A 57,671-nucleotide genomic window follows, 5' to 3' on the forward strand; every position below is an offset into this window, starting at 1 on the left:
CTTGTGTGGCCCGTAGCCTCTGGGAGCATCCTTCCATTGCAGGCCGTTCTTTATCACGTAAATAATCCCGCTGATCACCCGTAAATCGTCCACACATGCTGACAGGCTGATAGCGGAGCACGCAGCCAATATCTTGGCTCTGCTGCGAGACGGAGGCTGGAGCAGCAACAGGGCGCTGCTGACCCGTTTAGAAGCTGCGCTGGGAAAGCTGGGGATGAGCCTGGCGGCTCGGTCCAAGGTTTCGATATTAAAGACCGATGGAGCAGAGAATCCTTATGGGGAGTTTGGGTGGAAATTGAAATGGTTTCAGATCACCCAGGATACCGCTGGTAAGCCCACTCTCGAGGAAGGGTAAGGTAATGTGCAGAGGTAACCATGTATGGGAAAAAATCAGCGTAGGAAGTTGTAAACTCGATGCTCTGTCAAATTGACAAGATGGGAGGAGCGGAAAGTAAATAATAAAGAGAACAGGAAATTGATCGTTAACTACTTTCGAACATTAAAAGCGGAGAAAAACAGATGTCGATCTCAAAAAAAATAACCGATAGGATTGTGTCGGGTATAAAACAGTACCAACCGATTCTGGCGGCGGCGAAAACAAGAGACGCTGGAGAAGCTGACACAGTTACAATTATCAAGGATATGTTGGCCGATATTTTTGGCTTTGATAAGTACGTGGAAATTACATCTGAATATGCTATCCGAGGTACGTATTGTGATCTTGGAATCAAGATAGACGGCACACTCCAAACGCTCATTGAAGTAAAGGCAATTGGAATTGACCTCAAAGACAACCATCTGAAACAGGCGGTAGATTATGCTGCCAATCAAGGGGTGGATTGGGTTTTGCTTACAAACGGAATGTGTTGGCGTGTTTATCGCGTCATTTTTTCAAAACCGATAAATCAGGAACTGGTGGTAAGTATAGATTTCGCCGCACTGAATTCACGGTCTTCAACCGATGTTGAATTGCTTTATTTGTGCTGTAAAGAAGGATGGCAACGATCAGTACTGGGCGAATACCACTTGCAAAAGCAGGCATTATCTCGTTTCTTTATAGGAGCAATCCTTCAGATCGATCCGGTTCTTGATGTCATTCGACGGGAGTTACGCCGCATTTCGCCTGATGTTCGTATTGACACAGATCAAATTCGCGACGTACTAACAGCCGAGGTTATAAAGCGTGAAGTAATGGAGGGAGAAAAAGCTATCGAAGCAAAGAAGAAAATTGCACGTATCACATCAAAAAACAACAGAGCCCGCAAGAATGTGAAGGAAGGGGAAAAGGGGGAAAGAGAAAGCGAGTTAGCGCCGGCTGAACTTGAGGGCGTGCAGTAGGAAAAACTGAGCCGAGATCACCTGGGGCTCAACCGTCTTACGATTTTAGGTTTTAGGTGTGTGGGTCTTCTTAAATTTAAGGAGGCCCCGCAAAAACAAGCAGTCCCAAAATTTTTTGGAACTGACTGGAAAAAGGCTGAGGCGGTTACAAAATGGTTACATTCTGGAAAAACAAAAGGAATTCCAGTTTCTAATAAGTCACAAGTGATTGATTATTTGGTAGGCCGTGGCAGATTCGAACTGCCGACCAACGGATTAAAAGTCCGCTGCTCTACCGGCTGAGCTAACGGCCCATAGGTGCGAGGGGACGTGCATTATACCGGCTCACTCTCCCGATATAAAGTTTTTTGACTGCCCTGTAGAACACATCGGTCTTGTAAACAGCTGCTCGAATTGCGTTTCATCACAGAACCGCTTTTGTTATTCTGTGCGGAGGCTTGTTGAAGGAATAATTTTTGAGCAGCGATGTGATCGTGATCGGTGGCGGAGTTGTCGGGCTTGCCACCGCGTGGGAATTATTGCGTTCGGGCGCGACAGTTACCGTACTTGAGCGCAATCTTTGCGGTCAGGAAGCATCCTGGGCGGGGGCCGGTATACTCTCGCCATTGTTGCCATGGGACTATCCGGAAGCGGTCACACAGCTTACACAGTTTAGTGCTTATCTGTTTCTCCAATTTGTTGAAGCGTTGCAGGCGGAAACGGGCGTCGATCCGGAATATCAGGCCAGCGGCATGCTGGTGCTGCCCGATTCTTCCTCCCAAGCCTATGTCGAACCGGGGACGTTTGATAAATACAGCCGGATGCTTCTGGCCGAACGCTGGTGCACACGTCACGCCATATCCGTGCAGGAGGTTCAATCCAGTCAAATAGCTCCTTCGCTCGTGCGCGACACGGCCGCGCTCTGGCTGCCCGAGGTATGCCAGGTAAGGAATCCGCGTTTGCTGCAGGCGTTGATAAAGACGGTGAAGGGGCTTGGCGGTAAAATCGTCGAGCATGCCGAGATTACAGGCTGGAAGATCGAGCGGGGGTACGTCCAATCCATCAGTACGGTGGCGGGCGAGCGTCATTCTGCAGGGCAGTATGTTGTTGCCGCGGGAGCATGGAGCAGGCGGCTTCTGGCCGAGCATGCGGAAGCACTGGAGGTCTGGCCGGTCCGCGGCCAGATTCTGTTGTTCAAGGTGCGGCCAGGGTTGCTCGAGCCGATAGTGCTCGACGAGCGGAACAATTTTTATCTCATCCCCCGTCGGGACGGGCACATACTTGCGGGCAGCACCCTGGAGGAAGCCGGTTTCGACAAAAGTACGACGCCCGAAGCGCGGGAAACATTGCTTGCAAGGGCGCAAGCCCTGATTCCTGTTCTTGCTGAGGAGAAGATCGTCGCGCATTGGGCAGGCCTGCGGCCGGCTTCACCTCATAACATACCTGTGATTTCCGTGCATCCAGCGATCTCCAACCTGTATCTCAACAGCGGTCATTATCGCTACGGCGTCACCATGGCGCCCGGCAGCGCGCAGCTCGTAGTCAACATGATCCTGGGCAAACTCCAGCCGCTCGATGTGGTGCCCTATCAGTGGCCGGTTTGAACCCGATCGGTGGCGATCTGAACCCGGTAAGTTTGAATCCAGTAAGTCCGATTATCAACCAGGGAGGGCCGCTTGAAGAACTCATTCTTGTCGGCTTTATGCTGGGGGCGGGGGGTGATAACATTGCACCACTTCAATAAAGGACTCAATAAGGACTACAAGGCATAGAATTATGGCGGGTCACAGCAAGTGGGCTAATATCAAGCACAAGAAAGCCGCGCAGGATGCGAAGCGCGGCAAGATTTTCACCCGGCTCATCAAGGAAATTACCGTTGCCGCAAGACTCGGCGGCGGCGATCCGAACAGCAACCCGCGATTGCGTCTGGCTGTCGATAAGGCTTACGAGCAGAACATGCCCAAGGAAAACGTGGAGCGCGCGATCAAGCGCGGCAGCGGCGATCTGGAAGGCGTGAATTACGAAGAAATACGTTACGAAGGTTATGGCATTGCCGGTGCGGCCGTGCTGGTCGATTGCATGACCGACAATCGCGTGCGTACCGTGGCAGACGTGCGCCATGCTTTTACCAAATACGGCGGTAATCTTGGCACGGACGGTTCGGTAGGTTTTCTTTTCAAGCACTGTGGCCAGTTGCTGTTTGCCCCGGGCACGGATGAAGACAAACTGATGGAAGTAGCCCTGGAAGCCGGCGCCGAGGACATTATCAGCAATGATGATGGCAGCATCGAAGTCATCACCGCGCCGTATGAATTTGTCTTGGTGAAGGAAGCGTTGGAGAAGGCAGGGCTCAAGGCAGAGCTAGCCGAAGTGACCATGAAGCCTGTCAATGAAACCGAATTGACCGGGGACGATTCGGTAAAAATGCAAAAACTGCTCGATGCTTTGGAAAGCATCGACGATGTACAGGAAGTCTATACAACTGCGGTGATCGACTGAGCAGGTTTTTTCCGGCAGAAAAAAGGCAATCAAATCCGTATACTCGGCATAGATCCAGGCCTGCGGCTAACCGGTTTTGGAATCATCGACAAGACCGGCGGCAAACTGGTCTATGTCAGCAGTGGCCGCATCAGGACAGTTGAGGGTGAATTGCCGTTGCGCCTCAAATGCATCATGGATCACCTCAACGAAGTCATCGCAGAGCACAAGCCTGATCACGTCGCGATCGAGCAGGTGTTTGTCAATGTCAATCCAAAATCCACCTTGATGCTTGGGCAGGCGCGCGGAGCGGCGATATGCACGGCAGTGCTGAATAATCTGTCCGTTGCAGAGTATACGGCGCTGCAGATCAAGCAAGCGGTGGTCGGTGAAGGCCACGCCCGGAAAGAACAGGTGCAGGAAATGGTAAGACGGCTGTTGCGCCTCACCGGCCAGCCTGGGGCGGACGCCGCTGATGCCCTTGCCTGTGCTATTTGCCATGCCCATGGAGGCCTAGGGCTCGGCGCCCTGTCGACCGCCGGTTACCGGGTAAAACGGGGGCGCCTCATATGATCGGCAGAATAAGCGGGCTCCTGCTGGAAAAATTTCCCCCGCTGGTGCTGGTTGACGTCCAGGGTGTGGGTTATGAGATCGACGTGCCCATGAGCACGTTCTACAACCTGCCGGCCGTCGGCACGCAAATCACGCTCCACACTCATTTCGTCGTGCGCGAAGACGTGCATCTGCTTTTCGGTTTCGCTACCGAAGGCGAGCGGCAGGCTTTTCGCCAGCTCGTCAAAATTTCCGGCGTTGGGGCGAGAACTGCGCTTGCTTTACTATCCGGCCTGAGCGTGGCTGACTTGCAGCAGGCGGTGTCCGATCAGGATCCTGCCCGTCTGATCAGGATTCCCGGCATCGGCAAGAAGACGGCCGAGCGCTTGCTGCTGGAATTGCGCGACAAACTTGACCTGGTCGTGTCCGCGATTCCGGGTGCAACGGGAGCCCGGCGCCCCTCAGCAATGGGAAGCGATGTGCTGAATGCCCTGTTGTCTCTAGGGTATAATGATCGCGAGGCTAATTGGGCGGTCAGGCAGCTATCCGTGGATCTCTCCGTTTCGGACGGCATAAAACAGGCATTGAAGCTCTTGTCAAAAGAGAAATAACGTCTTTATGGGCAGTGGGAAAATCCCATCCTTCGGATTACCGCTCCGGAGCCCCCGATTTCCTGAAATGAATTTATCTCTGCAATCCAATACAACCAGCAGAAAACCGGGCGGGATAGCCGCTTTTTGAATTGGGAATGATAGAAACAGACCGCCTGATCACCCCCGCCCCCATTTCGTTTAAAGAAGAGGATCTGGAGCGGGCGCTGCGGCCGAAGCATCTGGCCGAATACATAGGCCAGGAAAAAATTCGCGGGCAGTTGCAGATATTCATCGAGGCGGCAAGGCGACGCAGGGAAGCGCTCGATCACGTACTGCTGTTTGGTCCGCCCGGTCTTGGTAAAACCACCCTTGCGCACATCATTGCCAAGGAGATGGGCGTGGGACTGCGCCAGACTTCCGGCCCGGTGCTGGAACGTCCAGGCGATCTTGCCGCCCTGCTGACCAATCTCGAACCCAACGATGTTTTGTTCATAGATGAAATCCATCGTCTCTCCCCGGTCGTGGAGGAAATTCTCTATCCGGCACTGGAGGATTACCAGCTCGACATCATGATCGGCGAAGGCCCTGCGGCACGTTCGGTCAAGCTCGATTTGCCGCCTTTTACCCTGGTGGGGGCCACGACCCGGGCCGGCATGCTGACCAATCCGCTGCGTGACCGTTTTGGCATCATCTCGCGCCTGGAATTCTACTCAGTCGAAGAACTCACCCAGATCGTTATGCGCTCTGCTGCCTTGTTGGGAGCAGACATCTCTCCCGATGGCGCCACTGAAATTGCGCGCCGTTCGCGTGGAACGCCTCGCATTGTCAATCGTCTTCTGCGACGCGTGCGTGACTTTGCAGAAGTCAAGGCGGAGGGCCGCATTAACCGCGAGGTCGCCGACGCCGCCCTGCTCATGCTGGACGTGGATGCAATCGGACTCGATGTAATGGATAGAAAGCTGCTCCTCACCGTAATGGAAAAATTCGGCGGCGGTCCGGTCGGTGTCGATAACCTTGCCGCCGCCATCAGCGAAGAGCGCGGAACCATAGAAGACGTGCTCGAGCCTTACCTGATCCAGCAGGGGTATATGAAGCGCACTCCCCGCGGGCGCATGGCGACATCTATCGCGTATCAGCATTTTGGTCTGGCGCTGCCAAGGAATGGACTCAGCGGGGATTTGTGGGATGAGAATCAGTAGTAAATTTCCCGTGATGCAATCGTAGCAGCCGGCGAACCGGTTGCGATGTCGGCATCAATTTCTCAATTGATCAGATAAAGATGTCTTACTCAGGTTCCGAGGTTCCCTTTTCTTTACCCGTCCGCGTCTATTATCAGGATACCGATGCAGGCGGCGTGGTTTATCATTCAACTTATCTCGATTTCATGGAGCGTGCCCGCTACGAATGGTTGCGCGAATTGGGGTTCAATATTCATTCATTAAGTCAGATTCATAAGGTGATTTTCATGGTACGTTCGCTTGGCATTGAATACTTTAAACCGGCCCTGCTGGATGACCTGCTGCACATTACAACGCAGGCAGCGGAATTGGGCAGAAGCCGCATCACGATCGCGCAACGGGTCTTGCGAGGCGATGTTACGCTAGCTACCGCTACCGTGCAGGCGGTATGCGTGGGAGTGGATAGTCTGAAACCGGTGAGCGTCCCTGCTGCCCTGCGTCTCAAGCTTGGAAAATTATCATGAATCTGACTGTTGGCCAGGATATGTCCCTTTTTCAGCTCATCGGCAGCGCGAGTTTGCCAGTGCAGTTGGTGATGCTGCTGCTGGTGATCGCTTCACTGATGTCATGGTGGTACATTTTTCGCAAACTGTTTGTCATCCGCGAGGCGGAGAGGCAGTGCGATGAATTCGAGAATGTTTTCTGGAAGGGAACCGATCTCAATGCGCTTTTCCAGAGCGCTGCTGCTTCCCGTCATACCGCAGGCAGCATGGAACGGATCTTCGAGGCGGGTTTTCGGGAATTCATGAAGCACAGGCGTCAGCCGGGAATGGATACCGGCACGGCCATGGACAGTACCCGTCGTGCCATGCGCGCGACCTACCAGCGTGAAATGGATCGTCTTGAATCGCATCTCTCTTTTCTTGCGACGGTCGGCTCCGTGAGCCCGTATGTGGGATTGTTCGGCACCGTCTGGGGCATCATGAATTCATTTCGCGGTTTGTCCAATGTCGCCCAAGCCACCATTTCCCACGTTGCGCCCGGCATTGCGGAGGCGTTGATTGCCACCGCCATGGGCCTGTTTGCCGCGATCCCCGCGGTTATCGCTTATAACCGCTATGCCAGCAGTATGGACAGGCTGGCCACGCGGTTCGAGAGCTTCATGGAAGAAATGTCGAATGTTCTGCAGCGGCAGGCCGGCGGCTAGGAACGTGAATAAGGATAGTTTCGGAGAGCGGAGATTGTGACTGAGCGACGCGCCAGAAGGCGCCTGATGAATGAGATAAACGTCGTACCCTACATTGACGTGATGCTGGTGCTGCTCGTCATTTTCATGATCACGGCGCCGCTCATCACTCCGGGCGAGATTGACCTGCCGCAGATCGGGAAGTCGCTGTCGCCACCGGTTGCTCCGCTAGAGGTGATTGTCAAGGCCAACGGTATTCTGGCACTGAATGATCGCTCTGTCAGAGAGGGCGAGAAGCAGGTCAGTCGTAAGGAGCTTGTCGAGGTGATCAAACAGAAACAGGCGGCAAATGCCGAGCAGCCGGTGGTGATTGCCGGCGACAAAAATGTGCGCTACGAGGAAGTGATAAACGTGATGGATATTCTGCAACAGCAGCAGGTGAAGAAGGTGGGACTGCTGGCCCGGCCGAAATGAGCACGCCTCTGAAAATTCGGATTTGCAGTCGTCCTTTGCAGTCCTTCCGTGGGGGTCGGCCGCTTGTTCGCGCTACCCCGTTGCAAGCTTTTGCTGCTTGCAAAAGATATGTTTCCATGCATTCAGCGTGTCTTGACGCTGGAATTTGTGTTTGCCTCCAGACTATTAAACGAGTTTGCTTGTAAGTTTGGGTTAGACGCCCACAACGAATACGAATGCCATGGCGTTGAGAAAATTCGTTCGACCTGAACCAGGGCGAGTGCCGGCGGCAGTGCTGGCAGTGCTGGTTCACCTCGTTTTTTTTGCTTTCCTGATTTTCGGCCTCAATTGGAAAACCGAGTCACCGGAAGGGATGATGGTGGATTTATGGAGCAGCCTTCCGCCTGCACCGGCACCCGTGGTAAGGGCAGCGCCTCCCCCGCCGCCCAAGCCGGTTGAGCCGGCTCCGGAGGTAAAGCCGCCCGAAACAAAACCAGTGCCGAAGCCGGAAACGCCGCCTCTCCCTAAACCTGATATCGCCATAAAGGAGAAAACCGAGAAACCCAAGCCGGAAAAAAAACCGGTAGAAAACAAGCGGCAACTGGAGAAAGAGCGTAAGGAAAAAGAGCGTAAGGAAAAAGAACTGCAGGAAAAAAAGGAACAGGAGCAGAGGGAAAAGGAACGGGAGGAAAAAGCTGAGACGGAGCGGAAAGAGAAGGAGCGCAGAGAAGAAGAAAAAATAGAAAAGGAACGGAAAGAGAAGGAACAGAAGGAGAAAGCCGAGAAGGAGCGGAAAGAGAAGGAACGCAGAGAAGAAGAACGAAGAGAAAAGGAACGGAAAGAGAAGGAACAGAAGGAGAAGGAACGGAAGGAGAAAGCCGAGAAGGAACGGAAGGAGAAAGAACAGCAGGCGCGGGTTGCAGCGGAGGTGGAGCAGCTTCGGCGCGAACAGGGAGAACGCGACAGGCTTCAGGCTGAAGCGGCGGCGCAAGCGCGACTGGCGAAGGAGATTGACGAATATAAGGCGAGAATTCTTGCCAAGATAAGAAGGAATATTGTGATGCCGCAGGATCTGCCTGGAAACCCGGTCGTCGAGTTCGATGTTACTGTGCTTCCGGGGGGTGATATCCTCGATGTCAGGCTGCGCAAGAGCAGTGGATTCGCTGCTTTCGACGGTGCGGTAGAGCGGGCTATTGCCTTGTCCAGGCCGCTTCCGCTGCCGCCCGATCCTGCGCTTTTTCCGAAGTTCCGCAACTTGAGTGTCAAGGTGCATTACCTTGAATGACTGGTATAATCTGTTGTTTCAAAATTAACTTATGGCCATTGCTATGCTGCCCATGCCGTCCCGCTCGCATAAACTTTCCGGCTCTGCTGCCGTTTTGTTCTTCTTGTGGCTGGTCTGCTCGCCGGTGCAGGCCGCTCTCAACATCGAAATTTTCGGTGGAGGCGCCAACCAGATTCCTGTGGCGATAGTTCCCTTTGCGGAAGAGGAAAGACTGGGTGCGCAAAGCCTTACCCCCGTCATTTCGGCCGATCTGCGCCGTACAGGATTATTTAAGCTGGTCGATGCCGGAGGGCTGCGGCCGCATGAACCGGTCGAGGTTTCGTATCCGGATTGGATCAGTCGTGGTGCGAGCGCGCTCGCCATTGGTACCGCGATACCCGTCTCCGGAGGGCAGATATCGATCCGCGTGCGGTTGCTGGATGTGGCAAGGCGGGCAGAACTGGGAAATTATGTCGAGACAGTGCCGCCGGAGCAACTGCGCGCCGCCGCCCACCGCATTGCTGACATGATCTACGAAAAGCTGACCGGCGATGCTGGCGTGTTCAGCACTCGCATTGCCTACGTGATCAAGCAGGGGAAGAAATACTCGCTCCAGGTGGCGGATGCAGACGGATTCAATGCCCAGCCGGTCATTGAATATACGGAGCCGATCATATCGCCCGCCTGGTCCCCGGACGGCACGCGACTGGCATATGTCTCCTTCGAGAACAAGAAGCCCGTGGTTTACATTCAGACCCTTGCGACCCGGACACGCAAGGCGGTCGCAAATTTCAGGGGGAGCAATAGTGCGCCGGCATGGTCCCCGGATGGCAGGAAGCTTGCGGTTGTGCTATCTGTAATGGGTGGATCGCAAATCTTTCTGATCAACTCCGATGGCGGAGGACTCCAGCGCCTTACTCAAAGTTCCGGCATCGACACCGAGCCAAGTTTTTCGCCGGATGGCCGTTATATCATTTTCACCTCTGACCGTGGCGGCAGTCCTCAAATTTATCGGATGCCTGTCACAGGAGGTGTATCCAAGGTTGCGGAACGTCTTACTTTCGAGGGAAGCTACAACGTGAGTCCGCGTTACAGTCCTGATGGAAAGGGTTTTACTTTTATCCACCGCAGCGGGGATAGATTCAACGTTGCGATTCAGGATTTTGCGACCGGCCAGGTGCGGTTGCTCACGGATTCGAAATTCGACGAATCGCCAAGTTTTGCCCCTAACGGCAGAATGGTTCTTTATGCAACTGAAATACGGGGCCGTGGTATATTATCCGCGGTTTCGAGTGACGGGAGAACGCGACAACAGCTTTCAACTCAGGCTGGTGATATAAGAGAACCGGCGTGGGGTCCGCTACGGCGTCTACAGTAATTCCAGTGTATTTTTGGCTAACCTAAAAGGGAACAGAAATGAAAAAAGTTTTGGGCGTGTTATTGATCAGCCTGTTGACGGCCTGCGCCAGCCAGACAAAGCAGCCCGGCGACGAGGATATGGAAGATAGAGATCGATCCAGGGATGCGGCCACGCAAAGGGAGAGCATGCAGGCTGAGGATTACACATCCCCAACCCTCAATCCGCTTACCGATCCGAACAGCATCCTTTCCAAGCGCAGCATTTATTTCGATTTAGACAGCTATGTAGTAAAGGATCAATTCAGGTCTCTGGTCGCGGCACATGCGAAGTACCTGCGTGAGCATCCCAATTCCAGGGTGTTGCTGCAGGGGCACACGGACGAGCGCGGCAGCCGCGAGTATAACCTGGCGTTGGGTCAGCGCCGCGCGGATGCGGTCAAGTATGCAATGACGCTATCAGGTGCCCAGGAAGGGCAGATCGAGGCTGTGAGCCTGGGCGAGGAAAAGCCCCATGCAATGGGTCATGACGAGGCTGCATGGGCTGAAAACCGCCGGGTGGATATCCGTTATCAGGGTGAATAACCATGCTCCCGCGCGCTTTCCTGCTGTCGGTTCTGATTGTCTGTGGTTCGGTTCATGCGAGAACCTTCGATGATGACAGAGCGCCGCGCCGTATGGTCGCGCAGCAGGCTTCGATGGGTGAACTGCGGAATCAGGGACAAACGTTGGAATCTCGTGTTGGCAGACTCGAAGAAGATCTCGGTAGCCGGCCATTACTGGAGCTTCACAGCCAGATAGAAAGCCTGCGGCTCGATCTGAACAGGTTACGGGGCCAGATAGAGGTGCTGGTCAATGAAAATGAACTGGCGCAGAAACGGCAGCGGGATTTCTACGTTGATCTCGATAACCGGCTCAGGCGGCTGGAGCAGGCGGAAGGAGCCGATGGGACAGGGGCTTCCAGGTCGGACGTATCCTCCCCCGCTGCATCCAGCTCCGCCATTGATTCCAATGCAGGTCTGAATTCCGGTCAGGGAGCGAAAGGAACTGCGTCCACTGCTGCAGTTTCGTCCGAATACGATACGCCTGCCAACAGGAATCCCGTCGCCGAGGGCTCCGCTGGCCGCGCCTATGAGAGCGGATACGACCTGTTCAAGACAGGCAAGTACAAGGAAGCCATATCCAGCTTCAACAGCTTTCTCAGGTCTTATCCCGAATCAAGTTTTGCTGCCAGTGCCCACTACTGGATCGGAAATTCCTTTTATGCATTGCGCGAATTCAAGAATGCCGTTGCCGCACAGGAAGCGCTGATCAAAACCTATCCGGACAGCCCTAAGGTACCGGATGCGATGCTGAATATAGCCAGCAGCCAGTTGGAGTTGAATAAAAAAGATGCCGCCCGGACAACTCTGGAAAGCGTCATCGTCAGATATCCCGGCAGCGACGCAGCAGACAAAGCCAAACGACGGTTAACCAGTATCAAGTAGCGGTGTGTGCCGGCAGGACATTTCCCTGCCGGCTTCCGTCCTGTATATATGGTTCAGACCCTATCCCCGCATTTCCCACATCTGTCCAGGAAGATTACATCTTCCGCGGAAACCGCGAGCTTGCGGGTCAACGAGATTTTTCTATCCCTGCAGGGAGAAACCAGTCGTGTGGGACTACCCACTGTTTTTGTACGGCTCACCGGTTGTCCCCTGCGTTGCGGCTACTGTGATACTGCGTATGCGTTCCACGAGGGCGAACGCATGTCCCTTGCCGCTATTCTCCCGGAGGTGGCAAGGCATGGGGCGCGTCATGTTACCGTAACAGGGGGCGAGCCTCTGGCTCAAAAAGAGTGCCTGGCTTTGCTTCGATTGCTGTGTGATGCGGGTTATTCGGTATCACTGGAAACCAGCGGTGCGCTGGATATATCCGGCGTGGATGAGCGCGTGTCCAGGATCCTGGACCTCAAGACGCCCGGTTCCGCAGAGGTGGAAAAAAATCTCTGGAGCAACATTCAGCACCTTACGATCCATGATGAGGTAAAGTTTGTGCTCTGTGACGAAGGCGACTACCGGTGGGCGGTCGAGATGATGGGTAAGCATCGGTTGGACCGTATTTGTCCTGTATTGTTTTCTCCGGTCCATGGCAGACTGGACCCGACTGTCCTTGCGGAATGGATCTTGGGGGATCGGCTGCCGGTACGCATGCAGGTTCAGTTGCACAAATTGCTGTGGGGGGAGGGGCCGGGACGATAACGGGTACTAACGGGGTAAAACAGGCTGTGTCGTGACTCGTTTTTTACAACTTTATGGTTAAGGCAGTCGTGCTGCTGTCAGGTGGTCTGGATTCGGCCACCGCCCTTGCTATCGCTCGCCAGCAAGGATATGAGTGTTATGCCTTGAGTGTGAGCTACGGCCAACGCCATGGCTCGGAACTCGCGGCGGCAAAAAATCTTGCCCACTCCCTGGGTGCCGCCGCCTATAAAGTCATTGAAGTGGATCTTTCCACATTTGGCGGCTCCGCGCTTATCGATAAAGAGCGTGAAATTCCGACTGGCGGGGTTACGCCAGGCATCCCCAGCACTTACGTACCCGCACGCAATACCATCATGCTTTCCCTTGCGCTGGCCTGGGCCGAAGTGCTTGGGAGCGGGGATATTTTCATCGGGGTTAACGCCGTTGACTATTCTGGCTACCCAGATTGCCGTCCTGAGTACATCGAAGCCTTCGAGACGATGGCGAATCTCGCGACAAAAACAGGGACTGAAGGAGCGCGCATGACTATCCACGCGCCTCTCATGAACTTGTCGAAGGCGGAGATCATAAAGAGGGGATGCTTGCTGGGTGTTGACTACAGCATGACCGTTTCCTGCTATCAGGCGGACGATGCCGGGCTGGCCTGCGGGGTATGCGATTCCTGCCGGTTGCGACGGGCAGGCTTCGAATCGGCGAATGTCCCTGACGTAACGCGCTATCACGCAGGCTTCCGGCAGGCAACTGCTCTCTGATACTCAAACGGAAGGTATTCAACGCCTTGCTTGTTTCATGATTCCGTGGCTCTCGTCTGATTCACCTTTCCCTCCGCTGCACACCGCGCTCATTCAGCCCAATGGCCTGCTGGCAGTAGGAGGTGATCTTTCGCCGCATCGGCTTATCGAGGCATACAGCCAGGGAATTTTTCCATGGTTCAACGATGGGGACCCCATTCTCTGGTGGAGCCCCGATCCGCGCATGGTGCTGTTTCCGGGCGAGCTTAAAGTATCCCGTTCGTTGCAAAAATCGCTGCGAAAGGACAATTATGAAATCCGCATCGACAGGGATTTCATCCAGGTCATGCAGGCTTGCGCTGCACCGCGGCGAGACGGGTGCAGAACCTGGATACAGGATGAAATGATTTTCGCCTATACCGCGTTGCATGAAATGGGCTTCGCCCATTCCGTGGAAACCTGGATGGACGGCAAATTGGTGGGAGGACTATATGGCGTTGCGCTGGGACGCGTATTCTTCGGTGAATCCATGTTCTCACGCGTTTCCGATGCTTCCAAAATCGCATTTGTGCATCTGGTGCGGCAACTGGAGCGATGGGGATTTGAAATGATTGATTGCCAGATGAAAACTGCTCATCTTGCGTCCCTTGGTGCGCGTGAAATCCCTCGCAAGGAATTTAGTCAAAGATTGAAAGAATTGGTAAACTATGCGGAACGAGGCGAAAAATGGTGTTTCGATCATGAGCAAGTTGAATGATCTTCCCGCATCCACGCTACAGTTCTACACTACCGCGTCTTATCCATGCAGCTATCTCCCTGAGCAGCTGGCCCGCTCGCAGGTAGCGACTCCCAGTCACCTGATCGACACCATTGTTTATGGCGGCCTCGTACAGGCTGGTTTTCGTCGCAGCGGGGCTTTTACTTATCGTCCTTTCTGCGACAATTGCCGCGCCTGCCTTCCGGTGCGTGTGGTAGTTGACAGTCTGACCCTCCGCCGAAGCCAGCGCCGTTCCTGGGAGCGACATCGGCACCTGGTTGCGACTCAGCACGATTTATATTATCACCCCGATCACTACGCATTGTATCTTCGTTATCAGGCGCAACGCCACTCGGGTGGCGGCATGGATCGGGACAGCCGCGAGCAGTACCGGCATTTTCTGCTGCCCAGCAACGTCGATTCGAAACTGGTGGAATTCCGGGAAAACGGTATTTTACGGATGGTCAGCATCATTGATGAGCTGCCTGATGGAATATCGTCGGTCTACACCTTTTTCGACCCGGATGTGCCGGGCGCGAGTTTTGGTACCTATAATATCCTGTGGCAAGTGCACCAGTGCCGCGAATTGAAGCTCCCTTATCTTTACCTCGGCTACTGGATCAAGGATAGCCGAAAAATGGCATACAAAGCGGCATTCAGGCCATTGCAAGCCTTGATCAACGGCCAATGGGAGCCACTGGAAAATATCTGATTACCCTTCCTGCAGCTTCCCTTGAAATTCACCGCTTCGCCGCCCGGATAGCCGCTGCCCGTTTAGCCAGCGGCTCAGCCTTGTGGGTATAACCAATCTCCCGATACAGTTGCGCCAGGTTTTCCAGGCTCGTTGCCACATTCGGGTGATCCGGGCCGAGCGTTTCTTCAGAGATGAGCAGCGCACGGCGAAACAGCGGTTCAGCGTGAGGGTATTTACCCTGGTCTTTATACAGTCCGCCGAGATTATTCAAACTCAAGGCGACGTTGGGATGATTCGGTCCGAAAGCTCTTTTCGTGATTGCAAATACACGCTTGTATAAAGGTTCAGCTTTCGCATACTGCTTCTGAGCATTGTAAAGCAAGGCGAGATTGTTGAGACTCATGGCGAGGTTGGGATGGTGCGGCCCTCCCATTTTTTCCAATATTGCCACTGCCCGTTTGAGGAGGGGTTCGGCCTGAGGATATTGTCCTTGCGCCTGATATAACTGTGCCAGATTGTTCAGGCTTGCAGCGACGTTGGGATGCTCCCCCCCGAATGCTTTCTCATCGATCGCCAGCGCACGCTTGTAAAGCGCCTCGGCCTCCGCATCATCCCCTTTGTTCCGGTACAGCATGGCCAGGTTATTCAGCGTTGCGGCCACTTCCGGACTTTCTGCGCCCAATGATTTTTCAAAAATTGCCTGCGCACGCTTGAGAAGCGGTTCCGCCTCCTTGTAGTGTCCCTGGGCACTATAGATCATGGCAAGGCTGTTGAGGCTGGTAGCAATATCCGGATGATCCGGCTCCAATCCCTGTTCTGCTGCCTGCAGCGCTTTCTTCGCCGCTACCGCCGCTCCTTTATAGTCTCCCTGCTGATAAAATGTTTCCACCTCATCGTTGAGCTTGTCCCATAATGTGGCGGCGCGAGCAGTTCCCGAAAATAAAATGAGAACCAGAATCAAAGAAAGGTGCTGCAACTTCATGAATGCTCCTGTTCAAGACTGATGCAACCGGTATCACCGGGCTGGGTCTTCAATATGAGGGCATGGCGTCTGAACCCCGCCTGCCGGCTGCTATCACAGATCACAGACCCGGTATAGACCGGATCAGGTAACAAGCGTTCACCCTGGCGGCAATGGTAAAATGAATGATGCTCTACTCATTGCTCCGCCCGCTGGTATTTGCCCTCGAACCCGAAACAGCGCATCGTATTGCCTTCAATGCGATGGAGACGGCACATCGGCTGGGGTTCTACCATGCGCATTCCGTGCCCTGCCAGTCCCGCAGCATAATGGGGCTGGCTTTTCCCAATCCTGTCGGACTGGCAGCGGGACTGGACAAGAACGGCGAACATATAGACGCGCTGGCAGCTCTTGGATTCGGATTTATCGAAATTGGCACGGTTACGCCCCGGCCACAGCCAGGAAATCCAAGGCCGCGATTGTTTCGCATTCCCCAGGCCAATGCCATTATCAACCGTATGGGCTTCAATAATAACGGTATCGAGCGTCTTGTCGCAAACGTGAAGACGATGAGCTACAAAGGCATTCTGGGGATCAACATCGGGAAAAACTTCGACACACCGGTAGAAAAGGCAGTGGATGACTATCTGATATGCCTGCGTAAGGCCTATCGCTACGCCAGTTATATCACCGTCAACATTTCTTCTCCAAATACCCCTAATCTTCGGCAACTGCAACAGGCCACCGAACTGGATTCCCTGCTCGCCACGCTGAAACTGAATCAGCAGCGTCTGGCTGACGAACATGGGAAATACACGCCACTTTTGGTGAAAATCGCTCCTGACCTGGAGTTGCCGGAAATCGATTCCATCGCCGCACTGTTGATGAAGCATCGGATTGACGGCGTTATTGCCACCAATACCACCCTCTCCCGGGCAGGTGTGGAAACACTTCCCCATGCACGGGAAGCTGGCGGATTGAGCGGGGCGCCGCTTGCAAAACGCGCGACCTCAGTCATTGCGCGCCTTCACCATGCCCTGCAAGGGACTCTGCCCATTATCGGAGTGGGGGGCATCATGGATACGGCAGGTGCTACCGAAAAAATCGAGGCTGGCGCCAGCCTGATACAGATATATAGCGGTCTCGTTTATCGCGGCCCCCATCTGGTACGTGAGATTGCACAAGTGTTGTGCAAGGCAGATGGGAGGCGCGCGGATGTTGCGGGTGCCGCATGAAAGAAGTTTCTCTGGCAGAGGAAATTGATGCCATTCTTCCGCAAACCCAGTGTCGCCAGTGCGGATTTTCGGGTTGCCGACCTTACGCCGAAGCAATTGCAGAGGGGTGGGCACAGATCAACCAGTGCCCCCCAGGTGGAGAAGACGGCATCCATCAACTGGCTCGGCTGCTGAGGATAGAGTCCCTACCTTTGAATGCAGCTCATGGCGTATTCAAACCGAAAGAAGTGGCATTGATTGATGAGCAAGCGTGCATAGGCTGTACCTTATGCATACAAGCTTGCCCGGTGGATGCGATTGTAGGGGCGGCAAGACAGATGCATACGGTTGTTTCCGGGGAGTGCACCGGCTGCTCGTTATGCCTCGAACCCTGTCCGGTAGACTGTATCCAGATGGTTCTTCCAAAGGAGCGTTCTGCGAGCACCGAGATCGGCGTCCACGTTTCGTGGATTGAACCAGAACATCAAGACTACGAAGTGGAGAAGGTGGAAAGGGTGGAAAAAAAGAAAGCAGCTGATCGCGCACGCGCGCGCTACCAGTTGCGGTTGCAGCGGCTGGAACGCGATAAACAGGGAAGGGAGGAAAGGCTGGCAAAAAGAACCGAAGCAACAGCCACCGTGGTGCGTTTATCATCGGCGCCCAGTCTGAAAAAAGTCACCGTTCAGGCGGCGCTGGAGCGCGCAAGGGCTGCCAGGGCACAGGCATCGCCCGGAATATCGGAAAAGGAGGGCTGGAGTGACAGAACGTCAGACATTTCTTCCCGCTGATTCATGAATTCAAGCATACGTCGTGAGATTTTTACCCGCTTCAGGGCCGCTAATCCTCATCCTACCACTGAGCTGGAGTACAACTCCCCATTTGAACTGCTGATAGCAGTGGCGCTCTCCGCCCAGGCGACCGACAAAAGCGTGAACCTTGCCACCCGGAAGCTCTTTCCCAAGGCCAATACACCCGAGGCAATACTTGCAATGGGGGAAGAAGCGTTGAGGGAATACATCAAAAGCATCGGTTTGTACAAAACAAAGGCAAGGAACATCCTTGCAACATGCCGCATACTCATTGATCAGTATGGCGGAAAAGTGCCCGAAACGCGGGAGCAGCTGGAAAAACTGCCCGGCGTGGGCCGCAAGACCGCAAATGTGTTATTGAATACTGCCTTTGGTCAGCCCACTATTGCGGTGGATACACATATTTTCCGCGTGGCCAATCGTACTGGAATTGCAAGGGGAAAGAACGTGCTGGAGGTGGAGTCAAAGCTCCTCAAGTGCGTCCCCAAAGAATTCCGCCAGGATGCCCACCATTGGTTGATTTTGCATGGGCGCTACATCTGCGTGGCAAGAAAACCAAAATGCGCGACCTGCCTGATAAACGACCTGTGTGAATACGAGTCAAAAAACTTTGAGGATACTCCTCGTTAAAAAATTTGATATTCAATCCTTCCAGAGACCAGGCGCGTCAATTTTTTTTCGAGACCTGGCGAAAATACAAGCAACGGGAAATGCTCAGCGCGATGGAGGATATGGCGCTTGAGGTGATTTTGCAGCACCCGGAATACCATGCACTGCTTGATGATGTGGAACATTATCAGGATAAGGATTATCTGCCTGAAATGGGCGAAACCAACCCATTTCTGCACATGGGAATGCATATTGCGATCAAGGAGCAGCTTTCAATAGATCAACCGGCAGGAATCCGTGTGCGATTCGAGCGTCTGCTGAAGAAAACCGGCAACGAGCATACAGCCATGCACCAAGCCATGGAATGCCTGGGGGAAATGATCTGGCAGGCACAACGAAACCAGACCCCGTATGACGTCATGGTTTATTTCGAATGCCTGGATAGACAGGGAATTTGATATTCGAAGCGATGTTGCCGGATGCTTCGGCGGGTTATTCGAGTGTCAGGCAGGCAGGTGGGAAGAAAGCCTCTTTCCCGAGATTTTCCTGTCTGTATCCTTCTTCACCCGAAGGTTCTGAACGAAGCCCCCTGAACAGTTCTCCGCGGAGCGCATCGAAGCACTCGCGCGGGACTTTATCAGAGGTTCCAATCAGTATTTCGTCTGGAGGCCTTTCTGGGTAGCAAAGTAAGCAGCCACGTTTTCGATGTCTTCCTTGCTCAGGGCTGCTGCCATGCCCGCCATCACCGGGTCTTGCCGAACGCCCGATTTATATTCATTCAGGGTTTTTGCGAGGTAACTCGCATGTTGTCCGGCCAGTATCGGAAACGCCGGGGCAGGACTATTACCATCCGGACCGTGACAGGCGGCGCACACCTCGGCCGCTTTTTTCTTTCCCGCTTCTATATCCGTTGCCATTCCCTGGTTGGAAATCAGCATTAAGGCTGCGCTTGCAGCGCCAATAATAAGATGTTTCATGAGGCTTTCCTTGCTTGGTCAGTGGTTATTATTTGCCAGCGCCGGCATAGTACGCGGCCAGATCTTCCATATCCTGTTGAGACAGCGTGGCTGCTATCCCCTTCATGCTGGGGTGGTTACGTGCGCCCGTCTTGTATGCTTGCAGGGCTTTTACGAGGTATTCGGCATGCTGACCGCCGAGTCTCGGCACGTGATATACGGTGGGATAGGATGTCCGGTACCCTTCTATTCCATGACAGCCGATGCACATGGTGTTTTTCTGCTTCCCTGCCTCGGGATTGCCCGCCGCCTGGGCCGTGCCCGCCAGCGCGAGAAGCAATCCGCATGCAAGTAAACTGACTATTGCAGGTCTTTTCATTATCAGTCCCTCTTTACAAAAAGAGCGACTCTAAACGATGTGCCATTTCTGGTCAATGAATAAAACGCCAGTATAACGGGAACTTACCGTTATTTTTTCTGTCCTGCGGCAGAGCTTTTTGCTTCGAGTTCCTCCCATCGGTTAAGACAGTCCGTCAACTCCTCTTCAATCGCGGTAAAGCGCCGCTGTAACGCGGCAGCTTTTTCCGGGGAATCGCGGTAGATATCCGGCAAACATAGCTGATGGGTAACTTGTGCCTGCTCCTTCTCCAGGAGTTCGATTTTTCCCGGCAATTCCTCAAGTTCGCGGGCTTCCTTATAACCCAGTTTGACGGAAGGTGTGGATCCTTGTGCTTTAAGGGACACCGGTTGAGATGGTTTGGGAGCCGATTGTTTGACCGCCACCTTCTGGAAATTTCTGGCGCGCACCCAATCTTCATAACCGCCAACATATTCCCGCAATATGCCGTCCCCTTCGAAGGCTATTACCTGGGTTACCACGTTGTCGAGAAATTCGCGATCGTGGCTTACCAGGAACAGAGTTCCCGAGTAGCTTTGCAGCAGCGCTTCGAGTAGTTCCAGTGTTTCGATATCAAGATCGTTGGTTGGCTCGTCCAGAACCAGTACGTTCGCGGGGCGGGTGAACAATCTCGCCAGCAACAATCGGTTGCGTTCGCCGCCGGAGAGCGATCTCACTGGCGAGCGCGCCCGCTGTGGAGCGAACAGGAAATCTTCCAGGTAGCTGATGACATGCTTTCTGGCACCCCCAATATCGATAAAGTCCGAACCCTGACTGATCGTATCGATCAGCGTTTCTTCTTCATCGAGTTGCTCGCGCATCTGATCGAAATAGGCAACGGCTACTTTCGTGCCCAGCCGGATACTACCACTGTCGGGCTGCAATTCGCCCAGTATCAGCTTGAGCAGCGTGGATTTTCCTGCGCCGTTAGGCCCGAGCAGTCCCACGCGGTCTCCACGCATGACCCGGCATGAAAAATCCTTGATTATCGCTTTGCTCCCATAGCTTTTGCTGACATGCTCCAGTTCAGCCACCATCCGCCCGGATTTAATGCCTTCTTCCAGGCTTAAGCTAACCTTTCCCGCCTGCTCGCGCCGGACAGCTCGCTGCTGTCGCAGTGCTTCGAGCCGTCGTACCCGGCCTTCGTTGCGCGTGCAGCGTGCCTGCACCCCCTTGCGTATCCATACTTCTTCCTGCGCCAGCACCTTATCGAACTTCTGGTTATGGGTTGCCTCGATTTCGAGCATTTCCATCTTCTTCTGCTGGTATTCGGAGAAATCTCCCGGAAAGCTCGTCAGCTTGCCTCGGTCGAGTTCAATGATGCGCGTCGTCACATTACTGAGGAAGCGACGGTCGTGGGTGACGAATACGACGCTTCCCCCAAAATCCTTGAGTAATCCTTCCAGCCATTCGATTGCAAGAAAATCCAGATGATTGGTGGGTTCATCCAGCAACAGCACCTCAGGCGATATCACCAGCGCACGCGCCAGCGCTACCCTTTTTTTCTGTCCACCAGAAAGCTGTCCGACTGGCGCATCGGCAGGAAGGTCAAGTTTATCAATAGCCGTTTCCACTCTTGCCTGGATACGCCAGCCATCCTGGGCTTCCAGCTCAGCCTGCAGTTTCTCCAGGCGCAACAGAAGAGCATCTGTGTCATCTGCACTATCGCCCAGGAGGTGAGATGCTTCATGGTACTGGATCAGCACCTGGCTGACCGAACCCAGCCCCTTGGATACTTCCTGAAACACGGTGAGATTGGCGTCCAGTTCCGGTTCTTGCGCGACATAAGCCAGTTTCAGTCCCGGCGCATACCACACTCTGCCATCGTCAGGCTGGGCTTCACCTGCCAGCACGCGCAGCAGGCTCGACTTGCCCCCGCCGTTCCGACCGATAAGCCCGATGCGCTCACCGGAATCAAGCTGTAGATCCACCTGATCGAGCAAGGCATGATGGCCGAAGGCCAGACTCGTTTTTTCAAGCGTGAGCAGGGGCATAAGGGGAAATAAGGGGAAAAATGGCAAACAGGGTAATTTATAAGGGGCGCAATTCTGCCACGTTCATACCAGCTTGGCAAAATCAGCAAGAGAGCTGCGATCAGCTGGGTGAGGGTGTTCGCGAGGAGCTTCCAAGCGGCCGTGCCCGTGCTATCGTCTGAGCCGCATCACGCCACCCTTCGCACGCGTTTCGTCCTAAGCGGCCTCGCACCACATTGAGCAATCCTTTGCATTTTGCATAAAACCGAAAAAATCTCAGTACTTTCTGACGCTGCAACAGGTCCGGCGGCAAGTCGCTACAGATAAGCTTGTCGTCCAGCATGCCGTGATCCACCATGCGAATGGCGCCCCAGGCCTTTGCCTGTACGCGGGTGCCAGCGGGCAAACGGGGACCGAGCACCAGTGCATCCAGGAGATCGCCATCGAGACCGAGGTAGTCCGGGAGTGAACCATAGTTGAACGGGCACGGGAGGGGTGAGATAAAATCCACTTTTCCGGTGGAGCCGCGTTTGATAAAGCTGCCGCGAGGAACTTCGATGACGACTTCCACCAGCGGCGGCTCGCGCTGCATCTCGGTGGCCGGGTGTCGCTCCGGGTTGGTACTGCTTGCTTCAAGGTTGTCCTGCATTCCTGGCTTATTCCTGCCCGGTCTGATCTCAACCATTTTTTTTAAACCCTGGCGCATCCTATTGCTCGACCTGGCCGTTGCTTCTTTCCACCAGCAGCGTATGCAATCTGCGGCTGTCCGCGCGAAGCACGGTGAACTTGAAATCTCCGACAATCACTGATTCGCCCCGTTTCGGCAGACGTCCAAATTCGTGCAGTACCAGACCTCCGATCGTATCATAGTCGGATTCGTTTAATTCCGTTCCAAGCCTTTCATTGAAATCCGCGATCTCGGTAATCGCCTTGACCCGGTAATGGCCGCTTGGCGTCTGCACAATATTGTCTTCCACCTCATCGAAATCATGTTCGTCCTCGATATCGCCGACAATCTGCTCCAGCACGTCTTCGATCGTCAGCAATCCTGCAACGCCTCCATACTCGTCCACGACGATTGCGATGTGATTGCGATTGGTACGAAAGTCGCGAAGCAGGACATTGAGGCGCTTGGATTCAGGAATGAATACTACCGGCCGCAACATGTCGCGCACGTCAAACTCTTCCTCTGCCGCGTAATACCGCAGCAGGTCCTTTGCCAGCAATATACCAATAACATTGTTCTTGTCATTTTCGGTAACCGGAAAACGCGAATGCGCTTTCTCGATGACGTCGGGGATGAATTTCTCGGGCGGGTCGCTGATGTCGATGACATCCATCTGCGAGCGGGGAACCATGATGTCGCGTGCCTGGATCTCTGATACCTGTATTACACCTTCTATCATGCTCAACGCATCGGAATCGAATAAATTGCGTTCGTACGCGGCATGCAGCAGGGCCATCAATTGGGCCCGATTTCCTGGCTCACGCAGGAGCATGCCGCTTATACGCTCCAGCCAGCCAGGTTGGGGAGGGTCATCCATATGTAAAAGTTGACATAGCCATAAAAATTGTATTCATTGAAATCTCACTCACAGCTATCAGCTGTGCTCGCACTGCGGCTTCCGGTTCGTGAACTGCGGCTTCCGGCTCGTGAATATCCCGCATACGGATCTTCATATCCCAGCCGTGCAAGAATCCGGGTTTCCATTTCCTCCATTTCTTCGGCTTCCGCATCCTCCTGATGATCGTAGCCCTGCAAGTGCAGGACTCCATGCACTGTCAGATGCGCGTAATGCGCCATCAGATCCTTTTGCTGCTGACCTGCTTCATTTTCCACTACCGGCGCACAGAGTACGATATCGCCAGCCAGAGGGTGAGTATCTCGACTTACTCCAGACGAAACATCCGGATCAGCGTGCGCATCATCGTAAACGAAGGTCAGGACATTGGTTGCATAATCCTTGTTGCGAAAGTCCCGGTTGAGGCGGTGGCCTTCCGCTTCGTCCACGATGCGCAATGCAATTTCCGCATCATGCGCTAGAGCCGCTTTGACCCATTTACGAAGCAAGGCTCTGGGAGGCAGCGGTGCTCGTGTGGAAGTCGCATACTGGACAGTCATTTTCAATTTAGCCGGTTTCGGGCTGGCGTACTCCCCGCTACCAGGAGTGCCGGGGGAACTACTCCTTTCTTTCATATTTCTCATATGCGTTGACAATTCTTTGCACCAGTGGATGCCGCACCACATCCTCCGAATCGAACCGTGTAAACGCGATCCCCCGTACTTTTTCAAGGACCTGCTGGGCTTCCACCAGACCGCTTTTCTGATGTTTTGCAAGGTCGATCTGAGTGACATCCCCTGTCACCACAGCCTTGGAGCCAAAACCGATGCGAGTCAGGAACATTTTCATCTGTTCGGGTGTGGTATTCTGTGCTTCGTCCAGAATGATGAAAGACTGGTTCAGCGTTCGTCCCCGCATGAACGCAAGCGGCGCCACCTCGATTGCGTTCCGTTCAAACTGTTTGCTGGTTTTATCGAACCCCATCAGATCGTAGAGCGCATCGTAAAGGGGACGCAAATAAGGGTCCACTTTCTGCACCAGATCGCCCGGTAAAAAACCCAGGCGTTCGCCTGCTTCCACCGCCGGCCGCACCAGGATGATACGCGCCACGATATCCCGCTCGAGCGCATCCACTGCGCTTGCAACCGCAAGGTACGTTTTCCCGGTGCCTGCGGGGCCGATGGAAAAGGTAATGTCATGAGTCTGGATCTGGTGCAGATACTCCACTTGACGAGGTGTGCGCCCGCGCAAATCACTGCGCCGCGTATACAGGGCGGGCTCCGTTATTTCCTTGTCATCTGGCCCCTGTTTTTTCAGGTGATGGGGATTCATCGCCTCGATCAGGCCTAATTGAATTTGTTCGATGCCGAAATGATGGTGTGCCTGATCGTAGAAGTTCTGCAGAGCTTCCGCGGCAAGTGAAGCCTGGGCGGGTTTCCCGCGGATACTGAAATGTTCTCCCCGCCTTGCAATCGCGACATCAAGCACCGTCTCGATCTGCCTGAGGTTTTCGTCCAGCACGCCACACAGGTTCGCCAGACGCTGGTTGTCAGCGGGGGAAAAGGAAATTTCTACAGGTTTGGGCTTCAATGGCGCGGTAAAGCGACACAATATGGAGGTGAGGTCTTAATTCTGGCAGCGACCGGCCTTCTTTGCAACTCATCCTATTCAGGAAAGGTCGAAATCGCTTTTCCTATTGGCTGGCTCTTCCGCTCCGGCAAGGAAATGGGGAAAGAGAAGGCGGCGAGGTGAGGGGATGGTGCCAAGCGTGCGGAAAGAAGATCCTTGCCTCAGATGCTGACTGCAATGGTCTGTGAATCTTTTTGGGATTCGAATTAGACCCGGCTAAAAAGCCCAGTCCCCTTTGATGCGCAAGCCCACCCCATTCGGGGGCTGTAATTGGCAATTCCAGCCGGAACGAATGATGCGAAAGGAGATCGATGACAATTCGGAAAATGAGTTATATTTTTTACCTCGTAACCGGGGTGCTTATTTCCCTGCTTACCCTGTTTGTTGTACTTCGTTTCTTCGAGCTCCGGAAACTGAATGAGGCCGAAAACGTGCGCTATGCCGGCTTCCTTGCCGTGGATGAGTTGCGACAATCTTCCGACGACCTGACGCGCACGGCTCGTGCCTATGTCGCTACAGGCAACCCAAAGTTTGAGCAAATCTACTTCGATATATTGGCCATCCGCAACGGCGACAAGGAACGCCCGCTGCATTACGAGCGCGGCCCCTGGGATCTGATCCTCGGTCATTTGAACCCGGAGTCCGCGCCGGGGCGCAGGATTTCCTTGAGATCGCAAATAAAGAAACTCGGATTTACGGCGGCTGAGCTTGCAAAACTTACGAAAGCCGAGAGTCGCTCAAACCAGCTGACGGAGCGAGAGTACAAGGCATTCAATGCAATGAAAGGGCTATTTCAGGATTCGGCCGGAGAATTCAACGTGAAGGGCGCCCCCGACGCCGCATTGGCCAGCAGCCTGCTGCATGATGAGAGCTACCATACGGCCAAGGCTGAGATCATACGTTTGTTGAACGAGTTTCATGAATTGCTCGACAAGCGTACCCGCAATACGATGGCCCTTGCTAAAAACCGCGCCAATCTCTACATATCCGGCGTGTTTCTCATGCTTGCCTTTCTCATGGCCTGGTTCGCCTTTTCGTATCGTGTCGTGCGTCGGAAGGTGCAAAATCTTGCATGGCTCGAAGATAAAGCCAGGAATATCGGAGAGGCGAGCAGCTCACCCGGTTTCTACATCGACTCGAACGACGAGATAGGCAGCCTTTCCCGCGCCTTCATCGTATCTCAGGCTGAACGTGATCGCTACTTCAATCAGTCTCTCAACTTTCTTGCGATTTCCGGGTTCGATAATCGTTTCAAGCGGGTGAATACAGCCTGGACCAAAGTTTTTGGCTATTCGGAGGAAGAACTGCTGTCCAAGCCTTTTATGGACCTCGTTTTCTCCGGTTCACGCGCAGATACGAAGGCAGAGCTGGACAAGCTCGTCATGGGTAGCAATGTTTCCTTTGAAAGCCAGATGCGCTGCAAGGATGGCTCCTTCCGCTGGGTCTTATGGAATATAGCCGCCGCAGAGGATGTGCGGGAATTCTACTTTTCGGGCCAGGATATCACCGCCAGGAAGAATATCGAGAAAGAGCTCCATAATGCCCGAAAGGCAGCGGAGGCTGCCAACCGGGCCAAAAGCGAGTTTCTGGCAAATATGAGTCATGAGATCCGCACACCGATGAATGGCGTGCTTGGCGCAGTCGGGCTGCTTTTGAACACTGCGCTAACCGCATCACAGCGCGAGCTGGCGGGACTGGCGCGCGCGAGTGGGGAGACACTGCTTTCCATAATCAATGACATTCTCGATTTCTCCAAAATCGAGGCCGGTAAACTCGTTATTTCACCGGTTCCTTTTGATCTGCTTCAGGCCGTGGAAGAGGTGGCCAGCATGGGTGCCATGCAGCCGGCAAGAAAGGCAAATGTGAGTGTAATAGTACGTTACCTGCCGAATGTGCCGCGTTATGTATTCGGCGACCTGGGACGCATTCGCCAGGTACTGATAAACTTGACCAACAATGCAATCAAGTTTACAGACAAGGGTCAGGTACTCATCGATGTGGAAGCGGAGGCTTTCAGTGAAGATGAAGTATCGCTCCGCATCAGCGTCGAAGATAGCGGACCGGGAATCGCGCCGGATAAGCTGCAAAGCATCTTCGACAAATTCACGCAGGCAGATGCCTCTACCACGCGGCGTTATGGGGGGACAGGCCTAGGATTGGCTATCAGCAAGCAGCTGGTCCAGCTGATGGGGGGTACCATCGCTGCGAAGAGCCGGGTTGGCGCTGGCTCGACGTTCTGGTTTACGCTACCTTTGGGCCTGCAGAAAGATTGGCCGACGGATGTGGGTCTACACGCGGATCTGACACATGTTCGGGTGCTGATCGTGGACGATAACTCAGCTAATCGCCTGGTGCTGCAAGAGCAGCTCCGCAGCTGGAGGATGCGTATCGGCAGCTGCGCGTCCGGGGCAGAAGCCTTGCGGGCCCTGCACACATCTCACGCCTCCGGCGATCCCTACAGGATTGCGATCCTCGATCATCAAATGCCGGATATGGACGGAGAAATGCTGGGCCAGACCATCAAGGCGGATCCATTGCTCCACAGTATTCGTCTGGTGATGTTGAGTTCTCTGGGACAAGAAGGCGATATCCGAGAGCGGCTTCAGAAGATCGGCTTCGCGGCCTATCTGGTCAAGCCGGCGCGGCAATCGGAACTGCTGTCGACTCTGGTAAATATCTGGGACGCGCACCGCCATCAACGAACTATAAATCTCGTCAGTCAGCCTTTCTTCCCGGCAAATCCCGAGATGCAGGCCGCCGATGGCGCCAATTGTCTGTTTGCCGGTACCCGCGTACTGCTTGCTGAGGACAATGCTACCAATCAGATCGTGGGAGCGATGATATTGCGCAATCTGGGCTGTCTGGTGGATGTTGCCGCTAATGGCCGGGAAGCCATGGAGATGGTGGATGCATTTCCCTATGATATGGTGTTTATGGATTGCGAGATGCCAGAGATGGATGGTTTTGAAGCCACTGCCGCACTTCGCCGCCGGCTCGACAGCAAATCACGGCTTCCCGTCATTGCGGTAACGGCACAGGCCATGCAGGGTGATCGAGAACGTTGCCTGCGCGCGGGCATGGACGATTACATCAGCAAACCGGTAAAGCTGGAGGACTTTGCGGCAGCCTTAAAGCGCTGGATGCCGGGCAGGGAACAGGGGCAGAAAAATGAAACACCTCCCACGGCAAGGCATGAAAAGGCGATGCCAGACAGCATCCCGGATCATTCTCCACCGACAGTCTCTTCCTCCCTGCCCGTTTCTTCATCCCTTTCGATGTCTTCCGCATCCTCTGCATTGAGTGCGGAAGTCGTTGCGAGACTTCGATCGCTCGCGGAAGCGACGGATCCATCCTTGCTTACCCAGATATTCACATCGTTCCTGCGCGATGGGGCAGAACGCATCGATGCCCTGAAGGAGGCCCTGGCAGGAAGAAACATGGAACTTCTGTACAAGACTGCTCATGCCATCAAAGGCGCCAGCGCCAATGTTGGTGCGCATTCCATGGCGGATATGGCTCAAAAGCTGGAGCTTGCAGGCAAAGCCGGCGACATGACTGGAGCGGTCACTTTGATGGAACAAATTGAAATGGAATTTGGACGCGTGCAGCGTGAAATTACCCAGTCAGATCCCCATTGCGTATCGCTGCCGAGTGAAACTTGATCATGAAGATACTCATTGCCGAAGACGACACTACCTCGCGCCTGTTGTTTGCCGCTACCCTCAGGAAACTGGGGCATACCGTAATGGCAGTAGAGGACGGGCGTAAAGCTTGGGAGGCCTGGCAAAAGGACGAATATCCGCTGCTCATCTCCGACTGGATGATGCCTGATATCGATGGTCTGCAATTATGCAGAATGATCCGCAGCGAACCTGGCCTGCAATATACCTACATCATCCTTCTTACGGCGCTGGACAGCAAGGGCAGCTATCTCGAAGGCATGGACGCAGGGGCGGATGATTTCATTACCAAACCGTTCGATGAAGAACAACTGGCAACCCGGCTACGGGTCGCTGAACGAATCCTTGGTCTGCATCAAAAGCTACATATCCAAGCCACGCGTGATTATCTGACGGGCGTATGGAACCGAGCCTCTATCATGGATTATCTGCAGAAGGAGTTGAAGCGAGGAGCGCGTCAGGATACCTGCACGAGCGTGATGATTGCGGATCTCGATCACTTCAAGCGAATCAACGATACCTATGGGCATCCAACCGGTGACGAAGTACTGCAGGAGGCAGCACGGCGCATGTCAGGTGTATTGCGGGGTTATGACCGGATCGGACGCTATGGAGGTGAGGAATTTCTCATAACAGCATCGGGTTGTGACTGGAGCGAGGCCATGGCTCTGGGCGAAAGAATCTGTAGCTCCATCAGCAGCGCGCCTGTCAACAGCCGTGCAGGACAAATTGACATGACTGTGAGCATAGGTATCGCGACGAGTTGCGGACAGGTCGATGATACAGGTGAGCTTATCGCAGCCGCCGATCAAGCTCTCTATCAAGCAAAAGAGGCCGGGCGTAATCGGGTTGAATTGTCAAAGCTGACGACCGAATCAAGACCCAGGACATGGCGCTGAAAAGTTGTCGCTTCCGACTCTCCGGAAACCGCTATCGACCGGGCTCTACTGGAGCGCCATATCGGCTCTTACGATCTGGCCGCGTAGAGTGTGGGACAGGGCCGTGGTGATTTTCAGATCTGCAAATTTTCCTATCATTTCGGGATGCCCGGGAAAATTGACTACGCGGTTGTTATCAGTGCGCCCGCTTAATTCGCCGGAATCTTTTCTGGAGGAACCTTGCACCAGAACGCGCTGTATCGTTCCCACCATCCTGACGCTAATTTCTTGCGCCTGAAGCTCCACTTTTTCCTGCAACCGCTGCAACCGCTCCAGCTTGATCTGATGAGGCGTCGTATCTTCCAGTCCGGCTGCCGGGGTCCCCGGACGGGAACTGTAAATAAAGCTGAAGGAACCATCGAAGTTCACCGCTTCGATCAGTTTCATCGTTGCCTCAAAGTCTGCTTCGGTTTCTCCCGGAAATCCGACAATGAAATCAGAGGTAATCGAAATATCCGGTCGGGCAGCACGCAACCGCCGAATGATCGATTTGTATTCCAGCGAAGTGTAGCCTCGTTTCATCGCCGCCAGGATGCGATCCGAACCGGACTGAACCGGCAAATGCACGTGACTTACCAGCTTGGGAGAAGTCTTGTAAGCCTCAATGAGGCGGGGTGTGAATTCCCTGGGGTGAGAGGTGGTATAACGGATGCGTTCGATACCTGGGATTTCATGGAGATATTCCAACAACAGCGCAAAGTCGGCTAATTCGCCCTCTTCCGCATATTGCATTCTGCCGCGATAGGCGTTGACGTTTTGTCCCAGCAGGGTTACTTCCTTGACACCGAGATCTGCCAGACTCGCGATTTCCGTCAGGATATCGTCGAGCGGACGTGAAATTTCCTCACCGCGCGTATAAGGAACCACGCAAAAGCTGCAATACTTGCTGCACCCTTCCATGATGGATACGAAGGCGGTCACGCCCTCCGTGCGCGCCGGCGGCAGATGATCGAATTTCTCGATCTCGGGAAAGGAGATATCCACCTGCGGTCGGCCCGTAATCTGACGCGTCGAAATCATCTGCGGCAGCCGGTGCAGCGTCTGCGGACCAAACACCAGGTCTACATAGGGGGCGCGTTTGACGATCTCCGCCCCCTCCTGGCTGGCCACGCATCCGCCCACGCCTATCAGCAGACCGGGATTGGCCGCCTTGAGATGTCTTACGCGTCCAAGGTCATGAAACACCTTTTCCTGCGCCTTCTCCCGCACCGAGCAGGTATTGAAAAGAATTACGTCCGCTTCAGCGGGATTATCCGTTTTTTCCATGTGCTCCGCATCACGCAGCACGTCCGCCATTTTTTCCGAGTCATACTCGTTCATCTGGCAGCCAAATGTTTTGATGTAAAGTTTTTTTGCCACGACCTTACTTACTGTTTCAGTAAATCATGATGAGCCGAAGCACTTTGGAAGTGCCCCGGGCAGTATCGCTCTGCCTGAAGTTACCCGCTGTTCCTCAGTCCGGCGGCAACTCCATTGATAGTAAGCTGTATGGCACGTGTTACCGCATCTGTGGCATCCCCGGACCGGTAACGGCGCAACAGCTCCACTTGCAAGTGATTGAGCGGATCGATATAAGGGGTACGGTTGCGAATGCTGCGCGCAAGCGTAGGATTATCCTGCAATAGCTCAGTTCGGCCGGTCACGGCAAAAAGCCATTTCACGCTAAGTTCCCACTCTTTTTGTATCCGACCGAAAACTTCGCGCCGCAGTTCCACATCCGTAACCAGTTCAGCGTAGCGCGAAGCAATACCCATGTCAGTTTTGGCCAGTACCATGTCCATGTTCGACAGCAATGTCTGGAGGAACGGCCAGGCCTGATACATTTTCTGCAGGAGTCCCAGTCCGTTGTCGCCCCTGCCCTCGCGCTGCACGAACATTTCCACGGCCGTGCCAAAACCATACCAGCCGGTAATCATCGCGCGGTTGACACCCCAACTGAACGTCCATGGAATGGCGCGCAGATCTTCTATCAGATCGGATTTTTTGCGGGAGGGAGGGCGGCTGCCGATATTGAGTCCCGCAATTTCCTTTATCGGGGTCGATTCCTGAAAATACCGGTTAAATCCAGGCGTTTCATATACCAGGCTGCGATAAGCCCGCAGGGCATCGCCTGCCAGCACTTCCATGACCCCATAATATTCATCCGCGCACTGGCCGAGCGTATCATGGCTCAGCAGCGTCGCCTCGATAGTTGCTGCGACCAGCGTTTCCAGATTACGTCGCCCGATCTCCGGATCGGAATATTTGCTGCCGATGACTTCGCCCTGCTCGGTGATGCGTATCTGCCCGTTGACGCTGCCCGGCGGCTGCGCCAGTATTGCCTGATAGCTGGGACCCCCGCCGCGGCCAACCGTGCCGCCGCGTCCATGAAACAGTCGCAGCTCGACTTTGTGCTTGGCAAAGACCTTCGTGAGTTCGGTTTCGGCCTTGTAGAGCTCCCAGTTGGCCGCGAGGAATCCGCCATCCTTGTTGCTATCGGAGTAGCCGAGCATCACCTCCTGAACGTCATTGCGCGAATCCACCAGCTTGCGGTAATAGGGTATCGAGAACAGCTCGTCCATGATGCGGGGACAGCCACGCAGGTCGGCGATGGTTTCGAACAACGGAACAATATTGACATGCAGATGCGGCTTTTCTCCTGCCCGCAGCAGCCCTACCTCCTTCAACAGCAGCGCAACTTCCAGGATGTCGGATATGCCGTCCGCCTTGGAAATGACGTAATTGGGTAATGCTGCCGGACCGAAGCGCCGATGAATTTCGGCCGCCGTCTCCACGATATGCAATTCACCCTCGGCAAGCTCCGAATAGTCGAGGTAAGGCGAGCGCAGGAGGCGCGGGCTGCTGATCTCAGTCAGGAGGCAGCGCACGCGTTCCGCTTCCGGCAGGTCTGAATAGCCTTTCAGGCTGGCGCCGCGCTCGAACAGTTCGGCCACGACCTGCTCATGAATGTGGCTGTGCTGGCGCATATCCAGCGGCGCGAGATGAAAACCGAATACCTCAGCCGCCCGCCGCAGGTGGCGGAGATCACCCCGCGCCAGTAACTCCGATTTATGCCGTTCGAGCGAATGGATGACGATATCGAGATCGCGAACGAGTTCCATGCTGTCAGTGTAAGGCTCCGCCGGACCGACCGGACGCCGTTGCCTGATTGCATGACCAAGCCCCATGCTGGTCGCAGCAAGGCGCGCGTAAATACCGATCAGGGCGCGTCGATAAGGCTCATCAGCACGACTCGGCGCACGATCGGGCGAAGCCGCAACCAGCGCCGCCAGGGCATCGTCCACGTCGACCAGGCGATCAGTCAGGCTTAACCGGCGGCCGATCTGGTGGACCTCACCCATGTAAAAATCCAGTGCCAGAGCGGATTGCCGCTCGGCGGCGTGCAGCAGTACCTCATGAGTAACGAAGGGATTGCCGTCGCGATCGCCGCCTATCCAGCTGCCAATACGAAGAAACGGAGGAACACGGGGGGCTTTATCGCCCATCCGGCGTTCGAGCAGATCTTCGATTTCCGCATACAGATGCGGCACTTCTGTAAGAAAAGTGTAGTGATAATAGGCCAGGCCATTTTTGATTTCGTCATATACGGACAGGCGTGCCGAGCGCAGCATGCGAGTCTGCCATAATATCTGAATGGCGGTTCGCAACCCCTCTTCGTTCTTGCTCAGCTCATCCGGAGTGAGCTGCACCCGATCGCGCTCGTTCAACAGTCGAGCAATCCCCAATTGGCAATCAAGTATGCTTCTTCGCTGCACTTCCGTCGGATGGGCCGTCAGCACTGGCGAAACGAGGGCTTTGGCAAAGAACCGACCAAGGGTCGCGCTGCTTGTGTCGTTGGATAAAACCAGGTCGAGCGCGCGCGCCACACTGCCCGCCTGCGGTTGAGACCGGGCTAAAAGATAGCTGCGCCGCCGGCGGTTGTGATGCATATCCTCGGCTATGTTCGATAGCTGCGAGAACTGACTGAACGCGCGAACCACCGCTTCGGTAGCCTTGTTGCTCAACTGGTTGAGCAACCGGTCCAGTTCCTGTCGCGCCTTCGGATCCTGGTCGCGGCGAAACCGAATCGCGGTTTGCCGGATATTTTCCACCAAATCAAAAGTAGGTTCGCCCTCCTGTTCACGCAGGGTATCGCCCAGCATGCGCCCGAGCAGACGGATGTCCTCTCGCAGAGGGTCATCCTTCGGCTCCTTGTCATCGATGTGATTAGGATTAGGATTAGTATCAATACTTTCGCTTTGGGAAGCGACCGATCCCATAAACAACCTCTTCTCTGGAAGATGCGAACTCATGCCCTAAGTACTTCAGTTCAGTACTTCAGTCCGGCTTTGACGTCCGCCATGGTAAAATAAGTGCCAGCAGGATTTCCAAACTTTTGTTTATTTTAATAGGAATGCCTAATTCATCCACACCCAATAAAATAGTTATCGCGACACGGGAAAGCGCTCTTGCCCTGTGGCAGGCCAATTTCATCCGGGATCGCCTGGCAGAATTATACCCGCAAACGGAATTTCAAATATCCGGAATGACGACCCGGGGCGATCAGATTCTTGATGTGACGCTATCCAAAATCGGCGGAAAAGGTTTGTTCATCAAAGAACTGGAACAGGCGCTGGAGGAGGGGCGGGCTGACATCGCCGTGCATTCGATGAAGGATGTGCCGATGGATATGCCGACCGGATTCGCGCTGGCAGCGATCACGGAGCGTGAAGATCCGCGGGATGCATTTGTCTCCAACAAATATGCGACGCTGGATGCGCTTCCGCCGGGGAGCGTAGTGGGCACTTCCAGTCTTCGGCGTGAAAGCCAGTTGCGCGCGCGCTTTCCTCATTTGCAGGTGCAGCCGCTGCGAGGCAACGTCCAGACGCGTTTGCGCAAGCTGGATGAGGGCCAATTCGCAGCGATCATTCTGGCGGCAGCGGGATTGAAACGACTGGGGCTTGCGGATCGCATCACGGCGCTGCTGAGCCCCGATCTCAGCCTGCCCGCAGTAGGGCAAGGCGCTTTGGGCATTGAGTGCCGTGCAGATCGCTCGGATTTGATCAGGCTCATGGAACCGCTGCATCATATTCCCACTGCGCGCTGCGTCGAAGCCGAGCGTGCCATGAGTCGCGCCCTGGGTGGCAGTTGCGAAGTGCCATTGGGGGGCTTTGCCGAAATCAACGGAGACGTGCTTAGGCTGCGCGGATTTGTCGCCAGCCAGGATGGAATACGCATGATAAGCGATGAATTGAACGGGAGTCCCGATGATTGCGCTTCGATGGGAGCTGAGCTGGCAAAGAACCTGAAGGCAAAGGGGGCGGAAGAGATTCTGGTAGCGCTGGAATCGAAAGCGGTTGAACCCGTGAGCCATCCGTGAGCAAGCCGCTGACCGGGCTCCATATCCTGGTCACGCGTCCTTCCCATCAGGCTGAGGAGCTTGCTGAGAAAATACGAGCAGCAGGCGGAGAACCCTACCTGTTTCCGGTCCTGGAGATTCAGGATATCTCCGACCCGCGTCCATTGCTCGAATTGATCGAGCGCCTGGACGAATTCTATCTGGCGATTTTTGTCAGTCCCAACGCCGTCAATAAGGCGATGAGCGTCATATGTGCGAAACGCGCATTGCCGTTCGATCTCAAAATTGCGACAGTCGGTCAGGGCACTGCCAGAACGCTGCAACGATTCGGGGTGAGCGGAGTAATCGTGCCTGCGGTGCGATTCGACAGCGAAGCCTTGCTCGATATGGCAGAATTGGATCGTATCCATGTAGCGGGCAAGCGAATCATCATTTTTCGGGGCGACAGCGGACGCGAACTGCTGGGGGAAATGCTGAGGAAACGCGGCGCTTTTGTCGAATACGCGGAGTGTTACCGCCGGGTACGGCCGGAAGCGGAAATCGCACCGCTTCTCGCAGCCTGGAAGCGTGGTGAGATGAACGCGGTTACCGTTACCAGCAGTGAAGGGTTGCGCAATTTATGGGAGATGGTGGGCGACTCAGGCAGAACATGGCTTGAAAACACGCCCTTGTTCGTGTCCCATGAGCGCATCGCGGAGGTGGCGTGGAAATTGGGATTTAACCGCGTGATAGTTACCGCTGCCGGAGACGACGGGCTGGTTGCGGGTTTGCAGGATTATTTTTCCGGGCACGTCGGGTGAAAGGTGACGGTAAAGGTGAAAACCGCGAAGGGCGACAACACAATTTTGCTCCTACGCAATCATGAGCGTGGAAACTCAGCCTGCTGATATCGATCGACCACAGAAAACGGGGGCGAGATGGCTTGCGCGCGCCAATCCCCTGCTGGTTTTTGCTTTGATTCTGATCCTGGTTTTCGCCTGGCAATGGTACGACACGCGCAGTGAAATCGCAGGGCTGCGGCATGAGCTGGCAAGACGGCTGGCCGAAGCAGATACTTCAGGCAAGGAAGCGCGCAATACTGCAACTGATGCAGTCGAAGCGGGACGCCGTGCGGAAACAAAGCTCGACTTCCTTGAAGACAAACTGGCTGAATCGCAGAGCCAGCAGGTTGCCCTGGAAGCGCTTTACCAGGAACTTACGCGAAGCCGCGATGAAGCAATGCTGGAAGAAGTGGAGCAGTTGCTGCTTATCGCCAACCAGCAACTGCAACTGGCAAGCAACGTCAAATCCGCACTGATCGCAATGCAGGAGGCGGATAGCCGGCTCCAGCGCACTGAGCGCCCGCAACTGGCTTCCTTGCGAAAAACCATTGCAAAGGATATGGATCTGCTGAAGTCGGTGCCGTATGTCGACACCGCAGAAATCAGCATGCGCCTGGATAATCTTGTCGCCTCCGTCGATACGCTGCCGCTGGCGATGGAGTTTCGACCCCCTGAGAGTGCCTCGCCCCCATCTCCCGTTCCCGTCTCCGAAAATGTATGGCTGCGCTTTCTGCATCAAGTATGGGAAGATTTCAAACGGCTGGTGCGGATACAGCATATGGACAGTCCGGATGTCGCCCTGCTGTCGCCCTCGCAAGCGTACTTCCTGCGCGAGAATTTGAAGTTGCGGCTGTTATCCGCGCGGTATGCGCTGCTTGCGCACAACGGATCCAGCTTCAAGGCTGACCTCGATGCGTCCAGGGAGCAGATCAGGCGTTATTACGACACTCAAGCACAACCCGTTGTCGATTTCCGGGAAGCATTGCAGCAATTGGGCGAGACTGATATCGGCGCCGAGTTGCCGGGTATCTCGGCAAGTCTCGATGCAGTTCGTAACTACAGGTTGACGCGTGACCGGGGAAACAGGTGAAGGGGGCACTCTGGCTTCTGACCCTGTTCATGATTGCCGTGGCGGTTACCATCGCTGCCACCTATAACAGCGGCTACGTGCTGATTGTTGCCCAACCTTATCGTATAGAGCTGTCGCTCAATCTGCTGGTGCTATTGCTGCTGGTCGTCATTTCGATGGGTTACCTGGGAATGCGGCTTATTGTATTTACCGCTCGGCTGCCTGCCGAGCTGAGTGAATTTCGCACTCGCAGGCGCCGGGAAAAAGCCCTGGAAGGAACGCTGGATGGCCTCAAGGCGTTTTTCGAGCGGCGTTATGCGAAGGCGGAGAAATCCGCGGCCGCCGCCCTGAAAATGGAGGACTCCGCTGCTTTCAGCGCCATCAATGCCATCGTTGCCGCGCGCTCGGCCCATGGATTGCGAAATTATTCCCGCCGGGACGAGTTCATTGCCCAGGCCGAAAACAGTGCGCCGCAAGAAGTGGCATTACGGTTGATGACACAGGCTGAATTGCTTCTGGACGAACATCGGCCCGAAGAAGCGCTCGAGTTGCTGCACCGCCTGCCCTCCGGTGAGTTGCGTCGGCATACGGGTGCGCTGAAGCTGGAGCTGGAAGCCCAGCAGAACGTCGGAAACTGGGATGTCGTGCTGGAACTGCTCAGTCAGCTGGAACAGCGCGATGGTCCTGAGGCCAGCCTCATAAAACAACTGAGGTGCAGAGCACATATAGAGAATCTCAGAAGCAGAATGTTGAATCCGGGGGGGCTGAAGGAGTATTGGGAGGGTCTGTCTCCATCGGAAAAAAAGGATGGCAAAGTCGCTGCTGTTGCCGCACGCGGGTTTTCTGCAACAGGAGACTGCGCCATGGTTCATCATCTGGTCGAGCAGAGCCTGGAGAGCCAATGGGATTCGGAATTGGCAAAGCTCTATGCGGAATGCATCGGCAGCGATCCCTTGCGGCAGATAGAACGTGCCGAGGCATGGCTTGAAGTGCATCCCAGTGATGCATCCCTGCTGCTTGCTCTGGGAAAGCTCTGCGTCCAGGCAGAACTGTGGGGCAAGGCTCAGAGCTATCTTGAAGCGAGCCTGTCGGTCAAAGCGGGATATGCGGCGCACCTCGCGTTGGGGCAGCTGAATGAAAAGCTCGGGCAGCCCGAACTGGCAAGGGAACACTACAGCAAAGGATTGGAACTGGCTGTAAGGCAGCTGGAAACAGCCGCAATGACCAAAAATGGCCGAATAATGCGGATTGAATAGCGCCGGAAGCGTTCAGCTTTGATTCCATTCCCGAGGCCGCTTTGGAGAGCTGGGAAGAGAGAGGCGCAAGGAAGAAAACGTCACGCTTTTGCCGGACTGGCTGAAGTGGTTGAGGTGGTGAATGCGTCCGAAAAGAATTCTTCTTCCGGAAGGCCGCGCAAGCGCGTGAAATCCCTGTGAGCAGCCTCCACCATTGCCGGCGTGCCGCAAGCATACACCTGATAGCCGCTGAGATCGTCGAAGTCCTGCAGCACGGCCTGATGCACCAGGCCTGTCCTTCCGTTCCAGTTGTCAGATGGCAGCGGCTCTGATAGCACAGGGATAAAAGTAAAGTTGTCATGTTGCTCCTGCCAGCTTCCTGGCAATTCCGGCGTATACAAGTCACCCCTGGTGCGGTTTCCCCAATAGAGCACCATCTGCCGCTCGTGGCCGCGGGGATTGCGCCCTTGAAATACGTGCTCGAGGATGCTCTTGACCGGTGCAAATCCTGTGCCGCTGGCGACAAAGATGATGGGTTTATCCGAGTCTTCGCGCAGGAAGAACGTGCCGAGCGGTCCCTCAAAGCGGAGAATATCCCTCTCCTTCATCTGCGTGAACACATGCTCGGCGAACGCCCCGCCCGGATAATTACGCACATGCAACTGAAGCAGCTCATCGTCATGGGGAGCGTTGGCCAGTGAAAAACTGCGGCGCTTGCCGTTTTTCATCAGGATGTCGATATACTGCCCCGCCAGAAATTGCAGCCGTTCGGTGGCGGGAAGCTTGAGGGAGATGATCATCACATCGGGTGCGACCCGTTCGAGCTTTTGCACCCGGCACGGAAGGGTTTTGATCTTGATGTCCTTTATGGCGCTGATTTCGCGACATTCAATGACGAGTTCAGAGAGGGGTACAGCTCGGCAAAACAGTGCCATTCCGGCCTGTTTTTCCGTTTCCGTCAACGCGCTCTCGTTATAGCTGCCGAAATCCACTGTTCCCTGTATGATTTTGCCCTTGCAGGTCCCGCAGGCGCCGTTGCGGCAGCCGTAGGGAAGTGGAAAACCTTCCCGGAGCGCGGCCTGGAGAATAGTCTCGCCGGGCTGGGCGAAGAAGCTGTGCCCGCTCGGCTGGATGGTAATTTGATGGGACATGATTACGATTACGAATGATCCAGCAAAAATAAAAATGGAATGTCGGCAAGTAACATGAAAACGATAAAGCGAACACTCTTGATCGTGGGTTGCGGTGATATCGCCCTGCGTGCGGCTCCCCTGCTGCTAACACATTACCGTTTGCTGGGCCTGTACCGGAAGCCTGAGCAATGTGTTTCGCTGCGTTCGCTTGGGATTACGCCCGTGGCCGGTGATCTTGACATACCCGACAGCCTTGACAAACTGGCAGGCGCGGCAGATGCCGTTTTACATCTTGCTCCGCCGCCTGTCCGAGGTCGTACCGACACCCGTACCGCGCATCTCCTGGCGGCCTTGACAAGGCGGCCAAAAATGAAGCGCACAATGTTACCACAACGCTTTATCTACATCAGTACCAGCGGGGTATATGGGGATTGCAAGGGGGCTCTGGTAAACGAGACGCGCCCGATCAACCCTCTGACGGAACGTGCAGTGCGCAGGGTGGATGCGGAAAGGCGTGTCCGCAACTGGGGCCTGCGCAATGGCGTGAGTGTTTCGATTCTTCGTGTTCCCGGGATTTATGCCGGCGATCGCCTACCGCTCGCACGCTTGCGTGAGGGGGCGCCAGTGCTGGCATCGGAAGACGACGGTTATACCAATCATATTCATGCCGATGATTTAGCGCGCATCGTTGTTGCTGCGCTCCGATATGCGCGACCAGGCAGGGTCTATCATGCGTGCGATGATTCAAACCTGAAAATGGGGGAATATTTTGATCTGGTAGCGGACCGTTTTGCTTTGCCGCGTCCTTCACGCGTTCCCCGTGCCGAAGCAGAAGGCCGTATCGCACCCGGCATGCTCTCATTCATGCAGGAGTCGCGAAGGCTGACCAATATGCGGATCAAGCAGGAGTTGCGCGTACACCTGCGCTATCCCACGGTCGCAGAGTGCCTGCGCGCAGCAGGATAGACTGTAAAACAGGTAAAATAGGCCCATTTTAGATGGGAGCAAGCAAATGCCCCAACCGCTCCAACCCCACACCGATCGGGAAACGGAATACATACTCGTCATTACCGGCCTCCCCGACAAGACGCAGGCAGCCTCGCTGGCGCACAAGCTGATCGAAGAGCGGTTGGCCGCATGCGTCAACATACAGGGCGAGTGTACTTCCATCTACCGCTGGCAAGGCAGAATGGAAAGCGGGGTCGAGGTCCCGGTCTTTATTAAAACGGTTGCGCAGCATTATTCCTCGGTGGAGTGCCTGATAAAGTCCATGCACCCTTACGAACTCCCTGAAATCATTGCTGTCCCAATAAGCAGCGGGTTGCCCGCGTATCTGCATTGGATTTCCGGCGAAACGTCGAGTCCGGATAAAAATTGAAGAGAATCTGGTTGTCATGCCCCTGAACCGATATAGCCGATATTTCCTGCTGCTTCTCTGCTTTTTCAGCACAAGCGTTTTTGCGGAAGAAGGAAAAACTTCCGGATTTCTTTCAGGCTTGCAGCAACTGCGCTCGACCTTCAATCAGGATCAGGAGGAGCAGGAGCAGGAATTGTTGCCGCCAGACGAGGCTTTCAAGCTGAAGGTTAAGGTAAGGGACGCAAATACGCTTGTGGCGCAGTTCGAGCCGGCGAAGAACTATTATCTTTACAAGGATAAAGTTGCGTTCAAGCCACAGACTCCCGGAACCACCGTCGAAAACATTTCCCTGCCGCAGGGAAAGATGAAAAGCGATGTGACCTTTGGTGAGGTCGAGGTTTTTCACGAGCCGTTTGAAGCGCTGATTTCCCTGAAGCGGGACGCCCCATCGGCTGACAAACTGACTCTTGTTGCCACTTATCAGGGTTGCAACGAGCCCATCGGTGTCTGTTATGCACCCATAAGCAAGGTAATCGACCTGACGCTGCCGCTTGCAAAGGCAGCGGCTGGCGCGGTTGCCAATGCAGTGAGCACTGATGCATCCGCCCCACCAGGTACCGCTGGGGTACGGGCTGATGCCGCTGACGAGTTGTTCCGGTCGAATGGCGGTTCGGCCGCCGTCGAGACGGAATCGGTGGAAATCGAGAGGATGTTCCAGACCGGCAACTTCTGGCTGATTCTTACCGGCTTCTTCGGTATCGGCCTGCTTCTCTCCTTTACTCCCTGTGTATTTCCCATGTTCCCTATCCTGTCGGGCATTATCGCCAAGGGGGGGCAGCATGTTACCAAGCAGCGCGGATTCATCCTGGCCCTGGCCTACGTGCTTGGGATGGCCATTACCTACGCTATCGCCGGGGTGGCAGCGGGACTCTCCGGAGCAATGCTGTCGGCAACCCTTCAGAACGCATGGGTACTTGGCGCGTTCGCGCTGATCTTTGTAACGCTCGCATTTTCCATGTTCGGTTTCTATGAGCTGCAGTTCCCCACCTTTTTCCAGAGCAAGATTTCGGAAGAAGCCGGGCACCTCAAAGGCGGCCATCTGACCAGCGTATTCGGCATGGGCGCTTTGTCCGCATTGATCGTCGGGCCGTGCGTAGCGGCGCCTCTTGCAGGCGCGTTGCTGTATATCAGCCAGAGCCGCGATGTGGTGCTCGGGGGTTCGGCGCTCTTTGCCATGGCGCTGGGCATGGGCCTGCCCTTGCTGTTGCTGGGCGCCTCCGCCGGCGCCCTTCTGCCAAAAGCAGGTGCATGGATGGAAGGAGTCAAGCAGTCGTTCGGGGTATTGCTGCTCGGGGTGGCAATATGGCTGATATCGCCGGTGATTCCTGCCGTGGTGCATATGCTGCTATGGGCAGCGCTGTTGATCGTGTCGGCCATTTACCTGCATGCGGTTGACCCGCTGCGGCCGGGTGCTTCCGGTTTTCAGAAATTCCTCAAGGGGGTGGGCATGATTGCCCTGCTGACGGGCATCGCCTTGCTCATCGGCGTGTTTTCCGGCAGCCGCGATATCCTGCAGCCTCTTTCAAGGCTGAATATTTCAGCGGCTGACATGGAAGGGGTAAAAAAGGACGGTATCAACTCAAACGAGCATTTGCCGTTCCAGAGAGTGAAGTCGGTGGCGGAGTTGAAGCAGCAGATCCTTCAGTCGAGAAACAAATACGTAATGCTGGATTTTTATGCAGACTGGTGCATCTCCTGCAAGGAAATGGAACGTTTCACCTTCACGGACGCAGCTGTCCAGGCGCGATTGAAGGACGTTGTGCTGCTGCAGGTTGATGTGACAGCAGGTACGCCTGAGGACATGGAGCTTCTCAAGCGCTTCAAGCTGTTCGGGCCTCCCGCCATTCTCTTCATGGACAAAGAGGGGCGTCAAGTTCCCAACGTCAAGATCATCGGCTATCAGGACACGCAGGCTTTTCTGAAAATACTCAACGCGGTGCTGATCTAGCCTCCCCCCAGCGGCGCAATTTGATTGATCCGGAGTGCGAACAGGCAAGCCGGGCTCGTGAGTCGCGGTCGCCGGATCAGGATTTGAAGCTTATTTTTCTCAGGAAGAACAATGACAAAATTGCGACAGGTATTGTTATACACGGGCATTGCCATACTTGCGGTGGCAGCAGGAGTCTTATTGCGCGGCCAGCTGGCCAGCAAGGATATTGCCGCTCCGGATGCCGCTGTGGCTACTAAAGGCGCCGAAGCGATACTGGCGGCGAGTTTTCCTGATCTCGAGGGAAATATCCAGCCTGTTTCCCAGTGGCGGGGGAAAGTCATGGTGGTGAACTTCTGGGCGAGCTGGTGCACGCCATGCCGCGAGGAAATACCCGAGTTTATCTCCTTTCAGGACAAATTTCGTGATAAAGGACTGGTCTTCGTAGGCATCGCGGTGGATCAGAAAGAAAGGGCGGCAGCATTCAGCAAGGAAATGGGCATCAATTATCCGGTCCTAGTGGGAGATATGAAAGCGATGCAGATCGCGGGTGCCGCGGGCAACATCCAGGGTGCGCTGCCTTTTACCGTCGTGATTGACCGGAACGGTAAAATGATCGGTAGCAAACTCGGTCGCCTGAGTGAGAGCAAGCTCGAATCCATGATCGGACCTTTACTTTAGGGAACCGCTCAACAATCCCTCGCAGGCGCGGAAGATTGCATTTAGATTGTATTCCTCCGGCTTCTGCCCTAGCCTCCGAGCGCCCTGTACAGGTTATAAAGACTGGTTATAATGATCAGCGTGCCCACCAGTATGAGCAGGGTCTTCGCGCGCAGCTTCTTGCACAGAACTGCCGCAAACGGCGCGGCGAACAAACCCCCGAAGACCAGACCTGCGATGATGGGCCATGTATTGGTTTCCATCAGCAAGGTGAAAACGGCGGCGCCGGTCAGCGTCAGGAAGAATTCAGCGAAATTGACGGAGCCGATAGTCGTGCGCGGATCGTTTCCCGTACTGACCAGCGTGGATGTTACCACCGGCCCCCATCCGCCGCCTCCTGCCGCATCGACGAATCCGCCAAACAGGGCGAGCTTTCCCACATGCTTCGGCGGACTCTTGCGCAGACGCAAAGACCGGAATGCTTTGCTCAGAATGTAAATTCCCAGCAGCAACAGATACGCGGAAACATAGGGCTTGAACAGGCCGCCATCGACCTGCGTCACCAGCACCGCCCCCAGGATACCGCCAAGGATGCCGGGTACGAGCAGCCGGACAAACAAATCCTTGTTCACGTTGCCGAACTTGACATGCGAAATGCCGGAAACGCCGGTGGTAAAAATCTCGGCGATATGAACGCTGGCACTCGCAACCCCGGGGGTGGCGCCCGAAGCAAGCAGGAAAGTGGTGGCTGTCACCCCATAAGCCATTCCCAGGGCGCCATCCACGACCTGGGCGAAGAACCCGACTATCGCAGCATTCCAGAAAATGCTGCTGCTCAGGGTTTCGCCAATGATCTGCCAGCCCCCGAACCAGTTATTGGAAATAAAAAAACGACCTGCCAGAAAAAGGGTCAATACGATCAACACTGCGACGGCAAACCAGGCCGCCGCGTGAAGGAGCGGGTGAGTGCCGGGATGGGAGACCGGTTCCTCGACGGGAGGAATTCCCAATTGCTGATGTTCGATATTGATCGGGTTGCCTGACAGATCCAGGTTGCGAATCTTCATACCTTATTCCTGTCTCTTCTATAAGCGCCACACTATACCGACAGGCGTGAATATCCAGAAATAACCTAATAGAATATGTTTATTCTTTTGTTATTTTCGGAAGCGGATCAGTCCACAAACCTGTTCGACAGATGGCCGATATCATCCTAGTCATTCATTTTCTGTTCGTGTTGTTTGTCGTCGTCGGTCTGCCACTGATCTGGGCAGGCAGCTGGATAGGGGCGAGTTTTGTGCGAAATCGAAGATTCCGGCTTACCCACCTTGCCGCTATCCTGTACGTTACCGTCGAGTCCCTTCTTGGCGTGGTATGTCCGCTGACATGGCTGGAAGACGCGTTGCGTGGGAGGGCAACCGAAACCGGTTTCATCGAGCGCTGGCTGCACCTCATCCTCTTCCATGATCTTCCGGAATGGGTGTTTCTGGTAGCGTATGTATTGTTCGCGCTCCTGGTGGTCATTACTTTCCGACTCATTCCGCCGCAGCTGCGCCGTTCATCGCGATGATTTCCGGTCATAATTGACCCGCTTTTCTCCACAGCGTAAAGTCATGCATAGAAAGAAGTTCATGTACACGGGAGGTTGAAGCCTCTATACCCTTTTATCCTTTTGCGCACCGGGCAGCTACTTTCCGAAAACTCTCATTCATGTCTTCCCTCACAACGTTCTTGCATCGCTTCATCAACCACCGCCGTTTCATAACCGGTCTGGGTGTTTTCGCCGGAATAATTATCCTGTTTGGTCTGCTCGGCTATTTCTGGTTGCCCGGATATGCCAAGGCGAAGCTTGAAGCCATTTTATCGGATGTTCTGCATCGCCCCGTTACTGTACAGTCGATCGACATTCAGCCCTATACGCTGGAGTTGACGGTTCGTGGTTTTCGAATAGGCGAAAAAGAGACAAGCGCAGATGCAGACAAGAATCTTTTTTCCTTTGATGAACTTTACCTCGACCTGAGTATTGCCTCCATTGCTCATCGCGCGCCCGTGATCAGTTCGGTTTCGCTCAAAGGGCCCACTGTGCGTCTCGTTCGTGAAGGGCAGCAGCAGTTCAATATCACCGACCTGATAGAAGACTTCATGAAACGGCCGAAAGAAGAGGAGGAAGAGCACGGCAAGAGCCTGTTCTCGGTACAGAATATTGTTATCGAAGACGGCCACTTCGAATTCGTCGACCATGTGAAAAAAAGTCAGCAGGAGATATCCGGCATTCAAATCGGTGTGCCTTTCATCGCCAATTTCGAAAGCGCGGAGGAAACATGGGTGGAACCGCGCTTCAGCGCCAGGGTGAACGGAGCTCCGTTCAATCTCACCGGGAAGGTGCGGCCTTTCACCACAAATCGTGAAGCGACACTTGAGATCAGGTTGAGCGATGTGGATCTGACGCGGATAGACGAGTATTCCCCCATTCCAGTCGGCATTCGCCTTCTCTCCGGTTATTTTGACAGCGAGCTATTGTTGACGTTTACCCAGGTCGATGGCCAATCGCCTGCCCTGGTTCTCACAGGCAATGCCGCATTAAAGAAGCTGAAAGTGGAGAATCATTCGGTAGAGGCGCCCTATGCCGCCACGCTGGGCGAATTCAACGTTCAATTGACTGAAATAAACCTGAATGCAGTGAAGCCCTCGCGAGCTGCCGTAGTCTTGACGGAAATTGCGGTGTCGCCAGAAGGCAGCACTGAACCCACACTCAACCTGCCAAAGCTTACGCTGGATGAGATCGTGGTCGATACCGGACAGAAGAATGTCAGTCTCGGCGCTGCAACCCTGGATCGCTTCAATGCCTCATTGCAACGCCATAAAGACGGGCGGCTCGATCTTGCCAAGCTTTTTACTCCGACAAACAAGGCGGAAAAGGCATCCCAATCCTCTACTCCTCCTTCTCCCAAAGCGGACACAGGTAAGCCATGGACGGTAAAACTCGGAAGCTTCAGGCTGGCGGATGCCGGGCTGCGCTTTGAAGATACCACTTTGCCGGACGTAGCCCCCATGGTGGTCAATGCTCTTGATCTGACAGTTAACCAGATCGACTTCAGCGGCGCAGCGCCCTCCCAGCTCGAGCTGAAGGCGGAAGTCAACAAAACAGGCAGCCTGGAAACAAAAGGATCCCTTGCCTGGGCGCCGGTCGCAGCAGATCTGGCAGTAAATGCCAAGGATGTCGACCTTGTTGCATTGCAAGGCTGGGTCGGAGACCAGTTGAATGTGTTGTTCTCGCGCGGAGCGTTGTCCTTCCGCGGCAAGATCAAAGCCGATGCCGGCAAGGGACAGAAGCGACCTGAGCGGGCACGGGGAGAAAAGGCATCGTCGTTAAAAGTGGCGGTGCACGGGGATGGGAGGCTCACTAATTTCAACATGCTGGACAAGGTGGACGCCACCAACCTCATGCGTTGGCGAAGTGTCGATATCAAGGGTATCGAGTTTGCCAATGAACCTCTCAACATCAACGCCGCTTCGATTACGCTTACTGACTTTTTTGCCCATGTCGTCGTTACTCCCCGAGGCGAGTTGAATCTCAAATATATCGTGCGGCAGGAGGAAACAGCGGTTTCTCCCTCACAGGCTGCTGCTGCGCCGGCAACGATGCCCGAGCCAGAATCGAGGCCAGAGTCGGAACCAGCGGGCACACCCGGTGAGATATCACCTGCGCCTGTTCCTTCGCAGCCATCCCCGCGCAAGAGTCTCCCTGTCCGCATAGGCCGTATCGTGATGCAGGGAGGACACGTCAATTTTCAGGATCAGTTCATCCAGCCCAACTATCGCGCCTACTTGACCGACCTGGCAGGACGCATAGGACCGCTCCATCCCCGGAAAGCCGGGGAAGTGGATATTCGCGGCGCGGTAGATAAAACGGCGCCATTGAAAATCAGCGGGTCGGTCGATGCCTTCGGCAGAGAACTCTACCTTGATATTACGGCCTCGGCCAAAGGTATCGATATGCCTACATTCAGCCCCTATTCCGGGAAATATATCGGATACGCAATCGAGAAAGGCAAACTATCGGTCGACGTCCACTATCATGTCGAACACGGCGAGTTAACAGCGGAAAACAGCATCTTCCTTGATCAATTGACTTTCGGTGAGAAAATCGAAAGTCCGGATGCACTATCGATTCCGGTCAACCTCGCATTGGCGCTGCTAAAAAACCGACGCGGAGAAATAGATGTTCGTCTCCCTGTAAGCGGTTCCATCAACGATCCGAAATTCAGCCTGGGGGGTATAATCGTCAAGGCAATCCTCAACTTGCTGACCAAGGCAGCCACGGCGCCTTTCACGGTGCTCGGGTCGCTTTTCGGGGGAGAAGAATTATCGGAGATCAATTTTCCCGCGGGTGAGGTAAAGATTCCGCCAGAGGCAGAAGAAAGACTCCAGAAGTTAGCCCAGGCACTGACAGATCGGCCAGCGCTCAATCTCGAAATCATCGGTCATGCCGATGCTTCGAGTGATCCGGAGCCTTTGAAGCGGCGTGTACTTGAACGCAAAATCAAGGCGGAGAAATTGTCAGTGGATATCAAAAAGGGAAAATCTTACGATTCTCTCGAAGATGTAACCCTGACACCGGAGGAATATGAAAAATACCTGGAGCAGGTTTACAAGGATGCCAAGTTCGAGAAGCCAAAAAACTTCATCGGGCTGTCGAAAAGCCTGCCTGCGGAAGAGATGGAGAAGCTGATGCTTGCCAATATCGACGCAGGTGATGCAGAACTACAGGCGCTTGCCGAAAGCCGGGCGATGAGCGCACGGGACTGGCTGATCGAGCATGGGAAAATCCCTGACGCTCGAATTTTCGTACTTTCGCCGAAAGTTGAAGCAGGAACGAACCGTGAGAAGCCGGATAACCGCGTGGAGTTCTCGCTCAGGTAAGCCCCGTCCGGCAGAAGCGGGCATTTCCGCTCCGATCAGTTACGGAAATGTCCGCTTGTCTGCCGCCCACGCTATTGCGCCACTGTATTTCCTGGCAGGCTTAAAAATCCACCTGAAAGCGTGTGAGCCACATATCAAGGTTGGCATTGTTAAATCCGGCGCTGCGGCGGTCCACCACACCCGCAGTATTTATATCGAGAACATGGACATAATTGGTCATGACACGAATATTGGAATGAGGGTACCAGTTCAGACCGAACTTGATGAGATTCGCCTTTCCACCCCTGATGGCTCCGTCATTCATATTCATGTAATCGTATCCCGCGGCAATTTCCCAGGCTCCCCAGCCCGGGCCGGCGAGCTGAAAATTCTGGAAAGGCTTTATTCTGTTCCATGCGCCATTCTTGACGTGGTAGACACGGGATTCTCCGGTCAGGAAATAGCTTAAGTAACCGTAGAAGCCGAACAACGATTCCCCGCTGTAGCCATGGCCATTTATATGGGTTTGCAGATACTCTCCCTGCGCAGAGAACGGACCATAGACCAGGGCAGTTTCTGTGCCCCAACGAGTATAGCTTTCCACCCGCCGCGAGTTCAGGTCGTTCTTGTTGCCGAAACTCAGGTTGCCGGTATTCAGCACGTTGGTTCGGTCAACGTTGGCGCCGGGAAAAGATGCGAAGCTCATTCCGCCATTGGCGAAGTCGCCATCCCCTTCGTATTGGGTGTTGACCCGAGTATACGCTGCTGACGCTCCTACATGCCAGAACTTGGTCTCGCTCTCCATCCAGGGCCTGCCGGAAATACGGCCGACTCCTTCCCAGCTGGTGTCGCCCGAGCCATTATTGCGGCTGTTGTTGCCATTGGGATTGACTGACGTCGAGGCGCTGGACCAGCTTCCCACCGGCTCGGTCTGGAAGGAGATACCGGTTTGCCAACGGGGCACGGCATAGTTGACGCCTATCCCGGTCTTGTAGACGTTGGGATTATCGAGAAATGTATTCACCGCCATATTCCGTTCGATGAACGTCAGAAAGCGGTTGCTGGTTGCTTCCTCCAGGCTGAACGGTTCCTTGAACGACCCTACCTTTACTGATAACGGACTATCGAAGTTATAACGGATGAATGCGTCCGTTATCCCCGATGTCACCGATCCGTTTCCGCGGCTGAAATCGAACTCGAACTTGTAGTCCCATTTTTTGAACATCGTACCTTCCACACCGAGACGGGCACGCCGGATATTGGCTCCACTGTTCAGTTCATAAGGACGATCATTGGGCGCGGGCGGCAGGACGTCATTGGTAATGTTATATTGCGAGTCAGCTTGCAGGCGTCCGTCGACCTCGGCAGTAAAGTTGCCGTCAGCACTTTCGAAATGCAATCCAGGTCCATACTTCATCCTGGTTTTTTCAGTTTGCTTGACCCGCTCTTCCAGTGATGCCATATCGCTGACGAGACGCGCTTCCCGCATCTTCGCCTTCATTTCGATGTCTCTACGGGCTGCCATCAGTTCTGCCGGATCTGTTTTTTCGGCTGCCCCTTCAGCTATCCGACCATCGGAACTTTCCATTGGTGCTTCAGCAGTTTTACTGGTTTTGCCGGCAGTTTTTGCGGGAGCATCCTCTTCTCTTACGAAAGAACCGATATGCACACGTCCGGGTGCAGGTTTCGCATAAATTTGCTCGGTTTTGGTATCGACATAAAGATCAAGGGCGAAAGCTGCGGACGATAAGCTTGAACCCAAGGCGGTAGCGAGTGCCAGTGTAAGCTTGCGTAATTTCATCGGTTTATTCTCTTTTCGGATGTTTGATAAAAACCGAGGGGAGGATAATTCCGGCAGATGTCCGTTTCATTACAGTTTTGTCACAGTTTTATGACAAACCTGATGATTTCGGGCCAGGTCGGCGCGCCTGAGAAGTGTTTGACGTCATGTCAACCGCGCATTGTCTTTAACCGGAAGCGGCTGCGGACAGGGGGCAATATAATGAAGTGACATAGAAAAACAATGGCTCTGCATGCGCTACATTTCACTTTTTCTTTTGCCGTGATAGTCTATGTGCTGTTATTGAATTACCAACCCTGGTAAGACTTGAAACCATCGAAGAGGAAAGCTTATGGAAATGCATGTATATGACACTTGGGTGAAAGCCAAGGATGGCCGCACGATGCACTTTGACGTGTTTACAAACACGAGAGACGACAAGAAAGCGATCGAGTATGCGAAGCAGTGGCTGACTTCTGTTGGCGAAGGCGATGCAACGGTTAGCAGCAGGGAGTGCAGGTTCTGCCACAGCGAAAAGGCCCCTGCCAATGTCGAGGAAGCAATCAGCAAGGACGGCTACTTCATCTACAAGATGGAAGGATGCAGATGAGCCTGCGGGCCGCTGCGCGAGTAATCCAGGAAGAAACTGGAGGAGGTCTCAGGGGGATCGGTTGAAGTTGTAAATGAATTCAATTCGAGGGATGATGCGCATCCGCAAAGCCTTACTGGTTCTCCACATCGGCTCTGTTCAATGCCTCAGCGTTTTGGCGCTCATGTTCGTTACCCCGCTCTGGGGTAGCGACCTTGTCAAGACTATTGAACGTGTCAAGCCCTCGATCGTAGGGGTGGGTACTTTCCAGAAAACACGTTCGCCCGCTCTGAATTTCCTCGGAACCGGTTTTGTATTGAATGATGGCCTCCATGTGGTTACGAATGCCCATGTTGTTCCCGAGGGGCTGGACGTTGCCAATCATGAGTCATATACCGTCATTACCGGCAAGGGGAAACAGGGCGAACTCAGGTCTGCCGATATTGCTGCAATCGACAAGGAGCACGATCTGGCGGTGCTCAGAATTTCCGGCGCGGCTTTGCCAGCTATGGAACTGGGGGATGCGCGCAAGGTGCGTGAAGGGCAGAATCTGGCTTTCACCGGTTTCCCGATTGGGATGGTTCTTGGATTTTACCCGGTTACCCATCGTGCCATGGTTTCATCCATCACGCCGATTATTTTGCCCGCGCATAATTCGCGGCAGCTCGACGCGAAGATGATCAACCAGTTACAAAAGCCCGTTTATGCGGTTTTTCAGCTCGACGGCACCGCGTATCCGGGCAATAGCGGGAGTCCGCTTTATGATCCCGAGTCGGGGGTGGTCTATGGCGTAATCAACATGGTATTCGTAAAAGGGAAGAAGGAGGCGGCGCTCAGCAATCCGAGCGGCATAACGTATGCTATCCCTGCGACCTACATTCAGGAACTGCTGCGTCGCATCGAACCGGAGTAAAGGCGTGATTGAAAACTGCTCATACCTGCAATATCGGCTGATTTCTGGGTAGTTGAGAAGTAACTGGAAGGAGAAACAATGCAAACCGTTACCGTGGCAATAGCAGACACTGACGCCGGCAGGCGCGCGAAACTGGAACAGTCTTTGCAGGGAGGACCGGGTATCGAGGTGTTGACAGATGTGATGTCCGACCGGGACGACATTCCCGCAGGTCATAAGCCTGAACCTCATAAAAACCTTGTATCAACTGAAGATGTAGTTGCCAGGATTACCCAATTCAAGCCGCGTATTCTTTTTGTCAATCTCGATTTATCCATTGAAAGGGAATGTGCGCTGCTGGAAGCTTTACACCGGACATGCCCTGAAACGCTCGTGTTACTGCTGACCGATAAATCGGTTCAGGAGGAACAGGTCATCCAGGCTCTGGCGAATGGAGCGCGCGGCTGTCTGAGTCATGAGGCTGATCCTTTTTATTTTTTGAAGGCTGTTCGTGTCGTGGACCGTGGCGAGATCTGGGTGACACGGGGGATGCTGGGCAAGATAATGGATAGAGTGCTGCACTGATGACTCGCTTTTTTCCGGGAGAACTCCTTGATCCTGCTGGCTAGCGCTTCTCAGGACGATCTGTGTCATTGGGAACAGGGGGTGCGCACCCTCTCCCCAATATTCTGCTCGACCAATCTTGAATCTCTCAAGGTCGAACTGGCTCGTTTAAAGCCTTCAGTCCTGCTGCTGGATTATGATTTGCCGCAATTGAGCGCTCCGGGTGGAATTTCGGCGCTTATAAAATTGCATCCGGAGGCTAAGGTGATAGTCTTGAGTCACTCCCTTCCGGATGAGGCCGAGTGGGCGTTGTTCAGAACCGGTGTCAGGGGGGTCTGTCGGCGCGATATCGACGGAGAGCAGCTACAAAGTGTGGTGACAGCGGTGCAGCGCGGCGAACTCTGGATTCGAAGAACGCTCAGCTGGCATCTGCTGAATGAGCTTGTTACCATCACCCAGGAAAAGACCAAAATCAAACAGGCGGTTGGAGAGTTGCTTGCCAATTTGACTCAACGTGAATATGAAATTGCAACGCTTGTGGGAAACGGTGAAACGAACAAGCAGATTGCTCGCCGGCTCGATATTACGGAGCGGACGGTAAAAGCTCACCTGACGGAAGTCTTTCGCAAGCTGGATATTGCCGACCGCCTCAAGCTGGCTTTGATTGTCAAAGGATCCATCTACCCCGGGGATTCCTCGAAAATGAGCCATTGAGTGTTTCACTCCGCGGCCAGATTTCGCTCAATAGCCAATAGTCCGTCCAATACTTCAACCTCGATATTCTTTTTACCTCTGGTTCCTGCTGGTTTCTGTTCCACTTCTCCTTTCCATGTTTTCGCAGTGCTCGATGCGGAATGACGCAACGCCCCGGACAACGCTACTTTCCGGCTCTCGACGTACTAAAGTCCAATTGTCCCTGCTGTAGAAATTGATATGATGTAGTGTATCCAGTTCGGAAAACGGATACTCCGTCGAAGAAGGTTTCATATAATCTAGGAAGTTAAATGCTTATGAGCGCAGGAATGGCGTGATACGCCGCTACTGGCATCGAAGAATTGCCGGCGAATTGGATGGGCGGCCCAGTAGTACTTTAAGCAGTGCGTTTAAGCCGGCAGGTAATTTTTCGCATGTGTCGGGCCTGAGTCTCCCGGCCAGATCTTCGGTTCAATAAAAGGAAAGAGACGGCTGAAAGAGGCGGCGCGAGTTGCCTTGCTCATTGCGGCACAGGATGAGGAGTGAAAATTGTTTCGTATTTCTAATCATTACATATCAAGAACGGTAGTCCTGCTCATCGGCGCGGAAGTATTCGCGCTGATGCTCGTAGTGTATCTTGGAACAGGCCTTCGTTTTTTTAACTACGCTGAACCATTTTCCCTCTCCTCCCTGTTTCCGGAAGCTGCCACCTTTGCTTTTGTCATGATCCTGTGCATGGCCGCGATGGGACTGTATCAGCTCGATTCGCGGCTGGATATGAAGGATACTCTGTTCCGCCTGATGCCATCCTTATTGGCCGGATTCGGGATCATGACCCTGATATTCTATCTGGTGCCCGATCTCTATCTCGGGCGAGGTATATTGGGACTGGTAATGCTCCTTGCCTTTTCCGGCATTCTCCTGATGCGTGCGGCTTTTCTTAAATGGTCGAGCCTGCGGCTTCTCGAATCCCAGGCTATTGTGCTGGGAATAGGCGGAAGGGCCAGAGAGTTCGTCGATCGGGCGAAAGATAGTTCCAGGCATCGAGGCCTGAAGATCCTCGGTTTCGTTCCCCTGCCCGATGAAGAGTTGCAAGTTCCGGCCGCCTCGGTATTGCCCAGAGTGGATTCCCTGATATCCCTTGTAAACCGTCTCAAGGTGAGGGAGATCATCATCGCGATCCAGGAACGCAGAGGAGGATGCTTCCCGATACAGGATTTGCTGGAATGCAAGCTGAACGGTGTCAAGGTTACTGATTCAGCCGCTTTTTTCGAGCGTGAACAAGGCAAGATTCGCGTCAATTCCCTTTACCCGAGTTGGCTGATTTTTGGCGGAGGATTCGATCAGAGTCCCCTCCGAACCGCTATCAAGCGTGTTTTTGATGTGGTTGCCAGCAGCATACTGTTGATTATTACGTTACCCGTCATGATTGTCACTGCCCTCTGTATTCTTCTAGAGGATGGCAGGCCAGTTTTTTACCGCCAGGAAAGGGTGGGAAAGGGCGGTAAGACCTTTATGGTCGTCAAATTTCGCAGCATGCGGAATGATGCCGAGAAGGGGGGGAAGCCGCAGTGGGCGCTGACAAATGATCCGCGAGTGACACGTGTCGGTAGAATTATCCGCAAACTGAGGATCGATGAGCTTCCCCAGATATTCAACGTGCTTAACGGAGATATGAGCTTCGTCGGGCCACGTCCGGAGAGACCTTATTTCGTAAACCAGTTGATCGCGGAAGTTCCCTATTACAACGTCAGGCACAGCGTAAAACCGGGAATAACGGGATGGGCGCAAGTTCGCTATCGATATGGAGCCTCAGTAGAAGACGCAATCGAAAAGCTTCAGTACGATCTCTACTATGTGAAGAACCACAGTTTGTTCCTTGATGTCATTATCCTGATAGAAACCATTGAGGTTGTCCTGTTAGGCAAGGGTGGAAGATGATTTCGAGGAACTATAGCCCGAGATGCTGACGACGGTAGCCAGCGCCAGCTATGCAATGGCTGGAATGGCGTATCTGGTCTTGGCTGCGCTCCTGCTTACAAGCTGGCGAGGGCGGCTGCATGGCATGATGCTCCTTGTCGCATGCCTGCTTTCGGTACTATGGTCCGCTTTCTTTGCTTATCAGGCAAACCAGAATGCTCCTCTTTCTCTCTCATCGGATATGCTGGAGATTCTAAGAAATGCTGGATGGACAGGCTTTCTGATCGTGCTGCTGGGACTCCACCAGCAGGAAAAAAACTCCTCCGGCACAAGAACTTCCCCAGCTCTCACGGCCATTGCGCTGCTATATACCGGTTGTCTTTTTGTGGCGGTGTATTCCCATGGGAAGGATGACTTTGCGTTCCACGCAACGACTGACTTCACGAGCAATATTGTCGGAAGTCTTGCCATGGCCATACTGGGCATGATCCTCGTCGAGCAGGTTTATCGTAACACCCCTCTACGACAGCGATGGGGCATAAAGTTTGCATGTCTCGGCATCGGGGGTATCTTTGCTTACGATTTTTACCTCTACAGCGATGCTTTGCTTCTCAAGCAGATCAATCCCGAGATATGGGCAGCACGTGGAATAATCAATGCTCTGGTCGTTCCGCTTATAGCGGTTTCTGCTGCGCGCAATCCCGACTGGTCGCTGGGGATCGCCGTGTCGCGCCGAATTCTTTTCTACTCGGCTGCATTGTTCGGCGCCGCTGCTTATTTGCTGGCAATGGCTGCCACCGGTTACTACCTTCGATTTTTCGGAGGAAGCTGGGGTACTGTCATGCAGGTCAGTTTCCTGTTTGGCGCAATCGTTCTTCTTCTGGCGGTGCTATTCTCCGGAACGCTGCGCTCCTGGCTCAGAGTCTTCATCAGTAAGCATTTTTTCAGTTACAACTATGACTATCGGGAAGAATGGCTGCATTTTACCCGCACTCTCGCTGAAGGCGAGCATGGGCTGGAGGAGCGCGTGATCCAGGCTCTGGCGCAACTGGTGGAAAGCCCGGGCGGAAGCTTGTGGATCCGAAAGGAATCGGAAATCTTTGAACCTGTCACGCATTTGAATATACCGCCGGTAGGCGGGGCGGAGCCATCAAGCGGCCCCTTCTGTCAATTTCTGGAAAACAGGGAGTGGGTAATCGATCTGGGAGAATACGCAGCAGGTCCCGAAAAGTACGCAATCCCTCTGCCCCAATGGCTGCACGCAATTTCCAGGGCATGGCTGGTCGTGCCGCTGATTCAGCATCGAAAATTGTTCGGCTTTGTAGTGCTGGTCCAACCGCGGAGCAAGGTCAAGTTGAACTGGGAAGTAAGCGACTTGCTCAAGGTCGCCGGCAAACAGGCAGCAAGCTATCTGGCGCAGCACGAGGCCGCGAATGCCCTGATGGTTGCGCGCCAGTTCGAGTCTTTCAACCGGATGTCGACTTTTGTCGTGCATGATCTGAAGAATCTCGTTTCACAGTTGTCCCTCTTGCTCTCGAATGCCGAGAAGCACAGGAAAAATCCCGAATTTCAGCAGGACATGATAGAAACCGTATATCTCTCCGTACAAAAGATGAGGCGTCTCCTGGAAAAATTGAGCAGTGGCGATTCGCCGGAGAAGCCCGCTCCCCTCATTATTGCCGAGTTGCTGCAGGAGGCGGTGAAAAGCAAGTCCATTACCGAACCCAAACCTGTTCTTGAGATACTGGATCCTGGTCTTTCCGTATATGCAAACGTTGCCCGCCTGGAGCGCGTAGTTGGCCATCTCATTCAAAATGCAATTGAAGCCACTGCGCGCAATGGACAAGTATGGGTTCGGCTAATGCGAAAGAATGATTTTGCCGTAATAGAAATAAAAGACACAGGACATGGCATGAGCGAGAAATTCATTCGTGAAAAGCTGTTCAAACCTTTCGAATCTACCAAGTCGGCAGGCATGGGGATAGGGGTTTTTGAAAGCAGAGAGTACGTTGCCGAATTGGGCGGAGAGGTGGAAGTCAGTAGCAGTGCCTCGAATGGTACGATTTTCCGGATCATTCTGCCCCTTTATGAAGTGCGGACTGCGGGCATTCAGAAGGCCGGCTGATTTAATGAATTCGAGGACCGTAACACCGGTAATAAGAGGATTGGATGAGTCAGGATAAGAAGAGTCTGTTGGTAATCGAGGATGACCCTGGATTGCAACGCCAATTGCGCTGGAGCTTCGATGCTTATGAAGTGTTGGTGGCAAGCGACCGCGAAAGCGCGCTTGCTCTGGTCAGACGGCATGAACCCGCCGTTGTTACCATGGACCTGGGACTTCCTCCCGATCCCGATGGCGCTTCGGAAGGCTTGGCTACGCTAGAACAGATACTTGAACTGGTGCCGGATACGAAGGTAATTGTCCTCACCGGGAATCAGGACCATGGAAATGCTCTCAAGGCTATCGCTGCAGGGGCTTATGACTTTCATCAGAAGCCTTTTGATCCCAATATCCTGAGTCTGGTGATAGAACGGGCATACTATCTCTATGCTTTGCAGCAGGAGAATCGCAACCTGTTGCAGGCCCAGATGAACTCTCCCATCAGCGGCCTCATAACCCGCGATCCCGTTTTGAGCAAGGTATGCCGCAACGTGGAAAAAGTTGCGCCCTCGGATGCTACGGTTATACTGCTGGGCGAGAGTGGTACCGGCAAGGAAATTCTGGCGCGGGCGCTGCATCAGTTGAGCGCCAGGCGGGAGAAGCGCTTCATGGCCATTAATTGTGCAGCCATCCCGGAGTCGTTGCTGGAAAGTGAATTGTTCGGCTATGAAAAGGGTGCTTATACGGGAGCCGTCAAGCAGACGCCCGGAAAAATCGAACTCGCGCACGAAGGCACTTTTTTTCTTGACGAAGTGGGCGATCTGCCCATGCCCTTGCAGGCAAAGCTTCTCCGTTTTTTGCAGGAAAGGGTGATCGAGCGAATAGGTGGTCGGAAGGAAATACCAGTGGACGTGCGCGTGGTATGCGCCACTCATCAGAATCTCAAGAAACTGATCGAGGATGGACGTTTTCGCGAAGATCTGTATTACCGCTTGAGTGAAATCTTGATAACCATTCCCCCCCTGCGGCAGCGGGTGGGGGATGCCGCGCTGCTTGCTCATCATTTCAAGAACAAGTTTTGCATGCAGGAGAAACGTTCCTCT

At 54.2% G+C, this 57,671-nt stretch carries 54 protein-coding genes, 1 tRNA gene and 1 pseudogene (1 of these 56 running past the window's edge); 41 read left to right on the forward strand and 15 right to left on the reverse strand.

Features of this window, described 5'->3' with window-relative positions; all coding sequences use genetic code 11:
- Positions 1-93: pseudogene (locus C8R21_RS10125) on the reverse strand (IS5/IS1182 family transposase); the annotation flags it as partial.
- 40 nt (positions 94-133) lie between these two features.
- Between C8R21_RS10125 and C8R21_RS10130 the strand changes: the two are divergent.
- Together C8R21_RS10130 and C8R21_RS10135 are read left to right on the forward strand one after the other, a co-directional pair.
- Positions 134-355 (forward strand): hypothetical protein, encoded by a 222-nt coding sequence (locus C8R21_RS10130; RefSeq protein WP_107762585.1) that lies wholly within the window; start codon positions 134-136, stop codon positions 353-355.
- A gap of 164 nt (positions 356-519) precedes the next feature.
- Positions 520-1,338: a type I restriction enzyme HsdR N-terminal domain-containing protein gene (locus C8R21_RS10135; RefSeq protein ID WP_107762586.1), complete on the forward strand. Its 819-nt coding sequence runs from the start codon at positions 520-522 to the stop codon at positions 1,336-1,338.
- Positions 1,339-1,555: 217 nt separating this feature from the next.
- Here the strand turns inward: C8R21_RS10135 and C8R21_RS10140 are convergent.
- Positions 1,556-1,631: transfer RNA gene (locus C8R21_RS10140), tRNA-Lys, on the reverse strand.
- A 162-nt stretch (positions 1,632-1,793) separates the two neighbouring features.
- Here C8R21_RS10140 and thiO point away from each other — a divergent pair.
- The 16 genes from thiO to C8R21_RS10220 all read left to right on the forward strand — a co-directional run bounded on the left by thiO (position 1,794) and on the right by C8R21_RS10220 (position 14,817).
- Positions 1,794-2,921: a glycine oxidase ThiO gene (thiO, locus tag C8R21_RS10145; RefSeq protein WP_107762587.1), complete on the forward strand. Its 1,128-nt coding sequence runs from the start codon at positions 1,794-1,796 to the stop codon at positions 2,919-2,921.
- A 172-nt stretch (positions 2,922-3,093) separates the two neighbouring features.
- A complete protein-coding gene (locus C8R21_RS10150; RefSeq protein WP_107762588.1) occupies positions 3,094-3,816 on the forward strand; it encodes a YebC/PmpR family DNA-binding transcriptional regulator in 723 nt (240 codons plus the stop codon).
- Positions 3,817-3,849: 33 nt separating this feature from the next.
- On the forward strand, positions 3,850-4,368 hold the full coding sequence (ruvC, locus tag C8R21_RS10155; RefSeq protein WP_107762589.1) for a crossover junction endodeoxyribonuclease RuvC: 519 nt from the start codon (positions 3,850-3,852) through the stop codon (positions 4,366-4,368).
- Positions 4,365-4,958, forward strand: a complete 594-nt coding sequence (ruvA, locus tag C8R21_RS10160) for a Holliday junction branch migration protein RuvA (protein ID WP_107762590.1) — start codon at positions 4,365-4,367, stop codon at positions 4,956-4,958. The genes ruvC and ruvA overlap by 4 nt, the downstream gene beginning before the upstream one ends.
- 137 nt (positions 4,959-5,095) lie before the next feature.
- Positions 5,096-6,139 carry a Holliday junction branch migration DNA helicase RuvB gene (ruvB, locus tag C8R21_RS10165; protein ID WP_107762591.1) on the forward strand — a complete coding sequence of 348 codons (1,044 nt, stop codon included), beginning with the start codon at positions 5,096-5,098 and terminating at the stop codon, positions 6,137-6,139.
- An 80-nt stretch (positions 6,140-6,219) separates the two neighbouring features.
- Complete coding sequence (ybgC, locus tag C8R21_RS10170) at positions 6,220-6,642, forward strand: tol-pal system-associated acyl-CoA thioesterase (RefSeq protein ID WP_181258899.1); 423 nt, start codon at positions 6,220-6,222, stop codon at positions 6,640-6,642.
- The gene (gene tolQ, locus C8R21_RS10175) at positions 6,639-7,325 is read left to right on the forward strand and encodes a protein TolQ (protein ID WP_074975032.1); all 687 of its coding nucleotides are present in this window, start codon (positions 6,639-6,641) and stop codon (positions 7,323-7,325) included. Before ybgC ends, tolQ begins: the two co-directional genes overlap by 4 nt.
- Before the next feature lie 66 nt (positions 7,326-7,391).
- Positions 7,392-7,778: a protein TolR gene (gene tolR, locus C8R21_RS10180; RefSeq protein WP_107762593.1), complete on the forward strand. Its 387-nt coding sequence runs from the start codon at positions 7,392-7,394 to the stop codon at positions 7,776-7,778.
- A gap of 220 nt (positions 7,779-7,998) precedes the next feature.
- Entirely contained in the window at positions 7,999-9,042 is a 1,044-nt protein-coding gene (tolA, locus tag C8R21_RS10185; protein WP_107762594.1) for a cell envelope integrity protein TolA, read from the forward strand.
- A gap of 31 nt (positions 9,043-9,073) precedes the next feature.
- A complete protein-coding gene (gene tolB, locus C8R21_RS10190) occupies positions 9,074-10,399 on the forward strand; it encodes a Tol-Pal system beta propeller repeat protein TolB (protein WP_107762595.1) in 1,326 nt (441 codons plus the stop codon).
- Between the two features lie 38 nt (positions 10,400-10,437).
- Entirely contained in the window at positions 10,438-10,962 is a 525-nt protein-coding gene (pal, locus tag C8R21_RS10195) for a peptidoglycan-associated lipoprotein Pal (protein ID WP_107762596.1), read from the forward strand.
- 2 nt (positions 10,963-10,964) lie between these two features.
- Complete coding sequence (ybgF, locus tag C8R21_RS10200) at positions 10,965-11,864, forward strand: tol-pal system protein YbgF (protein ID WP_107762597.1); 900 nt, start codon at positions 10,965-10,967, stop codon at positions 11,862-11,864.
- A gap of 48 nt (positions 11,865-11,912) precedes the next feature.
- Positions 11,913-12,617, forward strand: a complete 705-nt coding sequence (queE, locus tag C8R21_RS10205) for a 7-carboxy-7-deazaguanine synthase QueE (RefSeq protein ID WP_258192349.1) — start codon at positions 11,913-11,915, stop codon at positions 12,615-12,617.
- 53 nt (positions 12,618-12,670) lie between these two features.
- Complete coding sequence (gene queC / locus C8R21_RS10210; protein ID WP_107762598.1) at positions 12,671-13,369, forward strand: 7-cyano-7-deazaguanine synthase QueC; 699 nt, start codon at positions 12,671-12,673, stop codon at positions 13,367-13,369.
- Positions 13,370-13,406: 37 nt separating this feature from the next.
- A complete protein-coding gene (gene aat / locus C8R21_RS10215) occupies positions 13,407-14,105 on the forward strand; it encodes a leucyl/phenylalanyl-tRNA--protein transferase (protein WP_107762599.1) in 699 nt (232 codons plus the stop codon).
- Positions 14,089-14,817 (forward strand): arginyltransferase, encoded by a 729-nt coding sequence (locus C8R21_RS10220; RefSeq protein ID WP_107762600.1) that lies wholly within the window; start codon positions 14,089-14,091, stop codon positions 14,815-14,817. Before aat ends, C8R21_RS10220 begins: the two co-directional genes overlap by 17 nt.
- Positions 14,818-14,845: 28 nt before the next feature.
- Here the strand turns inward: C8R21_RS10220 and C8R21_RS10225 are convergent, their stop codons facing one another.
- A complete protein-coding gene (locus C8R21_RS10225) occupies positions 14,846-15,781 on the reverse strand; it encodes a tetratricopeptide repeat protein (RefSeq protein WP_107762601.1) in 936 nt (311 codons plus the stop codon).
- A gap of 167 nt (positions 15,782-15,948) precedes the next feature.
- Between C8R21_RS10225 and C8R21_RS10230 the strand changes: the two genes are divergently transcribed.
- The 4 genes from C8R21_RS10230 to C8R21_RS10245 are packed head-to-tail and all read left to right on the forward strand — an operon-like array spanning position 15,949 to position 18,850.
- On the forward strand, positions 15,949-16,995 hold the full coding sequence (locus tag C8R21_RS10230; RefSeq protein ID WP_107762639.1) for a quinone-dependent dihydroorotate dehydrogenase: 1,047 nt from the start codon (positions 15,949-15,951) through the stop codon (positions 16,993-16,995).
- Positions 16,992-17,762: an electron transport complex subunit RsxB gene (gene rsxB / locus C8R21_RS10235; RefSeq protein ID WP_107762602.1), complete on the forward strand. Its 771-nt coding sequence runs from the start codon at positions 16,992-16,994 to the stop codon at positions 17,760-17,762. Before C8R21_RS10230 ends, rsxB begins: the two co-directional genes overlap by 4 nt.
- Positions 17,763-17,765: 3 nt before the next feature.
- A complete protein-coding gene (gene nth / locus C8R21_RS10240) occupies positions 17,766-18,413 on the forward strand; it encodes an endonuclease III (RefSeq protein ID WP_107762603.1) in 648 nt (215 codons plus the stop codon).
- Positions 18,414-18,421: 8 nt separating this feature from the next.
- Positions 18,422-18,850 (forward strand): DUF1841 family protein, encoded by a 429-nt coding sequence (locus C8R21_RS10245; protein WP_107762640.1) that lies wholly within the window; start codon positions 18,422-18,424, stop codon positions 18,848-18,850.
- Positions 18,851-19,042: 192 nt separating this feature from the next.
- On the opposite strand, the gene C8R21_RS10250 is transcribed toward C8R21_RS10245, so the two are convergent.
- The 7 genes from C8R21_RS10250 to C8R21_RS10280 all read right to left on the reverse strand — a co-directional run bounded on the left by C8R21_RS10250 (position 19,043) and on the right by C8R21_RS10280 (position 24,870).
- Positions 19,043-19,369, reverse strand: a complete 327-nt coding sequence (locus C8R21_RS10250; protein ID WP_107762604.1) for a c-type cytochrome — start codon at positions 19,367-19,369, stop codon at positions 19,043-19,045.
- Positions 19,370-19,397: 28 nt separating this feature from the next.
- Positions 19,398-19,727, reverse strand: a complete 330-nt coding sequence (locus tag C8R21_RS10255; RefSeq protein WP_107762605.1) for a c-type cytochrome — start codon at positions 19,725-19,727, stop codon at positions 19,398-19,400.
- A gap of 89 nt (positions 19,728-19,816) precedes the next feature.
- A complete protein-coding gene (locus C8R21_RS10260) occupies positions 19,817-21,739 on the reverse strand; it encodes an ATP-binding cassette domain-containing protein (protein WP_107762641.1) in 1,923 nt (640 codons plus the stop codon).
- Between the two features lie 100 nt (positions 21,740-21,839).
- Entirely contained in the window at positions 21,840-22,403 is a 564-nt protein-coding gene (locus tag C8R21_RS10265; RefSeq protein ID WP_107762642.1) for an inorganic diphosphatase, read from the reverse strand.
- 22 nt (positions 22,404-22,425) lie between these two features.
- Positions 22,426-23,262, reverse strand: a complete 837-nt coding sequence (locus tag C8R21_RS10270) for an HlyC/CorC family transporter (protein ID WP_107762606.1) — start codon at positions 23,260-23,262, stop codon at positions 22,426-22,428.
- Between the two features lie 44 nt (positions 23,263-23,306).
- Positions 23,307-23,915 carry an rRNA maturation RNase YbeY gene (ybeY, locus tag C8R21_RS10275; protein ID WP_107762607.1) on the reverse strand — a complete coding sequence of 203 codons (609 nt, stop codon included), beginning with the start codon at positions 23,913-23,915 and terminating at the stop codon, positions 23,307-23,309.
- Positions 23,899-24,870: a PhoH family protein gene (locus C8R21_RS10280; protein WP_107762608.1), complete on the reverse strand. Its 972-nt coding sequence runs from the start codon at positions 24,868-24,870 to the stop codon at positions 23,899-23,901. Before C8R21_RS10280 ends, ybeY begins: the two co-directional genes overlap by 17 nt.
- A 350-nt stretch (positions 24,871-25,220) precedes the next feature.
- Here C8R21_RS10280 and C8R21_RS10285 point away from each other — a divergent pair, with 350 nt between their 5' ends.
- Both C8R21_RS10285 and C8R21_RS10290 read left to right on the forward strand, forming a co-directional pair.
- On the forward strand, positions 25,221-28,571 hold the full coding sequence (locus C8R21_RS10285; RefSeq protein WP_107762609.1) for a response regulator: 3,351 nt from the start codon (positions 25,221-25,223) through the stop codon (positions 28,569-28,571).
- A 2-nt stretch (positions 28,572-28,573) separates the two neighbouring features.
- Positions 28,574-29,488: a GGDEF domain-containing response regulator gene (locus C8R21_RS10290; RefSeq protein ID WP_107762610.1), complete on the forward strand. Its 915-nt coding sequence runs from the start codon at positions 28,574-28,576 to the stop codon at positions 29,486-29,488.
- Between the two features lie 45 nt (positions 29,489-29,533).
- Here the strand turns inward: C8R21_RS10290 and miaB are convergent, their stop codons facing one another.
- Both miaB and ppc read right to left on the reverse strand, forming a co-directional pair.
- Positions 29,534-30,886, reverse strand: a complete 1,353-nt coding sequence (gene miaB, locus C8R21_RS10295) for a tRNA (N6-isopentenyl adenosine(37)-C2)-methylthiotransferase MiaB (protein ID WP_107762611.1) — start codon at positions 30,884-30,886, stop codon at positions 29,534-29,536.
- An 80-nt stretch (positions 30,887-30,966) separates the two neighbouring features.
- Positions 30,967-33,756, reverse strand: a complete 2,790-nt coding sequence (gene ppc / locus C8R21_RS10300) for a phosphoenolpyruvate carboxylase (RefSeq protein ID WP_107762643.1) — start codon at positions 33,754-33,756, stop codon at positions 30,967-30,969.
- A gap of 164 nt (positions 33,757-33,920) precedes the next feature.
- Here ppc and hemC point away from each other — a divergent pair, with 164 nt between their 5' ends.
- The 4 genes from hemC (at position 33,921) to C8R21_RS10320 (ending at position 38,011) form a co-directional block, all read left to right on the forward strand.
- A complete protein-coding gene (gene hemC, locus C8R21_RS10305) occupies positions 33,921-34,886 on the forward strand; it encodes a hydroxymethylbilane synthase (RefSeq protein ID WP_107762612.1) in 966 nt (321 codons plus the stop codon).
- Positions 34,883-35,665, forward strand: coding sequence for a uroporphyrinogen-III synthase (locus tag C8R21_RS10310; protein ID WP_107762613.1), 783 nt, complete (start codon positions 34,883-34,885; stop codon positions 35,663-35,665). Before hemC ends, C8R21_RS10310 begins: the two co-directional genes overlap by 4 nt.
- Before the next feature lie 61 nt (positions 35,666-35,726).
- On the forward strand, positions 35,727-36,776 hold the full coding sequence (locus tag C8R21_RS10315) for a uroporphyrinogen-III C-methyltransferase (protein WP_107762614.1): 1,050 nt from the start codon (positions 35,727-35,729) through the stop codon (positions 36,774-36,776).
- A complete protein-coding gene (locus C8R21_RS10320) occupies positions 36,773-38,011 on the forward strand; it encodes a heme biosynthesis HemY N-terminal domain-containing protein (RefSeq protein WP_107762615.1) in 1,239 nt (412 codons plus the stop codon). The genes C8R21_RS10315 and C8R21_RS10320 overlap by 4 nt, the downstream gene beginning before the upstream one ends.
- Before the next feature lie 80 nt (positions 38,012-38,091).
- Here C8R21_RS10320 and C8R21_RS10325 read toward each other — a convergent pair whose 3' ends face one another.
- Positions 38,092-39,141, reverse strand: a complete 1,050-nt coding sequence (locus tag C8R21_RS10325; protein WP_107762616.1) for a CDP-6-deoxy-delta-3,4-glucoseen reductase — start codon at positions 39,139-39,141, stop codon at positions 38,092-38,094.
- 54 nt (positions 39,142-39,195) lie between these two features.
- Between C8R21_RS10325 and C8R21_RS10330 the strand changes: the two genes are divergently transcribed.
- The 4 genes from C8R21_RS10330 to C8R21_RS10345 all read left to right on the forward strand — a co-directional run bounded on the left by C8R21_RS10330 (position 39,196) and on the right by C8R21_RS10345 (position 43,148).
- Positions 39,196-40,089, forward strand: a complete 894-nt coding sequence (locus C8R21_RS10330; RefSeq protein WP_258192350.1) for an SDR family oxidoreductase — start codon at positions 39,196-39,198, stop codon at positions 40,087-40,089.
- A 46-nt stretch (positions 40,090-40,135) separates the two neighbouring features.
- Positions 40,136-40,501: a divalent-cation tolerance protein CutA gene (gene cutA, locus C8R21_RS10335; protein ID WP_107762618.1), complete on the forward strand. Its 366-nt coding sequence runs from the start codon at positions 40,136-40,138 to the stop codon at positions 40,499-40,501.
- Between the two features lie 16 nt (positions 40,502-40,517).
- A complete protein-coding gene (dsbD, locus tag C8R21_RS10340) occupies positions 40,518-42,488 on the forward strand; it encodes a protein-disulfide reductase DsbD (protein WP_107762619.1) in 1,971 nt (656 codons plus the stop codon).
- A 111-nt stretch (positions 42,489-42,599) separates the two neighbouring features.
- On the forward strand, positions 42,600-43,148 hold the full coding sequence (locus C8R21_RS10345) for a TlpA family protein disulfide reductase (RefSeq protein WP_107762620.1): 549 nt from the start codon (positions 42,600-42,602) through the stop codon (positions 43,146-43,148).
- A 68-nt stretch (positions 43,149-43,216) separates the two neighbouring features.
- Here C8R21_RS10345 and C8R21_RS10350 read toward each other — a convergent pair whose 3' ends face one another.
- Complete coding sequence (locus C8R21_RS10350) at positions 43,217-44,194, reverse strand: sulfite exporter TauE/SafE family protein (protein ID WP_107762621.1); 978 nt, start codon at positions 44,192-44,194, stop codon at positions 43,217-43,219.
- Positions 44,195-44,325: 131 nt separating this feature from the next.
- Between C8R21_RS10350 and C8R21_RS10355 the strand changes: the two genes are divergently transcribed.
- Both C8R21_RS10355 and C8R21_RS10360 read left to right on the forward strand, forming a co-directional pair.
- Positions 44,326-44,697: a DUF2784 domain-containing protein gene (locus C8R21_RS10355; RefSeq protein WP_107762622.1), complete on the forward strand. Its 372-nt coding sequence runs from the start codon at positions 44,326-44,328 to the stop codon at positions 44,695-44,697.
- A 140-nt stretch (positions 44,698-44,837) separates the two neighbouring features.
- On the forward strand, positions 44,838-48,050 hold the full coding sequence (locus C8R21_RS10360; protein ID WP_107762623.1) for a DUF748 domain-containing protein: 3,213 nt from the start codon (positions 44,838-44,840) through the stop codon (positions 48,048-48,050).
- 100 nt (positions 48,051-48,150) lie between these two features.
- On the opposite strand, the gene C8R21_RS10365 is transcribed toward C8R21_RS10360, so the two are convergent.
- Positions 48,151-49,830, reverse strand: coding sequence for an OprO/OprP family phosphate-selective porin (locus tag C8R21_RS10365; protein ID WP_107762624.1), 1,680 nt, complete (start codon positions 49,828-49,830; stop codon positions 48,151-48,153).
- Between the two features lie 331 nt (positions 49,831-50,161).
- On the opposite strand from C8R21_RS10365, the gene C8R21_RS10370 reads away from it, so the two are divergent.
- The 7 genes from C8R21_RS10370 to prsR all read left to right on the forward strand — a co-directional run.
- On the forward strand, positions 50,162-50,419 hold the full coding sequence (locus C8R21_RS10370) for a DUF2024 family protein (RefSeq protein ID WP_074708876.1): 258 nt from the start codon (positions 50,162-50,164) through the stop codon (positions 50,417-50,419).
- A gap of 91 nt (positions 50,420-50,510) precedes the next feature.
- On the forward strand, positions 50,511-51,311 hold the full coding sequence (locus C8R21_RS10375; protein WP_107762644.1) for a S1 family peptidase: 801 nt from the start codon (positions 50,511-50,513) through the stop codon (positions 51,309-51,311).
- A 78-nt stretch (positions 51,312-51,389) separates the two neighbouring features.
- Positions 51,390-51,875, forward strand: coding sequence for a response regulator transcription factor (locus C8R21_RS10380; RefSeq protein WP_107762625.1), 486 nt, complete (start codon positions 51,390-51,392; stop codon positions 51,873-51,875).
- 27 nt (positions 51,876-51,902) lie between these two features.
- Positions 51,903-52,568 (forward strand): LuxR C-terminal-related transcriptional regulator, encoded by a 666-nt coding sequence (locus C8R21_RS10385; RefSeq protein WP_258192352.1) that lies wholly within the window; start codon positions 51,903-51,905, stop codon positions 52,566-52,568.
- Positions 52,569-53,096: 528 nt separating this feature from the next.
- Positions 53,097-54,488, forward strand: coding sequence for a TIGR03013 family XrtA/PEP-CTERM system glycosyltransferase (locus C8R21_RS10390; RefSeq protein WP_107762626.1), 1,392 nt, complete (start codon positions 53,097-53,099; stop codon positions 54,486-54,488).
- A 22-nt stretch (positions 54,489-54,510) separates the two neighbouring features.
- A complete protein-coding gene (gene prsK / locus C8R21_RS10395; protein ID WP_107762627.1) occupies positions 54,511-56,592 on the forward strand; it encodes an XrtA/PEP-CTERM system histidine kinase PrsK in 2,082 nt (693 codons plus the stop codon).
- Positions 56,593-56,636: 44 nt separating this feature from the next.
- Positions 56,637-57,671 carry the 5' portion of a PEP-CTERM-box response regulator transcription factor gene (gene prsR, locus C8R21_RS10400; protein WP_107762628.1) on the forward strand. The gene runs 315 nt beyond the window's last position, so only the first 1,035 of its 1,350 coding nucleotides appear in the window; it begins with the start codon at positions 56,637-56,639; its stop codon lies off the right edge, out of view.

This window comes from Nitrosospira multiformis (assembly GCF_003050865.1).
Lineage (GTDB): Bacteria > Pseudomonadota > Gammaproteobacteria > Burkholderiales > Nitrosomonadaceae > Nitrosospira > Nitrosospira multiformis_E.

Coding starts and splice junctions, on each gene's coding strand:
- C8R21_RS10135 (WP_107762586.1), top strand. CDS start 520: ATGTCGATCTCAAAAAAAATAACCGATAGGATTGTGTCGGGTATAAAA.
- C8R21_RS10150 (WP_107762588.1), top strand. CDS start 3,094: ATGGCGGGTCACAGCAAGTGGGCTAATATCAAGCACAAGAAAGCCGCG.
- ruvA (WP_107762590.1), top strand. CDS start 4,365: ATGATCGGCAGAATAAGCGGGCTCCTGCTGGAAAAATTTCCCCCGCTG.
- ruvB (WP_107762591.1), top strand. CDS start 5,096: ATGATAGAAACAGACCGCCTGATCACCCCCGCCCCCATTTCGTTTAAA.
- ybgC (WP_181258899.1), top strand. CDS start 6,220: ATGTCTTACTCAGGTTCCGAGGTTCCCTTTTCTTTACCCGTCCGCGTC.
- tolQ (WP_074975032.1), top strand. CDS start 6,639: ATGAATCTGACTGTTGGCCAGGATATGTCCCTTTTTCAGCTCATCGGC.
- tolR (WP_107762593.1), top strand. CDS start 7,392: ATGAATGAGATAAACGTCGTACCCTACATTGACGTGATGCTGGTGCTG.
- tolA (WP_107762594.1), top strand. CDS start 7,999: ATGGCGTTGAGAAAATTCGTTCGACCTGAACCAGGGCGAGTGCCGGCG.
- tolB (WP_107762595.1), top strand. CDS start 9,074: ATGGCCATTGCTATGCTGCCCATGCCGTCCCGCTCGCATAAACTTTCC.
- pal (WP_107762596.1), top strand. CDS start 10,438: ATGAAAAAAGTTTTGGGCGTGTTATTGATCAGCCTGTTGACGGCCTGC.
- ybgF (WP_107762597.1), top strand. CDS start 10,965: ATGCTCCCGCGCGCTTTCCTGCTGTCGGTTCTGATTGTCTGTGGTTCG.
- queE (WP_258192349.1), top strand. CDS start 11,913: ATGGTTCAGACCCTATCCCCGCATTTCCCACATCTGTCCAGGAAGATT.
- queC (WP_107762598.1), top strand. CDS start 12,671: ATGGTTAAGGCAGTCGTGCTGCTGTCAGGTGGTCTGGATTCGGCCACC.
- aat (WP_107762599.1), top strand. CDS start 13,407: ATGATTCCGTGGCTCTCGTCTGATTCACCTTTCCCTCCGCTGCACACC.
- C8R21_RS10220 (WP_107762600.1), top strand. CDS start 14,089: ATGAGCAAGTTGAATGATCTTCCCGCATCCACGCTACAGTTCTACACT.
- C8R21_RS10225 (WP_107762601.1), bottom strand. CDS start 15,781: ATGAAGTTGCAGCACCTTTCTTTGATTCTGGTTCTCATTTTATTTTCG.
- C8R21_RS10230 (WP_107762639.1), top strand. CDS start 15,949: ATGCTCTACTCATTGCTCCGCCCGCTGGTATTTGCCCTCGAACCCGAA.
- rsxB (WP_107762602.1), top strand. CDS start 16,992: ATGAAAGAAGTTTCTCTGGCAGAGGAAATTGATGCCATTCTTCCGCAA.
- nth (WP_107762603.1), top strand. CDS start 17,766: ATGAATTCAAGCATACGTCGTGAGATTTTTACCCGCTTCAGGGCCGCT.
- C8R21_RS10250 (WP_107762604.1), bottom strand. CDS start 19,369: ATGAAACATCTTATTATTGGCGCTGCAAGCGCAGCCTTAATGCTGATT.
- C8R21_RS10255 (WP_107762605.1), bottom strand. CDS start 19,727: ATGAAAAGACCTGCAATAGTCAGTTTACTTGCATGCGGATTGCTTCTC.
- C8R21_RS10260 (WP_107762641.1), bottom strand. CDS start 21,739: ATGCCCCTGCTCACGCTTGAAAAAACGAGTCTGGCCTTCGGCCATCAT.
- C8R21_RS10265 (WP_107762642.1), bottom strand. CDS start 22,403: ATGGTTGAGATCAGACCGGGCAGGAATAAGCCAGGAATGCAGGACAAC.
- C8R21_RS10270 (WP_107762606.1), bottom strand. CDS start 23,262: ATGGATGACCCTCCCCAACCTGGCTGGCTGGAGCGTATAAGCGGCATG.
- ybeY (WP_107762607.1), bottom strand. CDS start 23,915: ATGAAAGAAAGGAGTAGTTCCCCCGGCACTCCTGGTAGCGGGGAGTAC.
- C8R21_RS10285 (WP_107762609.1), top strand. CDS start 25,221: ATGACAATTCGGAAAATGAGTTATATTTTTTACCTCGTAACCGGGGTG.
- C8R21_RS10290 (WP_107762610.1), top strand. CDS start 28,574: ATGAAGATACTCATTGCCGAAGACGACACTACCTCGCGCCTGTTGTTT.
- hemC (WP_107762612.1), top strand. CDS start 33,921: ATGCCTAATTCATCCACACCCAATAAAATAGTTATCGCGACACGGGAA.
- C8R21_RS10315 (WP_107762614.1), top strand. CDS start 35,727: ATGAGCGTGGAAACTCAGCCTGCTGATATCGATCGACCACAGAAAACG.
- C8R21_RS10325 (WP_107762616.1), bottom strand. CDS start 39,141: ATGTCCCATCAAATTACCATCCAGCCGAGCGGGCACAGCTTCTTCGCC.
- C8R21_RS10330 (WP_258192350.1), top strand. CDS start 39,196: ATGAAAACGATAAAGCGAACACTCTTGATCGTGGGTTGCGGTGATATC.
- cutA (WP_107762618.1), top strand. CDS start 40,136: ATGCCCCAACCGCTCCAACCCCACACCGATCGGGAAACGGAATACATA.
- dsbD (WP_107762619.1), top strand. CDS start 40,518: ATGCCCCTGAACCGATATAGCCGATATTTCCTGCTGCTTCTCTGCTTT.
- C8R21_RS10345 (WP_107762620.1), top strand. CDS start 42,600: ATGACAAAATTGCGACAGGTATTGTTATACACGGGCATTGCCATACTT.
- C8R21_RS10350 (WP_107762621.1), bottom strand. CDS start 44,194: ATGAAGATTCGCAACCTGGATCTGTCAGGCAACCCGATCAATATCGAA.
- C8R21_RS10355 (WP_107762622.1), top strand. CDS start 44,326: ATGGCCGATATCATCCTAGTCATTCATTTTCTGTTCGTGTTGTTTGTC.
- C8R21_RS10360 (WP_107762623.1), top strand. CDS start 44,838: ATGTCTTCCCTCACAACGTTCTTGCATCGCTTCATCAACCACCGCCGT.
- C8R21_RS10365 (WP_107762624.1), bottom strand. CDS start 49,830: ATGAAATTACGCAAGCTTACACTGGCACTCGCTACCGCCTTGGGTTCA.
- C8R21_RS10370 (WP_074708876.1), top strand. CDS start 50,162: ATGGAAATGCATGTATATGACACTTGGGTGAAAGCCAAGGATGGCCGC.
- C8R21_RS10375 (WP_107762644.1), top strand. CDS start 50,511: ATGATGCGCATCCGCAAAGCCTTACTGGTTCTCCACATCGGCTCTGTT.
- C8R21_RS10380 (WP_107762625.1), top strand. CDS start 51,390: ATGCAAACCGTTACCGTGGCAATAGCAGACACTGACGCCGGCAGGCGC.
- prsK (WP_107762627.1), top strand. CDS start 54,511: ATGCTGACGACGGTAGCCAGCGCCAGCTATGCAATGGCTGGAATGGCG.